Genomic DNA, 57,671 nt, shown 5'->3' with positions numbered 1-57,671 from the left:
TGTTAACGCAATTGATGCCATATTCTGCATAGTATTATTAGTGGTCATTGCGAAATTGGTTCTAAATGGGGTTGCCAGATCCTTAGTATGATTCAAGTCAATCTGACTATCCAAGGTCACTGTATCTGTACTTAATTTAACTTTTGTATTAAAACCTAAATTTCCTTCCAGACTGTTCAAAGTTAATGCTGAACTTTGTACAACCTGACCATTTTCACCAATATCTTTGTTGATTAAACTAAAATAACTACCTACATAATTCTCATCATTACGTTGCGCAGCAGTTAAATCTTTAAATTTGAAATTACCTTTCAATCCAAGGAAGTTACTATCAGGATCAGCAGGAGTCGGATCTACTCCTGGAATAATGCGTAGTTCACCTGAACCATCTAGTTTTAAAGCAATCGTAGTCAAAACATCATCAGGTTTTGAGAAGCTATCGTTAGCAACTACAGCACCACATAGCGCAGATCCTGAAGTACAGTTATATTTTGAACCAGGCAATTGGCCAATGGCTAATTCCGCTTGTGCTGCAATTAATAAATCATCTGCACGAATATATAGTCCACTATCTTCATAGCTAATCACACCTTCAGCTTGAATCAGAGCATCAATGTTACGTAAACCAGCATAATAATTCACAGCTTCGCCATGTACGCCATTTTGACCATCAATTAAAAGAATAGAGGTGGTACTTGGCAAACCCGTTTTAGCATCAATACCATAACCCTCGGTTAATGCAAGAACATTGTAAGCTATCCCCTGTTTACCATTATAAGTTGTACCGGTCAAAGCTACATTGGCATTCAGGTTATAGACTGGAATACCTATACCCCAAGAACCACCATCGCCTGTAAGAGCGGCAATCGAATTGTCTGAAATAAAGCGCGCTTTACTGGCGATTGACTGAAAGTCCATGCCACGTACTGCTATAAAGGCATAATTTTCAGTAGACTTTAGATTTTGCTTACGAATATGATCATTCTGCATTAAGGTATTTTTTAAATTTTCATTTATCAGAAAATCTAAGCTTTTACCTGAAATCGTATTGACATAAATATCACCAAAATCAATATAAGCATTTTGCTGCTTTGTAAGTGCCCTTAAATTAGAAAACTCAATTGCATAACTTCCTTTCCCTGTATGACCTATTTCTAATGTTGTTGGTGTATTTTGGCTATTGGACGCATTGGTGAAATCAGTGGATATACCCAAATGCAAGCCACCAGTATTGGTGATATTTTCATAACCTGTTAAAGCATTGTAAGTCTGACCATTGGTATTGACTCCAAATTTAGTAATATTAGACTGATTACCATTCATAAATATTTTTGCGTTGGTTATATCGCCTGATGCGCCCATACGCATAATATTTTTGACTACTGCTTTAGAAGTTGCATCTTGTTGGGTTACATAACGCAAATCCAGATTTATACCAGGATTAGTAGCGCCAGAACGTCCCACTGCCACATCAGTGTTATCAGCAACACGTCCTAAATGCACAATATTAGTTTCACTATTAATACTCGGTTTTTCTGCAGTATTGTATGTACTTAGGACAATACCTTCATGCTGGTTTACAGACATATATCCAAAACCAGAGAAGTTAAAATTAAAGTCTTTTAATAGGGTTTTATTATTCCCTAAGGCATGACTTATATTCGCATTTTGCAATTGAAAATCTAGATAAGCGAGCTCTTTACTGTTAAATAGCCCTGCTTGTGTTTCTAAAAGCATTTTTATTGGAGAGTTGGTTTGTATACCCAACTTACCCAAGCTACTTACATTTGCCACATTCCGATTGATAGCATGACACGTTGCTTCACTACAGTTTTTTTCAACAATATTTAAGTTTGCCTCTGCATTAAATGGATCAACACTAAATGCCAGCCTGATCCCTGTGCCGACCTCTGTTGCACCTACATCAAGATGTAATTGGCTCACTATAGGATTGTTATTAACACCTGATACATTTACTTGATGCAGCCCCAAACCTCTTTGTACATTCTGATCACCGGTAGGATCAAGCCAGTTGGCTTGTTCAATGTACACTTTTGAAACTTCGTGGGTAAGGCTAAGCCCGTCTTGACCTGTAACTTGTCCTAAGTCCTGATCTTGGATAGCCTCTAAAGCATAGGTTTGTTGTGCTAAAAATACACATACAGTGAGGAGTTTTAATTGCATTTTTTTTGTTTTCATATTGATATCCTTATCCTTCACTTAAGATTTTAGCAACGGCTTTGTGCCCCACCTGAGCAGTTATAGCTAAAGATTTTCAATTTTCCAGACATATGCATATTGCCATGCACATTGAGCCCCATAAAACCTTTTTCTTGTCCAAGATCAAATTGAGGAACTGCTTTTTCTGCAGTTGTAATGTTTCCGTTAATATCGGTAATTTTTTCTACGTATGTGTCATATTTATCGACATTTAAATAACCTTCTTCTTTATTATCTGCCTCGTCTGTAGTCCCTGTTTCGACCGCTAAGGTACTAAACCCAAGATTACGTATTTTAAGCGGACTTTCATCATAAAAAGTGACTTGCATCGCAGCTTGGGGAATATTCCGATAATTAATGATAGTAGCGCCATCTATAGAAAAACGGTCAATTTGCAAGGTACCCTGAATATCTTTAAAAACCAGCCATTTCTTATTGCCATCCTCATCCACATGATTATTAGGTGAAATAGCCAAACGACAGAACAGATTATCTGTACCACATGAATTTGCATCAAAATCGTAATATACAGTTGCAATGCCGTTTTCAATTCCATGAATATTTTTAAGATTTGGGTTAGTAGCATATCGATGATTTAAAGAAAAGGTCCAACTTAGGTCTGCCCCCCCTTGTCCAACTACCTCTTTCATTTCTTGTTGATCTAAATTCACTAAATTGGCATAGCTAGATAACGATACACACATCAAGGTCGCTAAGGTCATTTTCTTTAACATGGCTAACTCCCTTTATAGTCCTGTCGTTTTAATTTTTAGATGTTGGATCAGCACCCCATCAATTGCCACTGAACCAAAGTTTTTAAACTCGGTTCCATTTGCTGCGGTGCTCTTGAACATAATTCCCGTCGCATTGTCGCCTTTATTTGCATCTAAAAGGTTGCCTGGCAGATGATCTACAGTACCAATTGAAATACTACTGTGAGTTGCATTCCGCCCTTGATATTTTGCGACCGTATCCCGATCATTGGCTTTAATTGCTGTGCCACAGGTATACACATTACAGGTAGACCCTTCTAGGCTGCTGGTTCCTAAGTATTCAGTCAAACCATATTGTGTGTTATAGGCAGTATCACCCGGTTTAAAATTACTACTCTTATAATTCTGGTAGATTTTATTGTAAATTTCTGGAATATCTGGAATACGGGTAACCTCCAAAATAATATTATTACCTTCTGAACCCACTATAAAAGGCTGATACATATTACCGAGGACAAGATTGATATTAGGACTATATAAATACAAGCCTTCCTGTTCTTCAAAAATTGGGGCTGGTGTACCTCGCACCATAGCAGGTGTAACGACCGTATTATCTTCGTTTTCAACTGCTGAGCTAATACGAATACCACGTGCATCCAGATTTGAATCAAGTTTACTCAATGTCGCTGGATTATCATTGGTATTCAAACGTAATAATGCGGCTAAGCCTAAAGTCTTATTATAGTTTGCATCATTTGATTCAGCTGTTTGGAATAAACGGACTTGCGAACCATTTAGACTTAAGCCATTGGCCACCACTTGCATACGTAGCCGTTGATCTAACTCTAAACCTGAAGTCGGTGCACCTGTTGCTGGATCAATCTGGTTACTTGAATCCAGACTTCTAGAAAAGATATCCGTCCAGAAACCTAGTTTTATATTGTTGTCATCTGCAGTAGCATATTGAGGGATTAATGCCAATGGTGCTTCTAGTGCTAGATAACCGATGTTTTTATCTGCATTTTTAAACTGTTTAACTCTCTCTGTACCTGCACGGAATAACCAAGGGTTTTCAGCTGAACCCCAGTTAAACCCTTCATTGCTATAACGTGTGCTTAATGAGCCATCACTTTTAGATAATGCCAGACCGTATATAAAAACATCTGCCTTGGTCTTTAAGGATTTGACCGGGGAATTTGCTGCCGCCTGTAATGCGCTGGCTTCAGCAGCCGCAATAATTAATGCCAAGATTTGTTGCGTTGCTGCGTCTGCAGCATCTTCAGCGAGCTGAGTGGCATTATATTTTGCACGTAACTCTGCAGCAAGACGCTCTCGAGTAATTTCATTAGAAATCAGACTATTAACTGTTGCAGTAATTTGATCGGATCTGACGAAGTTAGTTAGACTTTTATAAAATGTCGAATTTGTAAGGTCACTATTAGCAGTCAATGCACCTGGACCATAAAGTAAATTAATCATTTCATAGGTATTACCCAATGCATAGTCTTTAGCTTTTTGTTCTAATTCTAAAATACCTGTAGGATCATTACTTACAGGCAGCATTCTGTGCGAAGTTGTACCATCTTTTTTTAAAGATGCAGGTGTCCATCCATCCAGTCCCCATGTCCCATTTCGATAATCTGCAAGACGTTGTGTATAGTATTGTTGCATAATAGGAGTCTTGAGCAGTGCTTCACGTGTTTCTAATAAAAAAGTTTCTCTTTTTGCCTCAGCATCAGTCTCGATATTAGCGCTATAACTTGTTAATAATGTAGAATATTGTGAGTTATAAGTGGTGTCATAAGTATTTTTATACAACGTATTATAATTACGATCTGCTTTCCCCTGTAATACACTTTTATTGTAAGTATCCGCATAGACACGGTCATAGGCACGCTGCCCTAACTGGGTATAATTCTCCCCTGTAGGAATAATGCGAATAAAACCTGTATCTGCTTGACCAGGATTATCAATGCCGCGGGCATAACTAGAGCCTGCCGACACATCATTCGGTGCCTGAAATACCATTTTGAAATCATTTAGAGTAAGTGCGATCCCTTCCCCTGTCGTATCTGCTAAAGATTCATCTGATAACTGCTGCAAAGCATAGGTAGAAGGCATGCATAACAAACTCACCATGCTTGCTAAACATGATTTTTTAAAGATGGAATGTTTACCGTTCAAAATCATCTTCACTGTCCTTTTATTATCAGATGCTCCGCATCTTTATCTTTCAGCTTCCCAGCTGCTATGTCTATTTTTGAGTGATGCATCGTGCATCTTTTAATTAGATTTCTGCATCCATTATGCTTATTTTCCATTCAGATGCAAAAATCAAAGTGCTGAATAGCCAAGTTTCCGATGAATGAAAACTCAAAAAATAAACGGGACCTTAAGCCCCGTTTATTCAATACTTTAAACTAATTATGCTTTTGGCAAAGTCACACCAGTCTGGCCCTGATATTTACCGCCGCGGTCTTTGTATGAAGTTTCACAAACTTCATCAGATTCAAAGAACAGCATCTGCGCTACCCCTTCACCCGCATAGATACGTGCAGGAAGGTTCGTCGTATTTGAGAACTCAAGGGTGACATGACCTTCCCACTCTGGTTCAAGTGGCGTTACATTCACAATAATACCGCAACGCGCATAGGTAGATTTACCTAGACAAACAGTCAGTACATTACGTGGAATACGGAAATATTCTACAGTACGTGCAAGCGCAAATGAGTTAGGCGGGATAATACACACATCAGATTCAATGTCGATAAAGCTTTTTTCATCGAAGTGTTTCGGGTCTACAATCGCAGAATGCACATTGGTAAATACCTTGAATTCACGTGCACAACGAACATCATAACCATAGCTTGATACACCATAAGAAATGAGTTTTTCACCATTTTCATCAAAACGAACCTGGTTCTCTGCATAAGGTTCGATCATGCCATGCTTTTCGCTCATTTCGCGAATCCAGCGATCAGACTTAATTGCCATTGGTACTAATCCAAAAATCTTAAATTCAGTTATTGCGACGTACTTTAACTGAAATTCACCTCAATGAAAATAAGTGTTCTTCCTTGATGCTACTTTGAAATTTTAATAAGATTTTTTGAGTGAAGTTACAGACTCATAATCGCTGAATAACTCAGCGGTACAGAAAAGCTCATCAGTACTAATGACGCGGTCTTTTGCATATTTTTTTGGTTAAGCCAGCGATTATTATTACGACCCAGTAAAGTACCGAAGAATGTCCATAAAACTGCAATTGGAATTAATAGTCCTATAAACATCAGCATATGTAAGACATAGTAATAACTGTTCTGCCATGCAATTACGGGGAAAATTGCCGATGCAAACAATAAGGCCTTAGGGTTCAGTAAAGTTGCTAAAAATAGCTCTCTGGCACGAATGGTAAATTGACTCAAACTGTCAGCAACTTCTGCTGTACGCCATAACTTGATTGCCAAATAGAGAATATAACAGGCGCTAAATAATTTCAGGATATTCGGTAAAGCTGGCAGATGGGTTGAAATCTTGCCAATCAGGATTCCCCAAAAACTGATCGCAAGCAGATAACCTAATGCTTCAGCAGGAATAAGATAAAATGATTTCCTAAAACCTGCATGGATCCCGGAAGATGCCAATAAGGTATTGGTTGGGCCTGGAGTCAATAAAATTGTGACTACTAAACCAATAAATAACCAAGAAATCATGGGTTGACCTCGCTGTAATGCTTGCAGCATAGATCAGAATATTTTTACCTGCAAAATCTTATTTGTAAGAAGAATTATAATTTTTTGGAATAATTTAAATTATAAATTAAATTCAAACACTTATATGAAAATAATGCTGAAATTAAGTGATATACGATAGAGTCATTTTAGTTGACTCCCACTTATTCATGAGAAAATTCTACTGAAAACACTGACTCAAAAATTAAATTTTTATATTTTTAAAATGATTCATCTAATAATACATTTCTGATTTTTTCATCTTCAAATCTTTCAAAGTCACTCAGCTTATTTCTACTTATTGTCTTAATTTATTTTCTTGCTTTTATTGGGCCTACTTGCTAGGAAATACTTTCATTTTACTGTCAGCTTTAAAATAAAAACCCCAGCCTGGACTGAGGTTTTAATCAATGATCTCTATTAAAAAATACGGGACTGATCTTTTTGAGCCTTTGGCAGTTTGGCTGCAATTTTTTCAGCAATTGCCATATAACTATCAGCAGCTTCATCTCCAGCAATCACTGACGGCGTTCCGGCATCGGCATTTTCACGGATTACAGCATTTAAAGGCAGACGGCCGAGTAGTGGAATATTGTACTGTTCTGACAATTTATCGCCACCACCAGTACCAAAAATCTGTTCTTCATAGCCGCAATTTGAACAGATATGAGTCGACATATTTTCAATCACCCCCATGACTGGAATCTGTACACGGTTAAACAGTTCAATTCCTTTGGTAGCGTCCAGTAATGCCACATTTTGTGGCGTTGTCACAATCACTGCGCCAGTGACTGGGATACGCTGCGCTAGAGTCAACTGGATATCCCCTGTACCTGGCGGCATATCAATCATCAAAACATCAAGATCTGGCCAAAGTGTCTGATTAAACAATTGCATCAATGCGCCCGTTGCCTTTGGACCACGCCATGCGACTGGTGTATTGTGATCACCGGTTAAATGACCAATTGACAGCACCGCCAGGCCATAGGCATCTAATGGTACAAAGTGTTCAGCTTCAATCATTGGAGTTTTACCCGCATTACCGAGCATTGTTGGAATACTTGGACCATAAATATCCGCATCCAGTACACCGACTTTTAGACCCAATTTTTGTAAAGCCAAGGCCAAGTTCACTGTTGTGGTTGATTTACCCACACCACCTTTACCAGAAGACACCAGAATCACATTTTGAATACGTGGATGCTTCGGCACATCACGCTGTTGCGGGGCAGCTTTTTGAATAGGCGCCTCTTCTTGTTGCGGTTGATAATTTTCATTCGCCTGCTTTACAGCATCAGTGCTTGCAGATGCATCCACCACGGGTGGTAAATTCGATTTTGGTGCTACTGTGGTTTGCGGCTGGCTAGAGCAGCTTTCACCTTCAGCATGATGATGCCCGCACCCGCCCTCTTTTTTATGCCCCGTTTTTTGCTGGATCACATGCATATTGAGTTCTTTGATGCCACATTTTTCCAATGCGTCAGCCAGTTCATCATGAATCTGCTGTAGCTGCTCTTTTTCTTCAGGATAGGTATTAATCGTGATCTGTAAGATCTCACCTTGTACATTGACCTGAGTAATCCGATCTTTCAAGGCATTGTTAGAATTTGGCAAGATATAATTTTGCAGTACATTCTGCACAGCTTCTTCGTTCACCTCCTTGGAAGGCGAAAAAACCGATTTAAGCGAAGAAAGCCACGACATAGGTTACTCCAAAAATGTAGATCGATATCTAAATAGCTTAGTTTAACGGGCTTTTCACTTAAGGTTAAGCATTCTGCCCATTAAGATGAGGGAGATATTTTCAATTTCCAACCATTTTACTTGGTTTTATTAATTTGTGGCGAATAGAAATAATGGAAAGTGAAAGAGAATAAGAAATAAGGTAGTTTTTAGTATGCGAATAATTATTTTTATAATAAGAGTCTGATTAGATTCAGCCACCTCAACCCTGTTATGGTTGAAGTGGCAGTGCGATCAAAGCTTATTTATGATTTTTGTTGTGTTCGGACTTATCTTGCTGGTCCTTGGTGTTTTTGCCTTGATCCTGTTTAGACTGGTCTGCATCAGATTCTGAATCCTTATCTTTGGCAGCCTCTTTTTTATCAGACGTATTCTCCTTAGAGGTGTCATCTTTAGCGTCTTGATCTTTAGATGAATTCTCTTTCATTTTAGTCATCGTATCGGTGGCCATCTGTTTCAGCTCAGCCAGTTTGACAGAAGCTTCATTCACCAATTCAGTAATCTTCTGTTTAGTATCATCAAACTTATGTAGGGCTTCATCTTTAAGATGAGTCATACGATCCTGCTGATCTTGACCATTGCCATGTTGCTGGTCTGATTTTCCGTCTTTATGCGCAGCCTGTTTGGAATCATCTGCATCATCATTCTGCTTGGCTTCAGACTTGCCATTTTTTAGCTCATTCAGAATCTTTTCGCCTTTCTGCAATAGCTCTTCACCAATAGCAATCGCCTTGGCTTTTAAGTCATCCATCTTGGTCGTTTCATTTTTTTTATCTGACTGCTCACTATCTGAGTCATTAGCGCTCTGCTTTTCAGATTTATCATCCGCCCCGTTCTTCTGAGCCTCTAATACTTCCTGATGTTCCTGTTTGTGCTGCTTGTCGATCTCGTTTTGCTTCTGCTCTTTTTCAATTTGATCATGCATTTCACGTGCATGTTGCTGTTTATCTTGGTTCTGCTTAGAAGTACTTGTCTGGTTATTCTGAGTCATGAGTACCCTCCTTAGGTAAGTCATATAAGTTATCAGACAATTATTTAGCATAAAGCAGAGAATGAATCGGGCGAATTAAGCAAACTGCAACAAAGCCTGTACATGTTGTTGCTGATCATTGCATCAGATAGCACAAACCTTACGATCTTAAATTTTCATCAACACCAACTGGACGAGATGGTGCTCTGTATTTTGAAGATTCTATTTATCTTATTCCTTGCACCATCGGTTAGTATTTTACTGTCATCATGACATTGCATTTCCTTTAGCTTACCTATTCAAATGCTGTTATAGCCTGATTTTTCAAGCTAAAGGATGCTTATGATCGATCTACATTAAACGTTTATAGAATGAATAAAACTAAAGGTATCAAGCGACCTTAGTTTAACCACGCACGGTACTCATAAAACTTACTACCGAGAACAACCAGATGAACAGGATAAAACTGCGCGCTTGAGTGAAATGTGCCACATCTGTGCCATGCAAAATGTTGTGGCGTGTTGCAGTGACGTTCGAACTAGAATCCATCTTATAGGCTGCCAGTTCTGCAAAGTATGGATTCAGTTCTGCAGCGATTTTAGATTTATGCCATAGACTCTTAATTTCATTGCCCTTTAAACCGGGAACGATTTTGTAGACATCGACAAACTTGGTGCTGTTTTGCTTTAAGAAACCTTGTTGAATGAGTACATCTGTCAACAAGCCTTCAAGCTGTGCATAGAGCAAAGGTACACAACCTGCATAACAGCCCAATTTATACATTTTAAAGGCTTCAACTATCACGGGACGGCGTAAGGCTTTATGGGCTTGATCTATTTGCATCGCATCAAAAGCCGTCAGTACATCTTTTTGAAAGGCTTCACTGTTAATGACATCCAATAAATTAAAGCTTTTAACATTTTCATAGGCATGAATCTGTTGCCAAAAGTGCATCAGGTTAAGTGCATCATTGGCCACTTTTGAACCGACAGGTTGATCGAGCTGATCTGCCCAGACATTAAAATATTCATCTTGTTGTGCCAGTTCACGTAAGATATTGATTAAAAATGTATGTTCGCCTTGTGAGATCTGATCTAAATAGCTTTGCGCATCTTCAAGGATACGTTTGCCTAAAGTCTGTTGTTTGATATTCGATTTAATGCGTCTGACTGGTTGATCATCTTCAAAATCATTGTAATCGTCATACATGGTCAAGCACTCAAGCAAATGGCGGATAGGCTATTATCCCTGATAATCCTGCTATAAAGTAGCATTTCATCGATGTGCAACTTTGTTATTGAAAAAGAATTCACCAAAAGCCTTATGCAAGTCATGTCTATCTCATGTAAAATTACCGCCCATTGCATAAAATACGAATGAGAGAGTCAGATCCGTGCGTAATATCTTAGTCACTAACGCCCTTCCATACGCCAATGGTCCGATCCATATGGGTCACCTACTCGGTTATATCCAAGCTGATATTTGGGTACGTGCGATGCGTGCAATGGGTCATAACGTGACTTATGTATGTGCGGATGATGCGCATGGTACGGCGATTATGCTGCGTGCTGAAGCCAATGGCATTACCCCTGAACAGCAAATTGCCAATGTACAAAAAGAACACGAACGTGACTTTGCTGGTTTTAAAGTGGACTTTGACCACTACGATTCAACCAACAGTGCCGAAAACCAGGCTCGTGCATCTGAGATTTATATCAAGAACCGTGAAGCGGGCAATATTGCAGTTCGCCCTGTAACGCAATTGTTTGACCCTGAAAAAGGCATGTTCCTGTCAGACCGTTTCATTAAAGGCACCTGCCCGAAATGTAAAGCGGAAGATCAATACGGCGATTCATGCGAAGTTTGCGGCACGACCTATAACGCTACTGAACTATTAAATCCAAAATCGACGTTAAGCGGTGCGACACCTGTCGAGAAATCTTCAGATCACTATTTCTTTAAACTGCCTAACTTTGGTGAATACCTACAAAAATGGACACGTGACCAAGGTCGTTTACCTGTATCCATTGCCAATAAGTTAGATGAATGGTTTGAAGCAGGTTTGTCGGACTGGGATATTTCCCGTGATGCACCTTACTTCGGTTTTGAAATTCCAGATGCACCAAACAAATATTTCTATGTTTGGGTAGATGCGCCTATCGGCTATATGTCAAGCTTTGAAAACTACATCAAAACTAAACGCCCTGACTTAAGCTTTGAGGATTACTGGAAAAAAGATTCTCAAAATGAAGTCTATCACTTCATTGGTAAAGACATCGTTTACTTCCATGCCTTGTTCTGGCCTGCAATGCTTGAAGGTGCCAACTACCGTACCCCAACAAGCCTATTCGTCAATGGTTTCTTGACTGTCAACGGTCAGAAAATGTCTAAATCTCGTGGCACATTCATTAAAGCTGAAACCTATTTAGAGCATTTAAACCCTGAATACCTACGTTATTACTTCGCGTCTAAACTTTCGGACAAAGTTGAAGATTCTGACTTGAACCTTGATGATTTCGTGCAAAAAGTGAATTCTGACTTGGTGGGTAAAGTCGTAAACATCGCAAGTCGTTGTGCGAAATTCATCAATACCAAATTTGATAACAAGTTAAGTGCAACATGCGCAGAGCCTGAATTGGTGCAAAGCTTTATTGATGCAGGTGATTCAATCGCTGCAGCATATGAAGCACGTGAATTCTCAACAGCAATTCGTGAAATCATGGCGCTTGCAGATAAAGCGAATCAATATATCGATGAGAAAAAGCCTTGGGCTTTAGCGAAGATTGAAGGCGAAGAACAACAAGTTCATGACGTGTGTTCTGTGGGTATTAACCTGTTCCGTCAATTGGCGGTTTACCTTGCTCCTGTATTACCAACTTTGGCTACACAAGTTCAAGCGTTCTTACAATTAGACAGCTTTAACTTTGAATCACGTAAGCAAGTGTTAGTGGGTCATGAAATTGCATTGTTCCAACCGTTAATGCAACGTGTTGACCCTAAAGCGGTTGCTGCTATGGTGGATGCATCTAAAGACTCTTTAGCAGCCCCTGCAGAAGCACCAAAAGTTGAAATGAAAAAAGAGAAAGCCAAAGAGAAGAAAGCTGAACCTAAAGTGGGTGAAGCTGAAATCATTAATATTGATGATTTTATGAAAGTTGACCTACGTGTAGCGGAAGTTCTTGAAGCTGCGACGGTTGAAGGTTCTGATAAACTGCTTCAATTGACGTTAAATGTCGGTGAGGCTGAGCCACGTAACGTATTTAGTGGTATTCGTGAGTTCTATAAGCCTGAAGACTTAAAAGGCAAATTGGTGGTGATGGTAGCAAACCTTGCGCCACGTAAGATGCGTTTTGGTATTTCTAACGGTATGGTGTTAGCTGCGGGTAATGGCGAAGGTGTTTGGGTGATTTCACCTGAATCTGGTGCTAAACCGGGTGATAAAGTGTCTTAAGATGTAGGTCTTAAATAAAAAGCCTCTACTAATGTAGGGGCTTTTTTATACCATTTATATAATTTATTTTCTTGTTTTAAAAAAATATATCGATAAAATCAAAGCGCTTTTTATTTTTTATAACTATTCGGGGTAAGCATGAAAAAATTACTAGTTTCAGTTCTAGCGATGTCAACAATTGCATTTACAGGCTGTTCAGTTCGTATGGCGGATATGACCGTAGCTTCTACAAAGAACTATAACTTGAACTCAAACCAATTTGTGAAAGGTCAACGTGTCACAGGTGAAGATAAGGTTCCGGTAGTTTTATTCCCATTAGGTATTCCTAACTTCAAAACAGCGGTAGATCGTGCAATTGAGAAAGATCGTTGTGCTGTGGCTTTATCTGATGTTGTTATTACTCAATTGAATCAAGCATTTATTGTGGGGCAAATTGGTTACCGTGTTGAAGGCACCCAAGTAATTGACCGTTCACAGCCAGAATGTAAAAAATAATTTTTGGTTGTAAAAAGAGAGCCTCTACGATGTAGGGGCTTTTTTGTTTTTGGGATTTCCCTCACCCTCTCCCATAGGGAGAGGGAGAATCCATTATTAAATTAATATTGGTGTTACCTTACGAAGTTGCATTTCTCATCCGTCAAAAGTAAGGTAAATAGTATATGCCCTCATCCCAACCTTCTCCCTGAGCCATATGTGACGCAAGAGAAAGAGCTTTCAAAAATTTTAAAATTTATATCTAAGTATGATAAAAAATATCCATCCCTTTAAAACTTATAAGAACCCCATGAAAACATTTAACCCCCTATTCCTCGCACTCGCCCTAAGCACTTTAGCGCTCAACTCTCAAGCGGCTGAACCAACTACCATCCCAACGCAAAAACAAGTCGCTGGCTACTACCATCACCAAATCGGCAACACTCAAATCACCGCCCTGCTCGATGGCACAAATTACTTAAACCCTGCACTATTTAAAGGCGTAAGTGACAGCGAAAAAACTGACATTCTCAAAAAATACGCTGCCATCAACGACAAAGGCATACAAACCTCAGTCAATGCTTTTTTAATCAATACAGGCAACCAACTACTAATGGTCGACAGCGGTGCTGCAAGCTGCTTTGGCACACACTTAGGTTCAATCTATAACAACCTAAAAGCTTCAGGGTATCAGCCTGGACAGGTCAATAGCATTTTCCTGACCCATTTACACCCTGACCATGTCTGCGGCATCTCAAATAACGGTGTAGCAAATTACCCAAATGCCACACTGCATATTTCCAAAACCGAATATGACTACTGGCTCAGTCCAAACACCATCAAGAAACTACCCAAAGAAAACCAAGAGAAATTTTTAGACACAGTTGAGAAAATTAAAGCCGCACTTGCACCGTATGAAAAAGCCAAAAAAATTAAGGTCTTTTCAGACAAAGCTTTCGCTTTGGGTGATATTCAATTTAAGCCATCTTTCGGTCATACCCCAGGGCATTACAGCTTTAAACTGAAAACCGATGCTCAAGAAGTGGTATTTATTGGTGACATCGTGCATTCACATACCTTGCAGTTTGATGCACCAAAAACAGCGGTAGATTTTGATATAGACCCTAAGGCAGCAGTCGAAACCCGTCTTAAACATTTTGCTGAATATGCCAAAGCGGGTCAGTTGATTGCTGCACCACATTTACCTTTCCCCGGGATTGGGCATATCTATTCAAAAGATGGTCAAAGCTATCAGTGGATACCGGTACACTTTAAAGATTAATTGAATACTGTGATTGCAATATTCAGCTATGAAACCCTAAGCTTTTAGGGTTTCATTTATTTTATAAACACCTAACCAATAAGTATTAAAGATCTTAGACTCAAAAATCACGTTTAGATTGAGAATTAAAATCCGCTACTTCACTTAACTTTTTAAATTTTTTCTTAAAAATTGCTTCACATTCATTGTGCACCTTTAGCACTCATTTCTAGCATTCAATTGAGTCCGATAAATCTAAATATTTAAAAATTAGGTATAAATTTTAAATTTATCATCTCTTGTAGTGTCTTAGTTTGGTGCAAACAAGTCACATTATGCCTTATATCGAGTCTTATTAATTTCAATAAATTCTTCATCAAAATTTCCCTTGCTAGTGCCTCTTTTAGAATCAGTTTGCCTCTATATACTGAGTTTCTTTTGTGATTCTACGCACTAAATTGGAACGCACCATGCAAAATATAGACTTATTATTTCTCCTTCTCGGTGCAGTTCTGGTGCTTGCCATGCATGCAGGATTTGCTTTTCTGGAACTTGGAACAGTTCGACATAAGAATCAGGTCAATGCCTTAAGTAAAATTCTAACTGACTTTGCCATCTCTGCAATCGCATACTTTTTAGTGGGTTACTATATTGCCTATGGACAGCATTTTTTCCATGATGCCAATACCTTAGCAGCTGATCATGGCTATAACCTGATGCGCTGTTTCTTCCTGCTTACCTTTGCTGCAGCCATTCCAGCGATTATCTCTGGTGGTATTGCTGAACGGGCCAAAATGCGCTCGCAGGCTTTAGCAACGTTATTTCTGGTTGCCCTGATCTATCCATTTTTTGAAGGCATGATCTGGAATGGTAACTTTGGTTTCCAGGACTGGTTGGCTGAGGCGTTTGGTGCCAGCTTTCATGATTTCGCTGGTTCAGTGGTGGTGCATGCCATGGGTGGCTGGATCGCACTGGCTGCGGTAATTCTGCTTGGTGCACGTCATGGCCGCTATAAAAATGATGGCCGGATTACAGCACATCCGCCTTCATCGATTCCATTTTTGGCTTTAGGTTCATGGATTTTAATTGTCGGCTGGTTTGGTTTTAATGTCATGAGTGCCCAGCGCCTCGATGCTATTTCTGGACTGGTCGCCATCAATTCTTTAATGGCAATGGTCGGTGGAACAATTGCAGCCAAAATGGCAGGTAAAGATGACCCGGGCTTTCTGCATAATGGACCATTAGCCGGTTTAGTAGCGATCTGTGCAGGTTCAGATGTGGTACATCCATTGGGTGCGCTTTTTATCGGGATCAGCGCAGGCGTGATTTTTGTGAAATTGTTTACGTATACCCAAAATAAACTCAAAGTGGATGATGTGCTTGGCGTCTGGCCTTTGCATGGTGTATGCGGAGCTTTTGGGGGTCTTACTGTGGGTATCTTCGGTCAGCAATGGCTGGGAGGCATGGGTGGCGTTTCTTTAATTTCACAGCTAGTTGGTACAGTTCTCGCCATTATTGTTGCTTTGGCAGGTGGCTTCCTGATCTATGGCCTGCTCAAAGTATGGATTGGTATTCGTCTCACCCGGGAAGAAGAATTTACAGGTGCAGACCTGTCCATTCATCGCATTTCTGCGAATTCTGAAGAAAATATTTTTTAATGCTCTCGTAAAAAAGCCCCTATTTCACAAGGGCTTTTTTATCTATAGCGGAGCTTATAGAAATAATTACTTCATACCAAAGATCAGCTTTAATCCAAGCACGGTCATGACTGCACCTGCAGCACGATCAAAGCCTGCTTTGAATTTTAAATACACACGACGTGGCTTTTCTGCAGACAAGGCAACTGCCACCAAAGAACACCATCCTGCATCAATAAAGAAACATAGGACCGGAAGCACGACATAGAAATAGGTCGGAATTTCTTTAGGCAAAAGTGCGGTAAAAATACTGGCTAATACAATGGCAATTTTGGGGTTAGATAATTGAGTGATCAAGCCTGTGGTATAAGCACGACGCAGTGACATCTGGGTATTGCTGTCTTCATCGGCATTAATCGGCTCTTTGGCATGTTTAATAATTTTAAATGCCAGCCAGAGCAAATAAATCCCACCACAGATTTTTAAAGCCAGATAGGCAGATGGCACAGCCAGTAAAAATGCCTGTAAGCCTAGAACTGCGAGCAGACCAAAAACGGCGGCACCTGTACCGGTTCCTAATGCCGTAAACAGGCCATGCTTACGCGAAATAGCAATTGAATTTTTTGCCACATAAATCGATGTCGGCCCAGGGCTCATTGCGCCTAACATTAATGCAAAGGCAATTGAGCCCAAAATCCAGAATGATTCCACAACACAACCCGGTTAAATCTTGATTGCGCTATTCTAAGCAAAATGCAGTACGAATGCTGCATTTTTATGGTGCAAAATCTTAACTTTATCTAATAAATATTCAGTTTAGGTTTACTGAACCTCTTGGGCGATAAATTGCGGTTTAGACAAATGATAGTCGTGATCATGTACCGGCATTCCGCCTATGATCATGGTTCTGACGTCAGTTTTCGGTTTATTCATTTTGTCATTATCACAGCCAGCCAGACTGGACAGAAGTAACGCAAGCACAACATAGGATAGATGTTTCATTTGCTACCCTCCTGACAGATTCCCTTAGTTTTAGATTAGCATTTTATGTCTGTTTTTTATTCAATTATTTTGTGACAAGCTGCATCATCCAAGAATGTAGTTAGAATAGGAATAAAGTCACTTTCGGGTACGCTCAACTTGGTTATACTGTTGCCGTTCTCACTTTTAAGATTGCCATGTTTGATTCGATTGCCCAGCAATTCATAGACCAAACCCTGAATGTACACGGTATGCAACTAACCATACGTCGGTTGGATCTGGTGCATCCACAGATTTCGGGCAACAAGTTTTTTAAGCTGAAATATAATTTTCTGCAAGCGCAACAACAAGAGTTTAAAAAGTTGCTGACTTTTGGCGGTGCTTATTCAAATCATATTGCAGCGACGGCATTTGCGGCACATCAGTTTGGTTTTGAAAGTATCGGCATTATTCGTGGTGAAGAACTTAAAGAAAAACCCTTAAATCCTACCTTAAAGACCGCGCAAGACTTTGGCATGCAGTTGCATTTTGTCAGCCGTGAAGATTATCGACGTAAACAGCAACCCGATTTTTTGGCAGAATTACAGCAGCAGTTTCCAGATCATTACGTGATTCCTGAAGGGGGTACCAATACGCTTGCTATTCAAGGCTGTCAGGAAATTTTAAAACCTGAAGATCGACAGTTTGATGTGATCTGTTGTGCAGTGGGTACAGGCGGTACAATTACAGGACTGATTGAAGCCAGTCAGAATCATCAACACATTTTAGGTTTTTCTGCACTGAAAGGGACATTCTTAACAGAAGATGTCGCCAAACTGACCCGCAAGAAAAACTGGCAGATTATGGATGACTATTGCTGTGGTGGTTATGCCAAAACTACAGCTGAACTGATTCAGTTTGTTCAGAACTTTGAAGCTGAATACGGTATTACTTTAGAACAGATTTATACCGGGAAAATGCTGATGGGCCTGACTGAGCTGATTGCAAAGGGTTATTTCCCTACTGGATCAAAGCTATTGGTTATTCATACTGGAGGCCTGCAAGGCAGAACCCCTGAGCTGCATGCAAATTAAACTGGATTAATCGGCTCATTATTATTTAAAGCCATCAAACCTTTGGCCAGACGGTAAATGTGCCAGATAAACACTACAAACAGAATCCCGAATCCAATCAGAATCGTGGTTAATAAGCCACCGATCAGATAACCGATTAAACTGACCCAGAAGGTTCGAATCTGCCAGTCGCTATGACTTTCCAGCCAGGTGCCGCGCATTTCATTGCGTTTCAGATAGTTCATAATAATGGCAACAATCGGTGTCAGGCCGACAAAGAAGCCCAGAATATACAGAATATAAGTGATCAGATTATATTGTTTTAATTGTTCGATATTCGCCATCAGTCTTTCTCCCGGGGCTTTCTATCCTCATGTATAAAACTATAGAAGCAGCTTTTCAGTATTTCAAATCAGTTGTGATGAATATCTGATGAATATCTGTAATTCGATTTGCTTAAGGATGAATAGAGAAAGCTGAAATAAAATTGTCTATAATGCTTTCCTTTTCTTCTCCCTTGAGTGTGTCATGTCTTCCAAGCAATACGATGTTCTAGTCATAGGTGCAGGTGCGTCAGGTTTAATGACAGCATATATGGCTGCGCAACGTGGTCGTCGTGTTGTCGTGGTTGAAAAGGCCAATAAGGTCGGTAAAAAGATCCTGATGTCTGGTGGTGGGAAATGTAACTTCACCAACCTGTACGTCGAGCCGGAAAATTTCATCACGCATAACCCTCATTTTGTTATTTCAGCTCTGACCCGTTATACCAACTGGGACTTCATTGGCATGGTGTGTGAGTACGGTATTGAATATGAAGAGCGTAAGCATGGGCAGCTATTTACGCTGAATGGCGCCAAAGAAATTCTGGCAATGCTGCTGTCTGAATGTGATAAGACCGGTCTGGTCGATATTAAAACGAGTTGTGAAGTCAAAGCAGTCAACGCGGTCGACGATCAAGGTTTGCAGGTTGCAACATCTTTGGGATATTTTGAAGTTGAATCTGTAGTGGTGGCTTCCGGTGGCCTGTCAATTCCGACCCTGGGTGGTTCTGGTATTGGCTATGAGATTGCCAAGCAATTTGGGCACTATATCTATCCGACCCGTGCCGGTCTAGTGCCATTTACCTTCTCGGATAATTTTAAAGAAGTTACGACGCGCTTAAGTGGTAATGCGGTAGAAGCAACTTTATCCAATGAGCTGAACAGCTTTACTGAAGCCCTGTTGTTTACCCATCGTGGCCTAAGTGGTCCAAGCTCGTTGCAATTGTCTAACTATTGGGATGTTGGTCAAAGCTTTAAGCTCGATTTCCTGCCAAGTGTGGATCTGTTTGATTTCTTCAAATCCAGAAAACAAAGCCAGCCAAAAGTCTTGTTACGGACCCTACTCACCGAGCACTTACCCAAAAGTGTGGTACTGGAATTACAGAATCTGATCTGGACTGAGGTTGCAGAAACCTCGATTGGCAATATCAGTGATGATAAACTGGAACAGATCGCCAAACGTCTGCACAGCTTTGAAGTGAAACCATCAGGCACCGAAGGCTATCGTACTGCCGAAGTAACGCTAGGGGGTGTAGATACGACTGAAGTTTCTTCCAAGACCATGGAAAGCAAGAAACAAAAAGGTTTGTTCTTTGTCGGTGAAATTCTGGATGTTACCGGACATCTGGGTGGATTTAATTTCCAATGGGCATGGTCATCGGCGCATGCCGCATCAGAATATGTTTAATTTATAAATACTCTAAAGTCAGTCTCAAGTTCACTCCAGATAGTCTGTTTTAAACAGCTTAAGATTGGCCGTATTTTCAAGGCGGTCAATCGTCAGCTGCATTTTTCGGCTGGCTTCTTGCAGATAATATGGGGCTACATTTGCAGTAGAGCTAATAAATTTAGACTGTTTTAATTTCCACATATTGTTGATCTCCTTTGTCTTTATATTATTAATGCAATAAAAATACCAAAATTAATTTAGTATTCATTTGAATATTCTATATTTTCAACATGACAATTCTATTTCAATGAATTAACAGGATTTTTCAGTTAAATTCGTCTGTATCCGGCATGTTCTTTTCCAGCGCTTGTTCAGAGCGCTTATCTGCTTTGCTCTTAACAAAGACAAATCTATAGGCAGCAGTAAAAAAGCCAATCGTAATTCCTGCAATCACTAAAGGTGCTAGAACTTTATTCGGTTTTTTTGCATTCATTCATTTTTCCTCATGACTGAACAAAATCGACCACTTAAGCGTGGCCGATTTTATTTGATTGGAACAGGTTAATTCAGGTCATCTTTCTTTGGACGACTATCGACATTCGGTTCGTCTTCACCTGTAGAGCCAAATGGATTATTGACTGGTGGATGAGTTGGATCGACGTCGAGTGAGTCCGGTACAGCCTGATCTATATCTGGAGTAACCTGATCAATACCCGATGCTTCATCATCCTGCGGTGCAGTAGTAAGTGATGCAGGAGTACTATTCGATAAGTCCGTACGCATTGGCGCATTGTCATCATTCTGACCTGGAGTAGGCACGATACTCGCTCCTGTTGTAGTAGCTGGTTCAGTCGCAGAAGTCGCACTACCTGAACCAAAAGCTGAAGTCATGATATTGGTATCTTTTTTCAAGGGATTTGGTTCTTTGCCTTCACGTTTGGCTTTATCAATCAAATCCGTCAGAACACGTTCTGCCGGCTGACGACCACCAAGACCGAATGCTAGAGCAAAAGCAACTGCTACTGCGCCCAGAGTCAGACCGAATGCAAGGTTTACAATCGAATCGGCAATGCCCATTGCGCGTAAGCCCATTGCAACTACCAGACCCATAATCAGGACACGAACCAGATTAGCTAACCAGCGGGAACTGTTATATTCACCGCGCTGCACTACATTCGCAACCACATTTGCCAGCCAGAAGCCAACCACCAGAATCACTGCGCCGAGCAGGATGTTCGCACCGAAGTAAATGAACATCGCAATCAGGCTACTTACCTGTTCAAAGCCAAGACGGTTCGCCGCTTCAGACACAGCAAACAGCATAGTGAACAGAATGATCAGGACACCCACGACATGCGAAATTTTAGTGGTACCCAAGAAGCGTTGTAAGTCTAGCTTGGCCGGAACTTCATCTACACCCGTACCTGCCAGAACTTCAGTAACCAGCTTCGCGACCAGTTTCGATACGACATAAGCCAGAATCAGAATCAGGGCTGCGGCAATGATATTTGGAATGGCATTCATTACCTCATACAACATCGCGGTTGCAGGTTGTGAAATCGCCTCAATACCGAGAGCTTCAAAAGCAATGATCAGTGCTGTAATAATAATCACAGCAAAGATGAAGGAACCAATCACCTGAGGAACATTAGAGTTCTTGAAGATGCCAACTTTTTCTGCCTGTTGCTGTACATTCAGACTACGCAATAAACCTTCTACAATGCCACGGATGATTTTCGCCAGAATATAGCCGACAAAAACAATCACACCGGCAATAAAGATATTAGGCAGATAACCAACCACATCATTGACCATGTTCTGAACTGGATACAGCAGACCGCTTAAACCCAGAATCGAGAGTACGATAGGCAGGAATAACAACAGAATCAGCCAGTAAATAATTTCACTGATATTCTCACTTAATGGCTTTACACCAACTTCTGAACTGAGTTTTTCATCCAGTTGAGTACGGTCAAGCAACTTCTGTAGTCCTACCTTGACCAGATTGGCAACAATCCAGCCAATGAATCCGACAGCAATCGCAGCAAGTAATTGAGGGATAAACAGCAGGAAACGCTGAATCATGTTACTGAACGGTCCACTGACATTGGTTAGATTCAGCACATTCAGTGCACCAATAACTGCCATGATCAGGATTAACCAGAAGACAATTCTTGTGATGATATTTTCAATATTGGAACGATGGCCAGTCGCATGGTTTAGCCGCTCATTCGTGCCAAGCTTTTGCAGGATTTTTTTTACGCCTGCAGAGACCAGTAATGCAATAACCCAGCCTATCAGCAGGATCGCCACTGCACTTAATATGGGATGAAACTGTTCCCAATAGTACATGGCATCATAACCGCCTGGGCCTCTCATATATTCATTCATGTTGTCATGCCCTCTATGGTTTTACTTTATTTATAAGTATTTACAGACTTCTTTTTTGGAAAGTTGTAAAGCCGTCTGTCATGCATTATTCACATTAGAATTGGAGCTTTTTTTATTCAATTGAGAAATGCACAACTACAACAAATCCGCACATTAGATTGCAAAAAAGCCCTGATTCTTAACCAGGGCTTTTTAAGAGGGTGCTTACTGACCAGCACCTCGACTAGATCCTTCTGAGTCGGTTGCTATACCAACATCCATACCTCCCGCTGTATCTTCTGCGGTGGCTTCAGTCGTACCAGTAACACCACTTAAGTTCGCAGGCTGATTCAGATCCTGACTACGCCCTTCCTCTGACTGAACTGGGGTCGTATTGTTCATGGTTGCTGGTTGAGCTTGCGGATTTGGATGACCCGGAGGTGCTTCTTCTGGTGAAGGCTTAATATCGGCAAACATATAAAGTAGCAATGCCAGTAGGAAGACACCCACTAAAATTAAAATATAGACAGGGATTCTTTTCTTCTGCCGTGTATCTTCATCATAGCCTGAAGGTGGTGTTTTGTTGAAATCATTAGCCATAACCATCCTCACTGTTTTTTATTCATGTGTGGATTTCATCATAACAAGTTGATTTTTTAACTTGTGTGACAAAAATAAGTGAGATGGTGACGGCGTGTAAGTCTGTAACAGCGTAGAAGTTTCTACGCTATTGGTTATTTAAATAATCCTTTGCCTGGCTCATGCTGAACTTCAACCAATGTTTCATGTTCATCTTTCAGCTGTACCCCTGAACGCTGCAATGTACAGGATTTTTGCATGAGTGCGATTAATCGTTGGATCGCCAGCGGATAGGACAGACCTGCCGGCCGAACATTGGAGATACAGTTTCTGAGTGCATCATGGCAGCCTTTAAAAGCATTATAAGTATAATAAATTCCCATACTATCCGGAGAACTTAAGCCTGGACGTTCACCAATGAGCATCACCAGCATTTTGGCTTTTAACATTTCTGCAATCTCATCTCCCAGTGCGACACGGCTACCACGGGCAATAATTAGAGGTGCGACCCTCCAGCCTTGTACTTTGCAAGCCTCTACCAAAGCAGGAATAAAGTGTGGTGTATTTTCTTCAATAGCACGTGCAGATAGTCCATCTCCCGCGACAATCACCACATCCCAAGTGTCCTGATGTTCATTCCGGTATTGCTGTAACATCATTTTAGATTCATCAGACAGGATACGGCCCAAATCGGGGCGTTTTAAATAGAAATCCTTTTCCACTGCCTGGCTTTCAATGTCTAAAATCGTTAGACCAGTCCTGCTTAGACTTGCTTTAAGTTGGTCAGCAGCAAGTGATTTAAGCACAGCATCTTTGGCTTGGGCATGTGCCAGCTGAAACTCCAGACTTGGTCGGGTTGGTAAACTGCCACCTGCCCGGCCTAAGGCTATACGCGCATCGGTATAGGCTTTGAGCTGTTGCCAGGGATTGTCTTGCAGCTGTGACTGAAATTGCACATCAGGAACCAGTTTCATCATCACTCCTTAAGACAGCATCAAACGGGAAAACTGTTTGGGTAATTCAGTCGGCCACTGCAACTGATGGGCTTGCTGAGAAAGAATACCCTGCTGTTGCAGCCAGTGGTCAAATTCCGGCGCCGGTTTTAAACCTAATAACTGACGAATATATAAAGCATCATGGAAAGAGGTAGTTTGATAGTTCAGCATTACATCATCTGAACCCGGAATCCCCATGATAAAATTCAGTCCGGCATTGGCGAGTAGAGTCAGCAGTACATCCATGTCATCCTGATCTGCATCGGCATGGTTGGTATAGCAAATATCACAACCCATCGGCACGCCGAGCAGCTTGCCACAGAAATGATCCTCCAATCCTGCCCGGATAATCTGCTTGCCGTTATACAGATATTCCGGCCCAATAAAACCGACCACGGTATTGACCAATAAAGGGTTAAACTTACGTGCCACGGCGTAGGCACGTGCTTCCAAAGTCTGCTGATCGACACCATAATGACCATTACTGGACAAAGCACTGCCCTGTCCGGTTTCAAAATACATCACATTCTGACCCACTGTGCCACGTTTCAGGCTTAAAGTCGCTTCATAACCTTCCTGTAAAAGTTCCAGATTAATACCGAAACCGGTATTGGCTTTTTCAGTTCCAGCAATGGACTGAAACATTAGGTCGATCGGGATATTTTTATTCACCAGCTGAATGCCAGAGGTGATATGGGTCAGCACACAGGATTGAGTCGGAATCTGATATTCATGAATAATGTGATCCAATAATTTTAATAACTCAGAGAGGTTTTGCAGGTTGTCAGTCGCAGGATTAATCCCGATCACCGCATCACCACTGCCATACATCAGCCCATCCAGAATGGAGGCAGAAATTCCCATCAGATCATCAGTGGGATGATTCGGCTGCAAGCGGGTGGAAAGATGTCCTTCCAGTCCGATGGTGTTTCTAAACCGCGTGACTACACGACATTTTTTTGCCACCAGAATCAGATCCTGATTCCGCATGATTTTACTGACCGCTGCCACCATTTCCGGGATCAGACCCATTTTTAAAGCTGTCAACTTTTCAGTCGTGGCATCTGTACTCAACAGCCAGTTTCGGAAATCCCCCACAGTAAAATGCGAGATCGGATAGAAGGCAGCGGCATCATGTTCATCCAGAATCAGTTGGGTCACTTCATCCTGTTCATAAGGAATTAAAGCCTCATTTAAAAACTGCTTTAACGGTACTTCTGCCAGACACATTTGTGCAGCAACCCGCTCAGTTGCATCATGGGCAGCAATCCCTGCCAGCTGATCGCCAGACCGTTCAGGGCTAGCCTTGGCCATCAGCGTTTTTAAGTCTTCAAAAATATAGTGCTGATTGACCACATTGATCTGATACAACATAAGCATGTGCTCCCTTTGCTTGATGGTTTTAGTTCAGTTCTTTTTCTGCCGCTTCAATACGGGCAAATTCTTCTTCCGGTGTGCCTGCCACCAGATGATGACGGCTATACAACAGGAAGTAGAGAATCAGTACTACATAAATCGCAGCTGCCATTAACCAGACTTTTGGATCGACAAGGAAGCCAGCGACCACTGCAATCGCAGCCAAAACCAAAGCAATCGATGCGGTCACAATACCGCCCGGTGCTTGATAAGGACGTGCCAGATTTGGTCGAGATACTTTGAGTTTGATGTAGGACATCATCATCAATACATAGGAAATCGTCGCGCCAAAAACTGCCATAAGGATCAGCAGATCACCTTCACCTGAAAGTGACAGCAGAAAGCCAATAATCCCTGGAATGATGATCGCCAGATACGGCGCATGATTGCCGTTGGTTAAGGACAGTTTTTTCGGTAAGTAACCGGCACGTGACAGTGCAAAAATCTGACGGGAATAGGCATAAATAATCGAGAAAAAACTCGCGATCAGACCCGCCAGCCCGACAAAATTCACAAAACTTGCCATCCAGGTATTGGCGCCATACACTGCAACCAAGGCATCCACCAGTGGTGCACCGGAATCTTTCAGCGTATCTGCACCAGCTGCGCCAGGACCGAGCAGCAAAATACTCAGGGCAAAAAATGCCAGAATCAGCATGGAACCAATCAGGCCACGCGGCAAGGATTTGGCCGGATCTTTGGCTTCCTCAGCTGCCAGTGGCACGCCTTCAACTGCCAGAAAAAACCAGATCGCATAAGGCACTGCTGCCCAAATGCCCAGATAACCCAATGGCAGGAAACTACTTGCACCGACCGCTTCTGTACTGACTGCAATATCAAACAGGTTTGCACTATTAAAATGCGGCAGCATGCCAAAGATGAATACCATCAAGGCAACCGCAGCAATTGCAGTAATAATAAACATAATCTTCAGCGCTTCACCCGCGCCTTTAAGATGCAATCCCATAAAGATCAGATAGCTGACCAGATAAATGATCCAGCCGCCAATACCAAATAAGGCTTCGCAATAGGCACCGATAAAGCAGGCAATCGCCGCCGGTGCAATCGCATATTCAATCAGGATCGCGCTACCTGTCAGATAACCACCGAATGGACCAAAAGCAGTACGGGCAAAACTGTAACCACCGCCTGCAGTCGGCAGCATGGTCGACATTTCCGACATGGCCAGACACATGCACAGATACATCAATGCCACCACAACAGTAGCAATAAACATCCCGCCCCAACCCGCCTGAGCCAGACCAAAATTCCAGCCGGCAAAGTCACCGGAAATCACATAAGCCACCCCTAAACCCACGAGGAGCAGCCAGCCTACAGCACCTTTTTTTAGCTGTCGCAGGGCAAAATAATCTTCTTGTACTGTTGTTTGGGTGACGCCGGTATCGATGACACTTTTTGACTCTGACATAGCAACCTCTTTGTTTTTATCTTTGTTCCCTGAGGATATGCATAAGCCGTACCAGTTCATCCATTGTCCAGGGAAAGCAAACTGAATCGCTGCCCTATCGGTACGAAATGCGCTATAATCATCCACCTCCTATTTATACACTCGATTTTTATGGCGTATCGTCAACAAAGTGTATCGCTTGATCTTGACACTGACGTCACACATCAATGTGCGTTACACCACACCCGCGATCAGCATCTGATTGGAATTATTGAATTCAGCAAGCCAAGCTTTTTGCTGCGCTGGCAGGATCTGGAATATTTCCGTCGTCGTACCGAAGAAATGTCGGTGATGCCATTCCCGGACTGCGTGAATGCAATGATCATTGATGTGCGTAATGTCGCAGCCTGGCTTGACAATGACGTGCCGATCATTCCATGGCGCTTACTGGAAGAAGAATGTCCGGTACGTCTGGTCGTGCCTGCTGAACGCCTCGAACATTATGCCGGTTTCTTTGAACCGACCTGGCTGACCTCTAATGTAGAGACAGCGATCCAGGAAATCCGGGACTTTATGGATATGTTTGTCCATTAAGAGATACAAAATAAAAAACCTCCGACATGGAGGTTTTTTTGTGTCTAAAGAAAATAAAAGTCTCCCTTTACTAAAGGGGGATTTAGGGGGATTCTGGTTTCAGGAAATATTTTTTAATTTAATCCCTTCCCTTGCGCAGCGATACTGTTCACCCCGAAGAACGAGGGAGAATAATGCTTACCAATAATTCTCGACTGCAATATTTCCTTCACCACGACGGTTCATGGTCAAGCCACGTGCTTTTAATGCTTCTTTGGTATCTTCAACCATATCCGGATTACCGCAGAGCATGACATGGCTGGTTTCAGGATTAAGCTGCATAGCTACGGCTTTTTCCAGTTCACCATTTGCAATCAGAACCGGTAAACGGTCATGCAATGCTGCTTCAGGATCACGGGTAATAATTGGAATAAATTTAAAACCGCTATGTCCTTCACCAAAGCTTTCTGCAATTTCCTGAATACGCTCTACATAAGCCAGTTCAGCTTGCGTACGCACGCTATAGACCAGATTAATTTGCTTATAGTTATTCCAGGTTTCAAAGTCTTGCAGCATGGATAAAAATGGCGCCAAACCTGTACCTGTTCCTAGTAACCATAAATCTTGTGGTAATGGCAGCTGGTAACGTGCCAAGGTCAGATAACCATAAGGAATCTTTTCCAGGTAAAGTTCATCACCCACTTTAAGATGTTGTAAATTTGAAGTAAATTTACCTTCAGGCACCACGATTGAGAAAAACTCCAAGGTTTCATCGAAAGGTGAAGACACCACTGAATATGCCCGGACAACGAGTTCATCTCCTATCTTCAAGCCAATACGCGCAAACTGCCCTGCAGTAAACTTGAAATGTGCAGGTCTGGTCATGGTGAAACTAAACAGCGTATCGGTCCAACGGTGTACAGATAAAACCTTTTCTAAGCTAAATTTTTCAATAGACATGATTCAAACGTGGCATCAAAGACTATGCTCATGGTAGCATGACAGCATAATTTATTAATATTTTTTAAATGTTAAGGCTCTATTCATGCGCATGACTCTACGCCAGTTGGCTGTTTTTGTAGCAGTTGCTCAAGAAGGCACCGTCACCAAAGCCAGTGATGCAGTCAAACTCACCCAAAGTGCGGCGAGTATGGCTTTAGCAGATTTAGAAGATGGTCTTGGTGCACCTTTATTTGACCGTCTAGGCAAGCGTTTACAGCTGAATGACTTAGGTCGTTTTCTTCTCCCGCAAGCACTTGAAATTCTTGGTCGTTGTGAAGCTTTTGAACAAGCCGCTAAAGGTGAACTGCAAAGCATTGACCTGCGTCTCGGTGCGACCCTGACCATTTCCGACTATCTGATGCCAGACCTGATGGCGGATTTTTTAAAAATCCAGCCACAGGCACACTTGCAACTTCAGGTGGGTAATACTCGCCAGATGATTGAAGCCGTGAACCAGTTCCAGCTGGATTTAGCTTTAATTGAAGGTTCCTGCCACTTGCCACAGCTGCAATGCATCCATTGGCGTGATGATGAACTCGCAGTGTGCTGTGCTCCGGATCATCCACTTGCTCAGTTAAACCGTCCACTGACTGCTGAAGACTTTAAATCTGTAGAATGGATTCTTCGTGAAGAAGGTTCAGGTACGCGCGAAGTCTTTGACAATGCCATTCTGCAAGATGTTCCAGATGCTAATATCCGTCTGACACTCGGTCATAACGAGGCAATTCTGAAGATTGTCGCAGGTGGCATAGGTATGTCCTGTATTTCTAAACTGGCAATTGAACCTTTACGTGAAAAAGGTCAGTTGGTGATTCTTGATACACCCTTCTGGTCTCTGACCCGTCCATTATTTATGCTGGTACACCGTCAGAAGTATCAAGGTCCAGGTTTAAAAGCTTTTATGAAATTCTGTGAAGCCTAAATTTCTGTTCAAATTAAAAAAGCGCCTTAAGGCGCTTTTTTAAGAATGGGACAAATATCTTATTAAAAACTGAAGACTGACCTAAATTTCTCCAAATATCATGAATCCAAGCGCTGATACAAAAGCCAGCCAGAGTGTAGGACTAAAGAAAATACTGTTACGTACTGGAACAGCCACCACGGCAGGTGCTAGAGATGGCAGTACGACTACATCAGGAACAAATTCCTGTTGGGGTTTGATATCTAGACGCACCATATTGTCCAGTTGAATCTTATTCTGTTCTTCAATGATTCTGAATTTAAGCCGTTCCCCAACTTGAGGCATTATTTCAGGTGAAGGTAACTGCTGTAACTGGAAACTCAACTCCTGTGCCGTGTTTGCCAGTTCAATGCTTCCGGTACCGCTTAGGGAGTCATAGGTTTTAACTCTTCCATCTGTAAACATGATATATGTCCCTGAATCATCATAGATGCGTATTTTAAGTGGAAGACCATAAGATATATTGTGAGCTTTAGTAGGTATTTTATTGTTTTAGCAACATCACATAGCATTTGAGTTAACAAACACGTTATAAAATTACATTAAATAAAAAATCAAATAAAAAGAGGCTCTAAAGCCCCTTTTCAGTTTAAATGGAAAGTAAAAATTTAACGTTTTAAGCTAGACAATAATTCAGTGGTAATTGAAGTATTTACCGCGACAGCCTTGGCTTTTTTCGCTTTCTTGGACTTATCAGCTACGCGTTCAATTTTAATAGCTTTGTACTTATCACCATTTTGAACCACGTTAAACTTTACTCGGTCATTACGCTTCGGCTCACCTGAGTCTGCAGGAAAATCCGAGATATGGAAAAATACATCGCCTTCTGGAGATGAAATAAAACCAAAGCCCTTCTCTGCATTGTATTGTTTGACTTTGCCTTGATATTGTTCAGAACTCATTTACATACCCTAATCTGACCATCATATTGTTCAGTATATAAAAAAGAGGCTATAAAAGCCCCCTTTCCTGTTCATCTTCAAAAATTAGTCTTTTTGAACCGAACCAAAAATTTTGTCGCCCGCATCGCCCAGACCTGGAACGATGTAACCATTTTCGTTCAAGCCATCGTCCACCGCAGCCGTAAAGATCACCACGTCTGGATGTGCTGCTTCAACACGTTTAATACCTTCTGGTGCAGCAACCAGTACCATCACACGAATGTCTTTACAGCCGCTTGCTTTCAGCACATCAATTGCAGCCACCAGAGAAGAACCCGTCGCCAGCATTGGATCAATGATCATCGCAATACGGTTTTGTACATCTGGTACCAGTTTTTTATAGTAAGTCCGTGCTTCTAAAGTTTCTTCATCACGCTCAAGACCCAGTACAGATACTTTAGCGCTTGGAATCAGGTTCAAAAAACCATCCAGCATACCAATGCCGGCGCGTAGAATTGGCACAACGGTAATTTTCTTACCAGCGATACGGTCTACAGTAACTGAGCCGTTCCAACCGTCAATTTCATGCTCAACAACAGGAAGATCCTTAGTCGCTTCATAAGTCAAGAGCATGGTCACTTCTTGAGCCAGCTCACGGAAGTTCTTGGTACTGATGTCTGCACGACGAAGTAAACCGAGTTTATGTCGGATTAAAGGATGACGGATTTCATGGATAGCCACGGGAGAACACCTAAAAGGTTAAAGATAAATTGCTGCTTATTATAAAGCGATTTTCGTTTTTATATAAATAAAAAAGCCCCCTATTGAGGGGGCTTTTTTTGTAATAACGTTCTAATCTTTCGATTAATTAGTTATAACCGCTTTGCACCAGAGTGAAAATGAACTGTTGAAGCTCAGGTGAGATTGCAAAGAAAGCAAGCTTAGAGAATGCAATCATTGGATCTGGATAAACACCCAGGATCAGTACCAGTGCAGCCACTGCCAGCACCATGATACCACCCACTTTTTGCCCCCAGTGATTTACAGCGTCAAGACGAGGCGTTTCTGGTGGAGTCATGTACATTACCACCATTACACGCAGGTAGTAATACAGACCAATACCTGAACCCAGGATAACCATTGCAGCAAGGAACCAAGACTCGCCAGCTACCGCAGTTTTCACCACCAGGAACTTACCAATAAAGCCCGCTGTTAATGGAATACCAGCCAGAGACAGCATCATCACCGTTAATACAGCAGTCAATACTGGACGGCGCCAGAACAGACCACGATACTCAGCCAGGCTACCTGCTTCATCGGTGTTGTTGTACGGACTAGACATCAGGGTTACCACACCGAATGCACCGATTGTCGTCAACACATAAGTGATGATATACACATTCACGCTTTCAAATGTCGCGAAGCCCTGGATTTGCAGGAAGTCAGAGTTACGTGCAGAAACGATGGCAACCAGTACATAACCGAAGTGAGCAATTGAAGAGTATGCAAGGATACGTTTCAGATTCACCTGTTTCACTGCCAGCAAGTTACCAGCAAGAATCGAAAGCACTGCAAGGATCGTAATGATGGTGACGAAGCTGTCTGCCAGGATTAAACCTGAAGACAATACATAACGCACAAACAGACCCAACATTGCTACTTTTGCAACAGTCGCAAGGAAAGTTGCAACTGGTGATGGAGCACCTGCATATACGTCTGGTGTCCACTTGTGGAATGGTGCAAGCGATAATTTGAATGCCACAGCAAAGACAATTAACGCAAGACCGATTACCACAGCTGGCTGGCTAAATGCAGAAAACATTTTGCCTGGTTCAGCAGTGAAGTTCAGTGTACCTGTGTACGCATAGATGTAAGCCATACCCATCAGCAGCATTGCAGATGCAGTTGCTGACAATACAAGGTATTTCACACCCGCTTCAAGCGACTGAGAACGTTGATGTGTATACGCCAACAGGCCGTAAACCGGAATCGACATTAATTCAAGGCTGATGAAGAATGAAGCATAGTGCGTGCTTGCCACCATCAACATTGCACCCGCAACCGAACACAACATCAAGATGTAGAGCTCTTCGCGGTTGTCTTTATAGGTTTCAATGTATGCATGTGACAGTGTGCTACACGCGAGTGCAGCAATCAGAATCACAAACTGGTACAGCATCGTAAACGGATCTACGATGAACAGGTTCATCACGTTGGCAGGTGCAAATTTACCCGCCAACAGGACAAAGATCATATATAACGCAGCCAGGTTTAAACCAATAACTGTCGTCGTCGCAACCAGGTTGTGGTTACGCTTAACTGCTGTCACCAGCATTGCAACGATCGCAGTCAACGCCACGATCATCACAGGTGCTAGGGGCATAAGCTCAGAAAAAGACATTGTGAAGTTCATGGCTTATTGGATCTCCACATTTTCAGCTGAAACGGCAGCTTGCTGCACAGCATCAGCTGCTTCAGACACAGGAATGTAGCTATTTGCTAACCACGCCATGCTTGAGTTTGAAATATCAAGGAAGCTTTGTGGGTATAGACCAAGCCATAACAGACCAAACGCACAGATCAACAGGATTACCACTTCACGCGCATTTAAATCTTTCAGCGGATTCGTGTAATGCTGTTTTTGCTCTTCGTTTGGCGTACCAAACAGTGACTTGTGAATCATGATCAGACCGTACAGACCAGCAAACACCAAGCTGATTGCAGCAAGGATTGTATAAGTCGGATATTGACCGAATGCACCCATCAGGATCAGGAATTCACCGATGAAGTTACCTAGACCAGGAATACCCACCAACGCTGCTACGAAGAACATCAGGAAGAATGCCAGGTATGGGAACTGACCGCGCATCCCTCCCATCAGACGCATGTCACGTGTGTGAACACGTTCGTACACCTGACCACACATAATGAACAATGCCGCAGATGACAGGCCGTGAGCCAGCATCATGATCATCAGACCTTGGAAAGTCAGTACGTTACCTGCATAAAGTGCAAGCAGAACGAAGCCCATGTGTGAAATAGATGTGTACGCTAACAGACGTTTCATGTCGGTTTGCTGGAATGCACACCATGCACCGTAGAAAATACCAATCAGACCCAGAATGATCGCGATGTCTGCAAACTGAGCCGAAGCTGCCGGGAAGAACGGCATAACGAAACGCAGTAAACCGTACGCAGCAGTTTTAATCAGGATACCTGCAAGGTCAACAGAACCCGCTGTTGGTGCCTGAGCATGTGCATCCGGTAACCAGCCGTGCAGTGGGAAAACTGGAAGTTTGACTGCAAAACCGATGAACATACAGATCATGAAGGCATAAGCCAATGCTGGAACTTGCGTATCCAATGTATTCGCAACGCCCAACAAGAAGTTGTAGTCGAAACGGATTTCACCAGTCATTGAGTAACCAGCAACCACCAGACCCAGGATACCAATCAACATGATCAGACCAGCAACCTGTGTGTAGATGAAGAACTTGGTTGCAGCATATACACGTGACTTGCCTTCTGCCCCTTTATGACCCCAAAGCGCAATCAGGAAGTAGATCGGTACCAGCATCATCTCCCAGAAGAAGAAGAACAGGAACAGGTCAATTGCCAGGAACACACCAATTACGCCACCCAAAGACCATAAAAGGTTTAAGTGGAAGAAACCAACGTTTTTCTGAATCTCACCCCATGAACAGCCGACTGCCAATACACCAAGCAATGCAGTCAAGCCAACCATCAGTAAAGATAAACCATCCACCGCTAGGTGAATGTTAATGCCCAGGGTTTGAATCCAAGGCAATTTGAACTCAGCAGCCCACGAAGGTGTAGCACCGCCTAATTCATAAACATAAGTACCGTTCTGCCAGAGAACCACGGTTAACACCAGGGTTACCAGCATCCCGATTAACGCGATATAACGCGGTAGAGACTGGTCGAGCTTGTCGACCAACCAGCATACAAAACCTGCAATGAACGGAATGAGGATCAGAGCCGGCAAAATCATGTTGTTTGGAGCTTCCATTTTATTTCCCCACTACCTGAATCACGAGCAAGATCATCAGTAGGACAACGACACCGAGCCCCATACTAGATGCATATTCACGCAGTGAACCAGTTTGACGTGAGCTGGTAAAGCTGTGACCACCTTTTACAAGTGCAGGCAGTACTAACCACAAGCCATCAATTGGATCACGACCGAACAATTTCGCGAAGAATAAATAAGGCTTCACAAAGATCAGGTCATACAGTGCATCAAAACCAAGTGCATTGCGGCAAATGTTCGCAAGACCAGCACCCAGTGAAGTTTTAGCAAACGATTTCACTGCATTATAAGCAAAGGCAAATAACACTACGCCTAGCGCAAGACCTGCCAGTGCAATACCTACCGCAGTATATTCTGCAGTATGCATGCCATGCTCAAGTGCTTCAGGAATATTAAACGCAGGAACTTTAGCTGAATTCAGGATGCTTTCTACAGGCGCTTTCAATGCTGCACCAACGAAAGTAGAAAGAACCGCAAGAATCGCCAATGGACCCCAGTAAGTCACACCCTTGATTTCGTGATAAGGGGTATTTTCTTTACCGAAGAATACAACCCAGATCAGACGGAAGGTATAGATTGAAGTCAGGAATGCCCCTGCAACACCTACCCAGTACAGTGAGTTATATACTGCAACTGATTGACCTTGTACCCATACCGCACCCAGGATGGCATCTTTCGAGAAGAAGCCCACAGTGATGAATGGAATTGCAGCCAATGCACCGCCACCAATCGCGAAACAAGCAAACAGGAATTTGTTCTTGTAGAACAGACCGCCCATCTTGAAGATATTTTGTTCGTGGTGGTAAGCCAGAATCACTGCACCAGAAGACAAGAATAATAATGCCTTGAAGAATGCGTGAGTCAGCATATGGAACAAACCTGCCTGGTAAGCTTCAGCACCAACAGCCATAAACATATAGCCCAACTGACTCATGGTTGAGTAAGCAAGGATACGTTTGATGTCTGTTTGAACAAGCGCAGCAAAACCAGCTACAAGTAATGTCACCGCACCAGTAATCGAAATGAACATCATCACTTCAGGCGCAAGTTCAAATACTGTGAACAGACGGCAGCACAGGTAAACACCCGCTGTAACCATCGTTGCAGCGTGGATCAGGGCAGATACTGGTGTAGGACCAGCCATCGCATCTGCTAACCATGTTTGTAACGGGATCTGTGCAGATTTACCTGCAGCACCCAGGAACAACATTAATGCAGTCCAGATGGTCAGTGATGAGCTTTGAGTCATCACAGTCGCAGCATTTTCGACGATGTACTGAGTGTTCAGCGTACCGAATTGCTGGAAGATCAGGAACATTGCGATCAGCAGGAATACGTCACCGACACGAGTCACAGTAAACGCTTTGATTGCAGCTAAACCGTTTTTCGGGTTCTCGTAGTAGTAACCGATCAACAGGTAAGAACACAGACCTACGCCTTCCCAGCCCAGGAACAATAACGCCAAGTTATCGCCCAGAACCAACAGCAACATGCTCGCAACGAACAGGTTGAAGTAAGAGAAGAAACGTGCGAAGTCTTCTTCACCGCGCATGTACCATGATGCAAAGATATGAATTAAGAAACCCACACCAGTGACCATGCCCAGCATCAATAAAGATAGACCATCGAGCTGCAAGCTGATGCCCGGTGCAAAACCGCCAACACTGAACCAGGTCCAGAGATGTTGCACAACTGCAGTTGAACCATTGTTCACAAAGTCCATACCCGCAATCAGTGCGAACAGTGCAGATAAACCGACTGCACCGACACCAATCATCGCTGCAATAGATTCCGGAAGCTTGTTACGTCCCGCCGCTAACAGGATAAAACCAATGAGCGGAAATAAAATTGTTAGATATAAATAACTCATCCGCGCATCTCACTAGCAGCATCCACATCCAGATGATGGAAGCGATGATAGAACTGAAGGACGATCGCAAGACCAATACACGCCTCTGCCGCAGCCAGCGTCAGAATAAAGATGAACATGATCTGACCATCTGGCTGTGCCCAGGCACTGCCCGCCAGGACAAACGCTAAAGCAGCAGCGTTCATCATGATTTCAAGGCTCATTAGAATGAATAGCAGGTTGCGTCGCACCATTACACCGTAAAAACCCAGTGCAAAAAGAATGGATGCAACGATCAAACCATGCTCTAAAGGGATGTTGCCCATTATTTATTGTCCTCTTCTGCACCTGGTTCACGTTTGCCAAGATGATAAGCAGCAACAAGTGCGCCTAACAGTAACATCGCAGCAACTTCTACCAATAGTAAGTACTGTGTAAAGAGCGTTTGACCAACTGCTTTAGGGCCAACAATTTCAGCACCCATCACCAGAGATGGCTGAGCGTAATCTGAGTTCAGCACCCAAACCAAGATCAGACCGATCAGGAAGCTCATGAGTGCCGGGTAAGCCCAGGCACTTGAAGTTAACCACTTACGCTCCTGCTCAATGGTTTGTTCACCCAAGTTCAGCATCATGACCACGAATACGAACAAGACCATGATCGCACCAGCGTAAACGATGATCTCAAGAGCACCGGCAAACGGTGCTCCCACGATCATGAACATGCCTGCAACTGCAAGAAGTGAAACAATCAGACTTAACAAAGCATGTACCGGGTTCGCGTTAGTCACTACACGAACCGTAGAGACGATGGCCACAAGTGCCATCAGATAAAACGGCCACATCATGGTAATAGACTCCGTACATCAACAGGCGCACTTTCACGCTGTGCTTGACCTTTATCTTTACCAGTTACAGCCATACCTGTTACACGGTAGAAGTTATAGTCAGGATATTTACCAGGACCAGAAATCAGTAAGTGTTCTTTTTCATAGACTAAGTCTTGACGAACATATTCACCGAGTTCGAAATCAGGTGTCATTTGAATTGCAGTGGTTGGACATGCTTCTTCACACATACCGCAGAAAATGCAGCGTGAGAAGTTGATGCGGAAGAATTCCGGATACCAGCGGCCATCTTCTTTTTCTGCTTTTTGCAGAGAGATACAGCCTACCGGACAGGCAACCGCACACAGGTTACATGCAACACAACGCTCTTCGCCATCTGGGTCACGCGTCAATACAATACGGCCACGGAAACGTGGTGGCACGATTTCCTCGGCTGGTACTTCTGGGTACAAGATGGTGTCACGTTTGCGCGTTGCATGGCTGAACACCATGAACAACGAACGAACGATTGACCCGAATCCAGCTAGAAATTTAAACATTTTGTTCTCCCTGCTGTCTTAGGCCTGATTCATCAGAATCACAGCACCAGTCACCAAAAGGTTAACCAACGCCAATGGCAAGCAAATTTTCCAACCAAAGTTCATCACCTGGTCATAACGTGGACGCATTAATGAACCACGTGCCAGTACGAACATCATTACAAAGAATGCTGTTTTGATAATGAACCAGAATGCTGGTGGAATGAATGAAATTTCCAGGTTGAAAGGCGCTAACCAGCCACCGAAGAATAAAGTTACGATCAATGCAGAGATCAGTACGACGTTGACATATTCCGCAACGAAGAACATACCCCATTTCATACCACCATATTCCACATGGTAACCTTCAGCCAATTCCTGCTCTGCTTCTGGTTGGTCAAATGGATGACGGTGAGTAACCGCCACACCTGCAACCACGAAGATTAGGAAGCCAAGGAACTGAGGAATCACAAACCATACATCGCGTTGTGCTTCTACAATTTCACGCATGTTGAATGAACCAGCAATTGCCACTACACCCATCAACGAGATGCCCAGGAACACTTCATAAGAAATAGTCTGAGCTGCAGAACGTAAACCACCTAAAAGCGCGTATTTGTTATTTGATGACCATCCACCGAACAGTACTGCATAAACTGCAATACCTGCCATTGCCATGAAGAACAACAGGCCGATGCTCATGTCTGCAACACCCAGGTAAGGTGAAACAGGAATAACCATGAACGACAGCACAGCAGTTGCCATCGCCACTGCAGGCGCCATACGGAAAGTCAGCTTGTCAGCAAATTTTGGTGTCCAGTCTTCCTTGAACATGATTTTCAGCATGTCGGCAACGATCTGGAACATACCACCTGGACCTACACGGTTAGGACCGTAACGGTCCTGCCACAAGCCCAGTAAACGACGTTCAATGAATGACATCAACGCTGCGATCAGTACCACAACCAGCAAGATCACGATCGCTTGAATGACTGAATAGGCAATTGGCCAGTTTTCAGCCCACAGCGGCGTCTGACGGATCAATTCTTGTTCCATGAATTACACTCCTACCGCGACTGAAACAGGCTCTGCAAGAGATACCGTCGGTGCTAGACCAATTGGGTAACCAATATAACCTGTAGGTAAATATTCAATCACTTGTACAGGAAGAACGATTGAAGTCTCGCCTGCTTTCACAGTGATCTTCTGACCGTCTTGCAGGTTCAAGCGTGTAGCATCCTGTTCGCCCACTGCAAATACTGCATCCGGAATACGTGATTCCATTGCCGGTGTTTTGATCGTGAATTCGCCAGAGGCAAAGATGTGATGCATCGGTACCAGACGGAAGCTTTCAGCGTTCACAAGCACAGGTGCTGGTGCAACGAAAGTACGCGCTGGACGTTTTGGTAACAGGTCGAACAGACGGATACCAGAATCGCCACCTTTCAGATGACCACCCACTTTATCCTGGAATTTGTTCCAGGCTTGTGGAGAGTTCCAGCCCGCTGACCATGCAAATGGTACCAGTGAAGATGGAGTCTGGTCACCCACATAACCTTCCATAGAGAATGTTAATGCAGTGTCTTGGTCAGTCGGCTGTTTCGGCTCGTGTACAGAAAGCGGTGCACGCATTGCAGTACGGCCAGAGTAACGACGTGGTTCACGTGCAACTTTCAGACCATGAACACGGAAGCCCGCGTCTGGAGCAACGTCTTGAATCGCTTCAAGTGCAGGAACATTTTTCGCTACTGCATCAATCACGTCATCAAGTACAGTCCAGGAGATTGGCTGACCTTTCACACCAGTTTCAATGGCATGCAACCAGCGCCAAGATTCTTTGATGGCCAGTTCAGGATTGTAATAGCTTGGGTCATACACTTGATAGAAACGTTGTGCACGGCCTTCTTGAGAAACAACCGTACCATCACCTTCAGCAAACGATGCAGCAGAAAGTACGATATTGGCTTTCTTCACTGTCTCAGTTTCAGAATGATCAAGCACGATCACTTCTTTACCTGCCAGTGCAGCATCTACCTGAGCGGTTGGTAAACGACGGTAAAGGTCGTTTTCAACAATCACCACAGTGTCGTAATCTTGAGCAAATGCTTGTTCAAGACTGTAACCACCGAAGATTGCCAGACCCATTGAGTTTACTTCAGGAACAGTCAAAGTCAGACCAGCATTACCAAGGTTCTGTGCAACCTGTGCAGCAGCTTCCATGATCGCAGCGTCTTGCAAGCTAGTACCAGAAACAATCAGTGGTTTCTTCGCAGCTTTCAGCGTATCTGCAATCGTTTGTGCAAATGCTTTGGCATCGTCATCTAAACCCAGGATGCTTTCGCCTTTCACACCTGCTGCAATCGCAAAACCTAAACGCGCGATGTCGTTTGGAGAGGCAACCACTTCACCTGTTGCTACGTCAGCTAGACGTGTTTGTGTTGCTGCCAAAATGTAAATCGGAGATTTTGCATCTTGCGCAATACGTTGAACAGGCTCAGCCAGCCAATCTGGTGTACGGCGCTCTGCCGCCATTTCTTTACCTTTGTTCTTCGCAGCTTGGCGAACAGATAAAGCCATGCGTGGCGCAGTTTGAGTCAGATCTTCACCCAGAATCAGAACAGCATCGTAGCTTTCGATTTCACGCATGTTCGGGTTGTAAACACCCTCGGTTTGCATGATTGAAGCAGCCAGTTCAACCAGGTTCTGCTCTTTTTGAGACAGACCAGTTGAGTAGTTGTCCTGACCAACTAACTCGCGTAATGCATAGTTGGTTTCAAGTGACGCACGTGGAGAGCCGATACCCAGAACTTTTTTGCCTTGGATATTTGTAATCACAGTATCCAGTGCAGTATCAACTGAAATAGTTTCTACATTGTTACCTGTACGGAACTGTGGCTGACGTGGACGATCTTCACGGTTTACGTAACCTGTACCGAAACGACCTTTGTCGCACAGGAAGTACTGGTTAACATCACCATTGAAACGGTTTTCTACACGACGCAATTCACCATAACGCTCACCCGGAGAGATGTTACAACCTGAAGAACAGCCATGACATACGCTAGGCGCATACTGCATGTCCCATTTACGGTTATAGCGTGCTGAGTGAGTCTTATCGGTGAATACACCAGTCGGACATACTTCAGTCAGGTTACCCGAGAATTCAGATTCCAAAGTGCCTGATTCTGGACGGCCGAAATACACACGTGATGCATTGGCATATACGCCAAAGTCAGTACCGCCAGCATAATCTTTGTAGTAACGCACACAACGGTAACATGCGATACAACGGTTCATCTCGTGCGCAATAAACGAACCAAGTTCCTGGTTGTAATGCGTACGCTTAGTGAAACGGTAGCGACGACGGTCATGCTGTGTCATTACTGTCATATCTTGCAGGTGACAGTGACCACCCTCTTCACAGACTGGACAGTCGTGCGGGTGGTTGGTCATCAAGAATTCAACAATCGAAGCACGAAAATCTTTTGCTTCTTTGTCTTCAATCGAGATATAGGTATTGTCAGACGCAGGCGTCATACATGACATGACCAAACGGCCACGCGTATCTTCTGGATTCGCGTATTGGGTCACAGCACATTGACGGCAAGAGCCGACAGAACCTAAGGATGGATGCCAACAAAAGTATGGGATGTCGATGCCCAGACTCAAACATGCTTGTAGCAAGTTCTCTGAGCCGTTGACTTCATACGATTTTCCATCGACATGAATTGTAGCCATAGTCGAATTCCTTAAGCTTGTTCTACGTTGCTAGTTTGAGCTGCGGCATTCACCACTTTCGCTTCAAACTCGCCACGGAAATGTTTGAGTGCGCCCATTAACGGTTCCATCGCACCTGGTGCGTGAGCACAGAAAGTTTTACCAATCCAAAGCTTACGGGTAAGCTCTTGTAAATGATCAATATCTTCTTTCTTACCTGTACCATCTTCTAGTGCTTTAAGCGCTTTCACCGCCCAAGGCAAACCATCACGGCAAGGTGTACAGAAACCACAAGATTCACGCGCAAAGAATTCTTCTAGGTTACGTGTTGCTGAAACCATACATTGAGTTTCATCAACCACCATGAGCAAACACGTACCCAGACGTGAACCTGCTTTCATGATGCTTTCCGCATCCATAGGAAGGTCAATATGTTCAGCTGCCAGGAAGTCAGTGGATGCGCCACCTGGTAACCAAGCTTTCAGTTTCAGGCCATCACGCATACCACCGGCATGATCTTCAATCACTTCACGTGCAGTGGTACCGAATGGAAGTTCCCATAGACCAGGGAATTTAACTTTACCTGATGCACCGTAGATTTTTGTGCCTGGATCTTTCGATTTACCCGCAGATAAGCCGATGTACCATTCAGGACCACGCAGCATGATGGCTGGCAAGTTGTTGTAGGTCTCTACGTTGTTGACAATCGTAGGACGACCCCAAGCACCTGCAACCTGCGGGAATGGTGGTTTAGTACGCGGATTGGCACGGCGACCTTCAAGCGAGTTAATCAATGCGGTTTCTTCACCACAGATATAACGGCCTGCACCGGTATGCACGTGTAATTCGAAGCTCCAGCCTGAATCCAGGATGTTGTCACCCAGGTAACCTTTGGCACGAACTTGTTCAAGTGCTTCATTTAAGTACTGAGCAGCTTCGATGTATTCACCACGGATGAAGATATAACCATGGGTTGCTTCAAGCGTATAACCTGCAATCAACATACCTTCGATCAACTGGTGTGGAAGATCTTCCATCAACAGACGGTCTTTGAAAGTACCTGGTTCCATCTCATCGGCATTACAAATCAGGTAACGAGGACCTGAATTGTCATTTGGCGCCATCAAAGACCACTTGATACCTGCCGGGAAGCCTGCACCACCTCGACCCTTAACAGTCGCTGCTTTAATGATTTCAAGCACATCTTTAGGCGGCATGGTCAGTGCTTTCTTAAAGCCTGCATAACCTTCTAAAGCTTCGTAGTCATCAACACTACGAACATTGGCTTGTTTGCTCAAACGCCAGGTCAATGGATGCGTTTCTGGATTACCGTCGCCATAAATTGGTTTTGGTTCAGTATTCATACATACTTCTCCAATAACTGTTTAATTGAGGTCACTTCAACCAGACCATGAGTATCTTCATCAATCATCAGGGTTGGACCTTTGTCACAGTTACCTAAGCAGCAGATTGGTAGCAAAGTAAAACGACCATCAGCGGTTGTTTGACCAAACGAAATCCCCAATTCACGCTGGAAAGCTTCTGCTAAAGTTTCCGCACCCATCAAAAAGCACGCAATAGAGTCACATAACAGGATCACATGACGACCTACCGGCTGACGGTAAATACGGTTATAGAAAGTCGCAACACCTTCAAGGTCGGCAAGGCTCATGCTCAGCATTTGCGCGATGGCATTCATCTGTGCATCGTCTACCCAGCCATTGCGACGCTGTACACACTTCAGCGCATCTAGGCACGCTGCACGTGGGTACGGATAGTGACCAATGTGATGTTCAATCTCGTGGATTTCGTCAGCTGTCAAAATCCCTTCAACATTCACACGTGGCTTTTTATCAGTCAAAATCATCATAAAGCGTTTACCCCTTAGCGATCCACGTCAGCCATTACGACGTCAATTGTCGCTAAATAAATGATTAAGTCAGACATCAGACTGCCGTTAATCACGGAAGGCATTTGCTGCAAGTGGGTGAAGGTCGGTGTACGGATACGGGTACGGTAACTCATGGTTGACTTGTCTGAAGTCAAGTAATAGTTCGATGCACCTTTTACCACTTCCGCCATTACAGATGCTTCACCAGCAGGCATTACAGGACCCCATGACACGCTCAGGAAGTGCGTAATCAAGGTTTCAATATCTTGTAAAGTCTTGTCTTTTGGTGGTGGAACAGCCAGTGGGTGATCCGCTTTGTATGCACCAGACGGCATATTGTCCAGACATTGCTTGATGATTTTCAGCGATTGTTCAATTTCACGATAGTGAACGATCACACGTGCATATGCATCGCCTTCGTACTCCACCGGCACTTCGAAATCATAGTTTTCATAACCACTGTATGGACGGTATTTACGTACGTCAAAGTCGATACCTGTTGCACGTAAACCGGTACCTGTTACGCCCCATGCCAATGCAGATTTAGCATCGTATTGCGCCACGTTACGGGTACGGCCTTCAAATACAGAGTTTTTCAGTGCTGCAGTGTGGTATTCCTTCAAACGTTTTGGCATCCAATCCAGGATTTCACGGATCAAGTGCTGCCAGTTGTTTGGAAGGTCATGCGCAGTCCCGCCGATACGGAACCATGCTGGATGCATACGGTAACCGGTGATCGCTTCAATCGCGTCATAGATCTTTTGACGGTCGGCGAACATATAGAATACTGGCGTCATACCACCAGCATCCTGAATCGCAGTACCAATATACAGCAAGTGGTTGTTGATACGGAACAGTTCCGACATCATGACACGGATACATTGCGCACGCTCAGGCACGGTAATGCCGGCCATTTGCTCTACACCCATCACGTATGGCATGTTTTGCGCACAACCACCAAGGTAGTCGACACGGTCTGTATACGGAATGAATGAATGCCAGGTTTGACGTTCAGCCATCTTTTCCACACCACGGTGGTGATAGCCGATATCTGGTACGCAGTCTTTAATTTCTTCACCGTCCATCTGCAAAATCACACGGAATGCACCATGCGCAGACGGGTGGTTAGGACCTAGGTTCAGGAACATGAAGTCTTCGTCAGCTGTGCCGCGTTTCATGCCCCAGTCCTCAGGAACGAAACGAAGATGTTCCTGTTCGTAGTCCTGCTTCGCCTGATTCTGACGGTACGGGGTATATTCAGTCGCACGTGCAGAATATTCTTTACGAAGTGGATGACCTTCCCAGTAAGTTGGCAACAGGATACGACGGAGCATTGGATGCCCTTCGAAGTTGATGCCAAACATATCGTAGGCTTCACGTTCGTACCAGTTGGCATTTGGCCAGATGTTGGTTGCAGTCGGGATATTGAGATCGCTCTCACTCAATGCAACTTTAATACGGATGTCCGTATTACGCTCTAGCGACAACAGGTGATAGAACACAGTGAAGTCAGACGCAGGTAAACCGTCGCGGTGCGTACGCAGACGCTCATCTACCGCTGACAGGTCGAACAACATCACGTATGGACGTGACACTGTACGCAAGAACATTAAAACGTCTTGTACACGTGCGCGCTCAACCCAAACCGTCGGGAAATCCTCGAAAGTTGTTTGCACATAGAAGTTCTCACCAAACTTGGTTTTGAGCTCTTCTACAATTGCAAATGCAGGGCGGGAATCAACAGATGTTGATTCTGGCATAGCAATGTCAGTTTCAGCCATTGGCTTGGCTTCCTATTTAATACAAATTCAGTCAACCTAAACGACAACTACACCCAAGTCGGGTGCATAAAGAAATTTGTCGCTTAAATTATTTAATTTCATCCATTGAGCGCAGATTTTTCACAGCAATACGCTGATCTTTCTTACGGTCACGTTCTGGCATCATCTTTGGCTTATACACTGGCTGAAGATCATCACCAATCACCGCAGAAAGCGGACGACGCTCAAGTTGAATCTGGTCTTGCAATAGCATGAGTGCTTGAATCAATGCTTCAGGACGTGGCGGGCAACCTGGAATGTACACATCCACCGGAATAATTTTATCCACGCCTTGTACAACTGAATAAATGTCGTACATACCACCTGAGTTGGCACATGCACCCATTGAAATAACCCATTTCGGTTCAAGCATCTGTTCATACAGACGTTGAATCACCGGAGCCATTTTCACGAAGCAGGTACCTGCAACAATCATCAAATCCGCCTGACGCGGTGAAGCACGAATAACTTCGGCACCGAAACGTGACAAGTCATGCACGCCGGTTAAGGTCGTTGCATACTCTACGTAGCAGCAAGATGTACCAAAGTTGAACGGCCAAACTGAGTTCTTACGACCCCAGTTTACTGCAGTGTGCAGCACATCTTCTAAGCGAGTCATGAATACGTTTTTATTCACTTCTTCTTGTAGTAACGGATCGTCGACAACAATACGTTCCTGAAGTGGATATTGATCAGCATCCGGATTCGCACGGGTTAGAGTGTATTTCATCCCGGGTTACTCCTTATCAGATAATGGAGCCGGTGAACCTTTCACACGACCAGATGATTGAGCTGGAATTTGACCAGTCGGGTCTATAACCAATTCTTCAATTGAGTTGAAGCGAGTGATTTCTGCGATATCCATGTTTGGCGAACCAATCTTAGTTTTAACTCCTGTCGCCTTACGTTTGTCTGAAGGTGCCCAGTTAAGTGCGCCGGTGGATAATTCGTAAATCAAACCGACAAGTAAAACTAAAATAAAGATAGCTGCAGTTGCAAAACCAATCCAACCCACTTCACGAACAGAAACTGCCCATGCATATAGATAAAGTGCTTCTAAATCGAATACGACGAAGAAGATTGCAACTAAATAGAATTTTGCAGACAAGCGGATACGAGCTCCACCTGCGCTGACTACGCCTGACTCAAACTGCTCCTGCTTGGCACGGCCCCATGATTTACCCCCGAGGAGTAATGGGACAGTGAGCATAAAGACGCATAAAAATGTAACGCCGATCACGAAGGCAATAATTGCCCATTCGTATGGAGTAATGGCACTCATGCGGGGATAACTCCTGGCAGGCCTATGTATTAACAAAGAATGTATGTATTGGCCTTCAAATACACCAAACACAAAATTAATCCCGCCAATTGTACCTGATTTTGGATTTCACTTGCTAGCTTATAAGCCTTAGTCTTTTGGATGATTTTTTAGACGAATACCCGATTTTTCTAGGTTCTATCGCCCATGTTGCGAAATAATCGCTTTAATAAATCAAAAACAATAAATTCATTATTTTTTCCAAAATCAGTTTAATTGTTTTAATGGCTGATTCTACTGAAACATAATTACTGCCTGTGAATTGTGTACTTTTTGCAACCACTTGCCTCTGCAACTTCATCCCTTTATCACTTTGTGTTATTCCTATAAACAGCATAAAAATGAACAAGAAGGATTGAATATATGAGTTTAAAGTTTACCCATAAACCTGATTATTTTCTCTATGCCCAGCTGTTTGTTCGACATCTTGAAAACTATATTGTGAAGCATCCTGAGGAAAACACTCCTAATTTCAACTTGCAGGATATTTATGATCTGTTTGGCAAGGATTTTGCTTCTGCCTCGACAAATTTAGAAGGCATTTTAAATATTGCTGATGAATATCGCGTGGAAACTCTGCATGGCGACCAAAAACTGATTCAAGGCTATAGCATCGATGGAAAGTACAATAACCTTCTGATGAATCTGAATTCGGAAGCGGCCAAAAGTTTACGCGAAGGCAAACCGATCATTGAGCCCGATGCTGAAATCCATGAATAAAGCAAATTATAAAACCTGAGTGCTTTTATTAATTAGCCTCAATAAAAAAACGATGCAGATGCATCGTTTTTTTATAATCTATAGACACCTTTTTATAAGGAATCCAGGTCTTCTTTATGCTCTTCAACAGCCTTAAAGCGGGATTTCTTCTTGTAACGCTGTGCTGGCCAGCTCATGGTAAAGCGTGCACCACCCAGCTTAGGACTTTGATCTACTTCGACCTTGCCACCAAACCAGAAGGCGATCCGGCTAACAATCGACAAACCCAGGCCATAACCACCAGATGCACGGGTACGGCTGTCATCCAGACGCGAGAAGGCTTCAAAGACGCGAGCACGATCTTCTTCCGGAATCCCCGCACCATCATCTTCTACACAGATATAAGCCTGTTGATTGGCATCAATACCACCGCTAATCATGATTCTTTCATCACAATAGCGCACAGCATTCCCCACCAGATTTTGTACCACACGATGCAGATAACGACGCTCGGCCTCAACCTCAATATCCATCGGCACCTGATGCAGCTCGACCTTCTTGCCAGTTTTTAGCGCTTCAGTTTCAGCCACAACCTGATCCAGCACTTCATGCAGATTAATCTTCTCGAAATCAAGGGAAGGTGTACCCTGCTCTAGTTTGGCATAGGTCATGATCTCATCAATCAGCTTGTTCAAGGCCTCGATGTCTTTATCGATCTGTTCCATCTGTTGCAGACGATATTCATAATCATCTTCATCCGCCAGCATTTCCATAGCAAAACGGATCCGTGCAACAGGGGTCCGCAGTTCATGTGAAACTGCACGCATTAACTCACGCTGAGCTTCGATCAGACGCTGAATATGATCCGACATGGCATTATAGCTGGATGCCAATAATGCCATTTCATCCTTACCATCTATCGCCAGTCGTACCGACATGTTGCCGGACTTCATCTTGTTCAAGGCATAGCTAACTTCACGCAGCTTACGTTGCATCGGCACCAGCAAACCATATACCCCCAGACTCAGCACAAACATACTCAGCAAGGTAATTCCGGCTGCCAACTGGAATGGCATCCAGTTAAACAAAGGCACAGGCCCCATCACCAATACTTCAGACACCGAGCTTGGAATCGGAGAAACAATTGAAATAGTGGTACCGCGAATCGTGGCACTATCACGATAGAGAATAATGCTGTGATCTAGACGTAGACGGCCAATCTGTTCTGAATCGAGCGGCAGACTTTGCACATCCTGAATACTGATTGGATAAGAAAAATACTTCTGGATCTTTTCCAGATATTCTTTTTCCTGACCTGGGTAATAAACCAGATAATCCAGAATAAATACCGGCAGCGCCTTCATCTGGCGCTCGGTAATATTGTCTGCCTTTATATATAGAAAATGCTTTGGATCATCACGCAATCCAATGACCACATAAGCCACTGAGGTTTGTGCATCCCAACGCACTACCGCCTTACGGTCTTCAATACGACGTTTCTCTGCACGGGTCAGATCAACTTTTTCAGCTTCTACATAATAGATCGGAAGCTCCAGCAAATCTGAAGCATCCGAAATCCAGTCCAGTTTCTGCTGCATATTCGGCTGGCGTGCCACCCCTTCACTCATGATATAGGCCATACCATCAGTCAAGGACTCACGATATACCTGCGCCCGCTGGTAGTTAATAATCTGCACCAACAGATAGCCGAACAGGGTCACCAGGAGTACCAGAATGACAAGTCCTGCATAAATACGCAAAAATATATTGTGTTTGAACACTTATAAGCTTTCCCGCTTATTCAGCTTAGGAATGGCATGTATTTACATGCCATTGGTTTCCTTAACGAACAGATAACCTTTACTACGAACTGTTTTAATACGTTTAGGGTTTTCTGGATCGTCCCCAATTTTCGGACGGATGCGCGAAATACGAACATCAATTGAACGGTCCTGGCCATCATATTCAATGCCACGAAGACGCTCAAAAATATCTTCACGCGAAAGAATACGGCCTGCATTTGATGCAAGCAACCACAATAGATCATATTCTGCACTGGTAAAGTCTACCAATTCACCATTCAAGGTCACAGAACGGCCACCATTGTCGATCACAAGATCGTCAAATTCAATACGTTGAGCCACTTCATCTTCAGGTACTTTATCAGTACGACGCAACAAGGCACGAATACGCGCCAATAGCACACGCGGCTGAACCGGTTTAGCGACATAGTCGTCCGCACCCATTTCCAGACCCAACACCTGATCCATATCTTCAGTACGTGCAGTCAGCATCAAAATCGGTTGATGATAATGTGGACGAACTTCACGACAGATGGTCAAGCCATCCGCACCTGGCAACATAACATCTAAAACCACCATGTCTGGCTGCTCGGCGATAATGCGGCGAATCGCACGATTACCGTCGGGCTCTACCCCTACCTCAAGTCCGTTACGAATAAGATATTCTTGAGTTAAACGAGCAAGACGCTCATCATCTTCAACGATTAGAATTTTGGGTAACTTTTCTTCTTGGCTCATATATTGTGCACCTTTATTCGATGGACGTATCCTTTTGAAATCTGATAGATACGGTGGATATAGCAAGCAATATACACACGTTTACATTGTAAACAAGATAGCGTTCACCAAACTGATACATCAAAGTAGCATTTTGTAATATTTTTTTGCAGATATTTCTGTTAGCGACATTTTTTATACAAAACATTGAACAAATCTAGGCTAGGCAACCGTCTATCTGAATAAAAAATGCCCCTCAATTTGCTCAAAAAGAGTTATCCACAATGTTATCTATAAGTACTTCTTACCAGCTTTGTTATGCTATGCCTTGCCGAATAAGGCTTGCACCAAGATGATAAAAAAAAGGATTTTTTTAATAAAGTTTCTCAGGTTGTTTCACTAAAATATTTATTAAAATGTCAATATTGATCTACCCTAAATTTTCCCGTATCTTGTGTTCAATTAATTTTTAAACCACTAGGTATTGTGTTTATTCCTCAAACACTGTGGCATAAAAATTGCCCAGTTCAAACGGTCCATAAACATAAAAATAGATGACAATGGAGCTATGCTAAAATGAGCGTAATTACTTCAACTCCTGGTCAACTTCAGGTGATTAAACGCACCGGTGATGTTGCCACTTTTGATGCAGAAAAAATTTCTGTCGCAATTGGTAAGGCTTTTTTGGCTGTTGAAGGCCAACAAAGTGCTGACTCAAGCCGTATCCACGATCGTATTGAGCAGCTGACGGAAATGGTCATGAACACTTTCAAACGTCGCTTGCCTTCTGGTGGGACGATTCACATTGAAGAAATCCAGGATCAGGTTGAACTTGCGCTTATGCGTACTGGCGAACAGAAAGTTGCGCGTGCCTATGTCATCTATCGCGAACAACGTTCTGACGCTCGTAAGCAACTGGGTGCTAACCATCACCCTACCCTGCAAATTACTGATGCAGCGGGTAAGCTCAAACCGCTTGACCTGAGCCAACTGACTGAAACTGTTGCTAAAGCTGCTGAAGGCCTTGAAGGAATCGACGTTCAGGCAATTGTCGATGAGACCGTAAAAAACCTGTATAACGGCGTAAAAGAGTCAGACATCTCTACAACCATGATGATGGCGACCCGTACCCGTATCGAACAAGAACCAAACTATACTTATGTAACTGCACGTCTGTTACGTAATGACCTAGTGGCAACTGGTTTGGAATTCCTGGGTCTACCTGCAGATACCGTTGAAGGCGATGCACTGGAAACTTACCTGAAAAAAGGGATTGAGCTAGAACTTCTTTCACCTGAACTTCTTAACTTTGACCTGACTAAATTGGCTGCAGCGATTCAACCAGAACGCTCTAACCAGTTTACTTATCTAGGTCTGCAAACATTATTTGACCGTTATTTCATCCACTCGGATGGCGTACGTTTTGAATTGCCGCAATTATTCTTTATGCGTGTTTCAATGGGTCTAGCCCTGAACGAAGAAAACCGTGAAGAGCGTGCAATCGAGTTCTATAACCTGTTATCTAGTTTCGACTACATGGCATCTACGCCAACCCTGTTTAACTCAGGTACGCTTCGTCCACAGTTGTCTAGCTGCTACTTGACCACCATTGATGATGACCTGTTTGACATCTATGGCGCGATGCGTGATAACGCAATGCTGTCTAAATGGGCGGGCGGTTTAGGGAATGACTGGACACCAGTTCGTGCCTTGAACTCATACATCAAAGGCACAAATGGTAAATCACAAGGTGTGGTTCCGTTCCTGAAAGTGGCGAACGATACTGCTGTTGCAGTGAACCAGGGTGGCAAGCGTAAAGGTGCAGTTTGTGCGTACTTAGAAACCTGGCACCTAGACATCGAAGAATTCCTGGAACTGCGTAAGAACACGGGTGATGACCGTCGTCGTACCCACGACATGAACACAGCGAACTGGGTTCCTGACCTGTTCATGCAACGTGTCTTTGAAGATGCAGAGTGGACACTGTTCACCCCTTCTGAAACGCCTGATCTGCATGATTTGACTGGTGCTGAATTCGCTGAGCGTTATGCTTACTACGAAAGCATTGCCAAAGAAACAAACATGTTGCACAAGAAAATCCGTGCAAAAGATTTGTGGCGCAAAATGCTGTCGATGCTGTTTGAAACAGGTCACCCGTGGATCACCTTCAAAGACGTATGTAACTTACGTTCACCGCAACAACACGTTGGTGTAGTGCACTCTTCTAACCTGTGTACCGAAATCACGTTGAACACCAGCAAAGAAGAAATCGCGGTGTGTAACTTAGGTTCGATCAACCTGGTTCAACACGTGCAAGGCGGTGTACTGGATCGCGAAAAACTGGCACGTACAGTAAAAACTGCTGTGCGTATGCTCGACAACGTGATTGACATCAACTACTACGCTGTTCCACAAGCACGTAATTCAAACCTGAAACATCGTCCAGTCGGTATGGGTATCATGGGCTTCCAGGATGCTTTATACGAAATGAACCTGGCGTATGGTTCTGATGCTGCGGTTGAGTTTGCTGATGAATCGATGGAAGTGATTTCTTACTACGCGATTTCAACTTCAAGTGACCTTGCTGTTGAACGTGGTACATATGAAACATTCAAGGGTTCATTGTGGGATCAAGGTATTTTACCAATCGACTCGCTTGATCTGGTTGCGAAAACTCGTCCAGAACGTATGTTCGAAGTCGACCGCACTCAACGTCTGGACTGGGACACTTTACGTGCCAAAGTTCAAAAAGACGGTATGCGTAACTCGAATGTGATGGCAATTGCGCCAACTGCTACGATTTCAAATATTTGTGGCGTGTCTCAATCCATTGAGCCTACATTCCAGAACTTGTATGTGAAATCGAACCTGTCTGGCGAATTCACCGTGATTAACCCATACTTGGTACGTGCGTTAAAAGAACGTGGTCTTTGGGATGCAGTCATGGTCAATGACCTGAAACATTTCGAAGGTTCTGTACAGAAGATTTCCCGTATTCCTGAAGAGCTTAAAGCCATCTTCGCGACTGCGTTTGAAGTTGAAACGCGCTGGATCGTTGACGCTGCTTCACGTCGTCAAAAATGGATCGACCAGGCTCAGTCTCTAAACCTTTATATCGCTGGTGCAAACGGTAAGAAACTAGACATCACTTATAAGATGGCTTGGTTACGTGGTCTTAAAACCACTTATTACCTACGTGCATTGGGTGCAACTTCTGCCGAGAAATCAACGATTAATACTGGTGCACTAAATGCTGTTAAAGCGACTGCAACTGCAGCCCCTGTTGCAGCTGCTGCTCCGGTGGTTGAAGCGCAAAAACCTGAAGTTTCTGCAGAGGAAGAAGGTTTTGCCAATGCAGCACCAGTGCCAATGGCATGTTCAATTGACAATCCTGATTGTGAGGCTTGTCAGTAATTTAGGCTTATACAGCTACATTGAGATAATGATGATTGCTAACATGTCAGCATGTTGTAGATCAGATATCTGAATAGTTGTATCAGTTTAGATCTTCTGATTTTCAGCATGCTTTCTTTAGAGAAAGCATATGAATAAAATTAACGCATTTATTTTCAGTGTGTTAACAATAGTATGTGGTAGTACGGGAGCTTATTTATATAACTCCCAAACCAGTAATGTTCAAAGTAATACACTTGCACAGAGTACAGGAGAAGGTTCAAGTAACTTGAACCACTCCTCTGTTCAAAATGTTACCTATAACATTCACCACAATCACTATTACACTACTGATCAAAAAGATAAATAGAAACACAAGGAAACCTCAATGCCTCATATGACCCATAACTATATGTTAGGACTTGCTGCACTGGTGGTTTCCTTTGCTCTGACTTTTTATGCACCGATTGCCTATTTCTGGTTAAAGGCTCATAAATCGCGCAAGCAAAATAAGTAGTGGGGATTTTTGCTCTTCCGTACAAAAGCAGAGCAGTCATCGACAAAACTTAATTTTGCTTACATAAATTGAGCGTATAGTAGGACATTTCAGCGAGGCTGAATGTCTAATAAAAGATATAAGCATCGAAGAGAGAACTGATATGTCTATCTTAAGTTGGGACGATTTCGAAGATGATTCGCAAAAACCAGCTGCACAAACACAGCAGCCTGCGCCCGTCGAGCCGCAAAAAGCGTCTAATTCACAGGTGGTACCTGATGCAAGCAACACATCGTCGGATGTGGCAGCTGCACAACCCCTTAGAGCCACTCAAAACCGAGGATCAAATCCAACCGATTCGCTGGCAAGAGCATCTGCTTCCCTAGAACAGCTTGATGTTGCTCCAGGTCTGGAAGAGCTTGAAATGGGCGCGCAACGTGTACAAGTTGACGACAAGGCAATGATTAACTGTCGTGCGGACTTGAACCAGCTTGTTCCATTCAAATACGAATGGGCTTGGCAGAAATATCTGGACGGTTGTGCAAACCACTGGATGCCGCAAGAAGTCAATATGAACCACGACATCGCGCTGTGGAAGTCTGAAAATGGCTTGACTGAAGATGAACGTACCATCGTGATGCGTTCACTTGGTTTCTTCTCGACTGCGGATTCACTGGTCGCAAACAACCTGGTACTGGCGATTTATCGTCACATTACCAACCCTGAATGCCGTCAGTACATCTTGCGTCAGGCATTTGAAGAAGCAATTCACACCCACGCTTATCAATACTGTATCGAATCTTTAGGTATGGATGAAGGTGAAGTCTTCAACATGTACCGCGAAGTACCTTCAGTTGCACGTAAAGCAGCATGGGGTCTGAAATATACGCAGTCTTTAAGTGATCCTACTTTCAAAACCGGTACACCTGAAAACGACCAGATTTTGCTTCGCAACCTGATCGCATTCTACTGTGTACTTGAAGGGATCTTCTTCTACTGCGGTTTCAGCCAGATCCTGTCGATGGGCCGTCGTAACAAGATGAATGGTGTTGCCGAGCAATTCCAGTACATCCTGCGTGATGAGTCAATGCACCTGAACTTCGGTATCGATATGATCAACCAGATCAAGATCGAAAATCCAGGTTTATGGACGACTGAGTTCCAGGAAGAAATCATTCAGATGATTCTTGAAGGTACAATGCTGGAAATTGAATACGCACGTGACACGATGCCACGCGGTGTATTGGGTATGAATGCTGGCATGATGGAAGAATACCTGAAGTTCATTGCGAACCGTCGTCTGGCGCAGTTAGGCTTACCTGAACAATTCGCTGGTGTAAATAACCCATTCCAGTGGATGTCAGAGATGATGGACTTGCGTAAAGAGAAGAATTTCTTCGAGACGCGCGTAACTGACTATCAGACTGGCGGTGCGTTAAGCTGGTAAGGCTTTTTTACATCACGCGACACATAAGTTATCATTGAGAAAACCGCCATTCATGGCGGTTTTTTATCAAGTCTCATATTAATTTTAAACAATTAAAACTTTATGGGTTTTGCAAAATCAATAACTACTTGGACATCTATTCTTGTTTTATCGGGACATTTTTTCCTGCTTTAGATTTAAATTAGATTACATAAAACCGTGGAACATTGGTTAATAAATAAGCATGGAACATGAGTAATCAATAAAAAGCCGTTCCAGTGGACTAAATCTAAGAATAGATTATAGTAAAATACTGATTTTTAATTAAAAAATTAAATAATTTCGTATAAGGTGTATTATGTTAATTTTAGGAAATCTTAAATTTAGATAATATTTATCAATGTCATTAAATTGCAAATTATTGGATAAACTGCCCCCCTATTCTTGTCCATGGTCTACCAGTCATTTTCATTTCTAGAATGTATTTAAATAATCTTGCGGAAGTTATATGAAAGCTACTCTATGAGCATCTTTTCTCTTTTTTAATAAAGATTAAACTCTTGCCTTTATCAGTCAGTGTAACGTGATAGCGAATAAACTGGTGTTCATATAAACTCTAATTATACTGAGAGCTTTTGATTTTTTTAAATTTTTGCCATTCATACTGAATTAACATACAAGTAAAATCAAAATTGATAAATATCCAGAAAATCAATATTTATACTAGAGCAAGCTTGTATGAATTTTATGAAAAATATACGAGTAACAACAGGGGTAATAATGTTTAAGTCTATTTTATTAGGATCTTTTTGCTTAATAGCTTTAAGTGCCTGCGGTGGAGAAAATAATTCCTCAGCACCACAAAATGAAAAAATAACGACAAAAGAGCAAGTCTTTCAGAAATTAGAGGATGAAGGGAAATTACCAAAACTTGAAAGAACAGATTCAATTTTAGGGATTGATAAGGACCAAAATGGCATCCGTGATGATATTGACGCTCATATTGAACAAAAATATAAAGATGAACTTGAAAAAAAAGCGGTTCAACAATTTGCAAGGAATAGTCAGCAAAAAATGGCTGTTAATTTAGAGAATGAAGTTGAATTACAAGCATCATCTTATGAAGCTGATAGAGCAACGACTTGTGTTTATAAAACATTCAAAAATAACCCGAATATAGACGCATCCGATGTAATTGATGAAATAGGAAATATGACTACAAATACCAAAAAACGCCTACAGGCTTATTACAAATATAGTGATGCTTTAGATGGCTTTGTGTTCACGATACCACAAAGAGATTACTGCGATGAATAAGAAAATTCATTTGAGTGCCATTTCTCTTTTAATGGTTGCATCTAGCATCACTAATGCTACAGACGATGTAAATGATTTGTGCAACAAGTCTGATATAACTATAGCCTATTTCAATGGTGTTCTTACGGATGAGAAAACAGCTCGTAAGAATCTTAATGAAATAGAAGAACGCTATAGTGACCAATCACCATCAGGTGAAAACATCAAATACCAAGTAATGTACAACAAAAGTCAATTCCTCTCTGATTTTGTGGAAACTTTTTATCAACGATTCTCAGAAGAAACCATAGGTGATCGTTGGGAATTATATACTGAAATAATAAAGCAACAGTTCCAAAACAATAACGGAAAAACTTGGCTTGGTCATATTAACGACGCTCTAACCGTAATAGCGACAGTACCTAGATTTGCTTTTGATTTAATTCAAAGAGAGGTTGTTGATAGTATTGTTGCAGCATTAAAGTTGACTGCACCAATTGCAGAACGAGAAACATATTTAAAGCATGAGCGTGACTTGCAACAAAGCCTTCTAGAAGGTAATAAAGTTATAATGATTGCGCACTCTCAAGGGAACTTGTTTGTTAATAAGGCGTATCAATATTCCATTTCAAAGACTGATTCCTCCGCAGTTGGTGTAATCCATGTAGCGCCTGCTTCTATTAAATTAAATGGAAATCATATTTTAGCTGATCAAGATTTAGTTATTAATGGTTTGCGTCTATCTGGTAGTGTTCCATCCAATACTCATAGCATTCCTGTTTATAAACCATTTGGGAATAATTTTGGACGTGATGCCTTTGGGCATGGGTTTTTAGAAACCTACACTAATCACAACTTTCCTATGTATTCAGCCTTAGACTCAGAAGTAAACAATCTTTTTAATACGCTTAAAGCACCTTCAAAAATCACTGAAACTGGTTTTTTTAATGTCATGCTCACCTGGGATGGATTAGGAGATGTAGACCTACATGTGGTTGAGCCATCTGGCAATAAAGTAATGTTCTCCAACCCTATTGGTGGATCAGGTTATTTGGATATTGATAATACTTATGCTAATGGACCTGAACATTACTTTGCATCATGTGATGCAACAAAACTTCAAACCGGTGCGTATAGAGTAGGTTTAGCAAATTACTCTCGTGCGGATGGTCGAGTTGCGACATTACAAGTAAAAAGCCAAACAGGTGTATCGCACAACAAATCATTCGTAATGGGGCAAAGTACTGGTAGTGCTACAGGCATTAATGCTTTTACTCTTAACGTAAGTAAAGACGAAGAAACAGGACGCTATAAGGTATTAGTAGCAGAGTAAATATTTGACTCATAGAGATCGTTTTAATCTAGCGATCCCTATGAGTCCTTTAATTGCTATGTTGAATGCGTTTCATAAGCGAAGATGGCCTTTAATGGTATGAATCAAATCGCTAAAGAAGCATGGATGGTAGTGCTAAAAAAATTAAACAATAATAAAGGCTTATAATTTTTTTACTTTTAACCTCAGTTAATAATGGGGTATTACCGATCGTTTTTCTAGGATACTGTCTAGGATCAACCCTGAGATGATATTTAACATAAAATCTCTTATTTACAATTTTAAAAAGTAGATTTTTCCACTAAATAACCCCCCATTTAACATAATGGCGATTATACGAAATAAAAATGTTAGAAACCATTTAAAG

Annotated in this window: 51 protein-coding genes (1 of these 51 running past the window's edge); 14 read left to right on the top strand and 37 right to left on the bottom strand. The window is 42.8% G+C overall.

What is annotated here, in order from left to right:
- From B3D47_RS07640 to B3D47_RS07605, 8 genes are all read right to left on the bottom strand, one after another.
- Positions 1–2,199: the 5' portion of a DUF6160 family protein gene (locus tag B3D47_RS07640; RefSeq protein WP_004814757.1), read on the bottom strand. 42 nt of this gene lie to the left of the window's left edge; only the first 2,199 of its 2,241 coding nucleotides appear in the window; the start codon lies at positions 2,197–2,199; its stop codon lies off the left edge, out of view.
- A 29-nt stretch (positions 2,200–2,228) separates the two neighbouring features.
- Complete coding sequence (locus B3D47_RS07635) at positions 2,229–2,954, bottom strand: hypothetical protein (protein ID WP_004814756.1); 726 nt, start codon at positions 2,952–2,954, stop codon at positions 2,229–2,231.
- Positions 2,955–2,966: 12 nt separating this feature from the next.
- On the bottom strand, positions 2,967–5,123 hold the full coding sequence (locus B3D47_RS07630) for a hypothetical protein (protein ID WP_286861131.1): 2,157 nt from the start codon (positions 5,121–5,123) through the stop codon (positions 2,967–2,969).
- A 234-nt stretch (positions 5,124–5,357) separates the two neighbouring features.
- Positions 5,358–5,927: a dCTP deaminase gene (gene dcd, locus B3D47_RS07625; RefSeq protein WP_004814752.1), complete on the bottom strand. Its 570-nt coding sequence runs from the start codon at positions 5,925–5,927 to the stop codon at positions 5,358–5,360.
- Positions 5,928–6,052: 125 nt separating this feature from the next.
- The gene (locus B3D47_RS07620; RefSeq protein WP_286861129.1) at positions 6,053–6,646 is read right to left on the bottom strand and encodes a LysE family translocator; all 594 of its coding nucleotides are present in this window, start codon (positions 6,644–6,646) and stop codon (positions 6,053–6,055) included.
- A 438-nt stretch (positions 6,647–7,084) separates the two neighbouring features.
- A complete protein-coding gene (apbC, locus tag B3D47_RS07615; protein WP_286861126.1) occupies positions 7,085–8,368 on the bottom strand; it encodes an iron-sulfur cluster carrier protein ApbC in 1,284 nt (427 codons plus the stop codon).
- Positions 8,369–8,648: 280 nt separating this feature from the next.
- Complete coding sequence (locus B3D47_RS07610; RefSeq protein ID WP_286861124.1) at positions 8,649–9,398, bottom strand: hypothetical protein; 750 nt, start codon at positions 9,396–9,398, stop codon at positions 8,649–8,651.
- 384 nt (positions 9,399–9,782) lie between these two features.
- A complete protein-coding gene (locus B3D47_RS07605) occupies positions 9,783–10,586 on the bottom strand; it encodes a hypothetical protein (protein ID WP_004814743.1) in 804 nt (267 codons plus the stop codon).
- Positions 10,587–10,770: 184 nt separating this feature from the next.
- Between B3D47_RS07605 and metG the strand changes: the two genes are divergently transcribed.
- The 4 genes from metG (at position 10,771) to B3D47_RS07585 (ending at position 16,221) form a co-directional block, all read left to right on the top strand.
- A complete protein-coding gene (gene metG / locus B3D47_RS07600; RefSeq protein WP_004814741.1) occupies positions 10,771–12,828 on the top strand; it encodes a methionine--tRNA ligase in 2,058 nt (685 codons plus the stop codon).
- A gap of 138 nt (positions 12,829–12,966) precedes the next feature.
- On the top strand, positions 12,967–13,323 hold the full coding sequence (locus tag B3D47_RS07595; protein WP_004814739.1) for a hypothetical protein: 357 nt from the start codon (positions 12,967–12,969) through the stop codon (positions 13,321–13,323).
- Positions 13,324–13,612: 289 nt separating this feature from the next.
- Positions 13,613–14,584: an MBL fold metallo-hydrolase gene (locus B3D47_RS07590; RefSeq protein WP_286861118.1), complete on the top strand. Its 972-nt coding sequence runs from the start codon at positions 13,613–13,615 to the stop codon at positions 14,582–14,584.
- 449 nt (positions 14,585–15,033) lie between these two features.
- Positions 15,034–16,221 carry an ammonium transporter gene (locus B3D47_RS07585; RefSeq protein ID WP_286861116.1) on the top strand — a complete coding sequence of 396 codons (1,188 nt, stop codon included), beginning with the start codon at positions 15,034–15,036 and terminating at the stop codon, positions 16,219–16,221.
- Positions 16,222–16,287: 66 nt separating this feature from the next.
- On the opposite strand, the gene B3D47_RS07580 is transcribed toward B3D47_RS07585, so the two are convergent.
- Positions 16,288–16,911 (bottom strand): LysE family translocator, encoded by a 624-nt coding sequence (locus B3D47_RS07580; RefSeq protein ID WP_076754062.1) that lies wholly within the window; start codon positions 16,909–16,911, stop codon positions 16,288–16,290.
- 111 nt (positions 16,912–17,022) lie between these two features.
- Positions 17,023–17,202: an NF038215 family lipoprotein gene (locus B3D47_RS07575; RefSeq protein WP_163165205.1), complete on the bottom strand. Its 180-nt coding sequence runs from the start codon at positions 17,200–17,202 to the stop codon at positions 17,023–17,025.
- A gap of 176 nt (positions 17,203–17,378) precedes the next feature.
- Here B3D47_RS07575 and B3D47_RS07570 point away from each other — a divergent pair, with 176 nt between their 5' ends.
- On the top strand, positions 17,379–18,254 hold the full coding sequence (locus B3D47_RS07570; RefSeq protein WP_286861111.1) for a 1-aminocyclopropane-1-carboxylate deaminase/D-cysteine desulfhydrase: 876 nt from the start codon (positions 17,379–17,381) through the stop codon (positions 18,252–18,254).
- Here the strand turns inward: B3D47_RS07570 and B3D47_RS07565 are convergent.
- Entirely contained in the window at positions 18,251–18,577 is a 327-nt protein-coding gene (locus tag B3D47_RS07565; protein ID WP_004891726.1) for a DUF4870 family protein, read from the bottom strand. The two genes, B3D47_RS07570 and B3D47_RS07565, sit on opposite strands and share 4 nt — an antisense overlap.
- Positions 18,578–18,761: 184 nt before the next feature.
- Between B3D47_RS07565 and B3D47_RS07560 the strand changes: the two genes are divergently transcribed.
- Positions 18,762–19,961: an NAD(P)/FAD-dependent oxidoreductase gene (locus tag B3D47_RS07560; protein WP_286861107.1), complete on the top strand. Its 1,200-nt coding sequence runs from the start codon at positions 18,762–18,764 to the stop codon at positions 19,959–19,961.
- A 30-nt stretch (positions 19,962–19,991) separates the two neighbouring features.
- On the opposite strand, the gene B3D47_RS07555 is transcribed toward B3D47_RS07560, so the two are convergent.
- The 7 genes from B3D47_RS07555 to eat form a co-directional block, all read right to left on the bottom strand.
- Entirely contained in the window at positions 19,992–20,144 is a 153-nt protein-coding gene (locus B3D47_RS07555; RefSeq protein WP_286861104.1) for a hypothetical protein, read from the bottom strand.
- Positions 20,145–20,268: 124 nt separating this feature from the next.
- Entirely contained in the window at positions 20,269–20,436 is a 168-nt protein-coding gene (locus B3D47_RS07550; protein ID WP_005223059.1) for a hypothetical protein, read from the bottom strand.
- Between the two features lie 68 nt (positions 20,437–20,504).
- Entirely contained in the window at positions 20,505–22,334 is a 1,830-nt protein-coding gene (locus tag B3D47_RS07545) for a mechanosensitive ion channel (RefSeq protein WP_286861101.1), read from the bottom strand.
- 204 nt (positions 22,335–22,538) lie between these two features.
- Positions 22,539–22,913 carry a hypothetical protein gene (locus B3D47_RS07540; RefSeq protein WP_286861098.1) on the bottom strand — a complete coding sequence of 125 codons (375 nt, stop codon included), beginning with the start codon at positions 22,911–22,913 and terminating at the stop codon, positions 22,539–22,541.
- A 134-nt stretch (positions 22,914–23,047) separates the two neighbouring features.
- A complete protein-coding gene (gene eutC, locus B3D47_RS07535; RefSeq protein WP_286861095.1) occupies positions 23,048–23,866 on the bottom strand; it encodes an ethanolamine ammonia-lyase subunit EutC in 819 nt (272 codons plus the stop codon).
- Between the two features lie 9 nt (positions 23,867–23,875).
- Positions 23,876–25,261: an ethanolamine ammonia-lyase subunit EutB gene (locus B3D47_RS07530; RefSeq protein WP_286861092.1), complete on the bottom strand. Its 1,386-nt coding sequence runs from the start codon at positions 25,259–25,261 to the stop codon at positions 23,876–23,878.
- A 28-nt stretch (positions 25,262–25,289) separates the two neighbouring features.
- The gene (eat, locus tag B3D47_RS07525; RefSeq protein ID WP_286861089.1) at positions 25,290–26,732 is read right to left on the bottom strand and encodes an ethanolamine permease; all 1,443 of its coding nucleotides are present in this window, start codon (positions 26,730–26,732) and stop codon (positions 25,290–25,292) included.
- Between the two features lie 150 nt (positions 26,733–26,882).
- On the opposite strand from eat, the gene B3D47_RS07520 reads away from it, so the two are divergent.
- Positions 26,883–27,305, top strand: coding sequence for a hypothetical protein (locus tag B3D47_RS07520; RefSeq protein ID WP_286861085.1), 423 nt, complete (start codon positions 26,883–26,885; stop codon positions 27,303–27,305).
- Positions 27,306–27,482: 177 nt separating this feature from the next.
- Here the strand turns inward: B3D47_RS07520 and B3D47_RS07515 are convergent, their stop codons facing one another.
- Positions 27,483–28,244: a ferredoxin--NADP reductase gene (locus tag B3D47_RS07515; protein ID WP_163169280.1), complete on the bottom strand. Its 762-nt coding sequence runs from the start codon at positions 28,242–28,244 to the stop codon at positions 27,483–27,485.
- Between the two features lie 85 nt (positions 28,245–28,329).
- On the opposite strand from B3D47_RS07515, the gene gigC reads away from it, so the two are divergent.
- Positions 28,330–29,208 (top strand): LysR family transcriptional regulator GigC, encoded by an 879-nt coding sequence (gigC, locus tag B3D47_RS07510; RefSeq protein WP_004814707.1) that lies wholly within the window; start codon positions 28,330–28,332, stop codon positions 29,206–29,208.
- Between the two features lie 81 nt (positions 29,209–29,289).
- On the opposite strand, the gene B3D47_RS07505 is transcribed toward gigC, so the two are convergent.
- The 16 genes from B3D47_RS07505 to B3D47_RS07430 all read right to left on the bottom strand — a co-directional run bounded on the left by B3D47_RS07505 (position 29,290) and on the right by B3D47_RS07430 (position 46,103).
- On the bottom strand, positions 29,290–29,652 hold the full coding sequence (locus B3D47_RS07505) for a hypothetical protein (RefSeq protein ID WP_248603006.1): 363 nt from the start codon (positions 29,650–29,652) through the stop codon (positions 29,290–29,292).
- Between the two features lie 203 nt (positions 29,653–29,855).
- The gene (locus tag B3D47_RS07500) at positions 29,856–30,149 is read right to left on the bottom strand and encodes a cold shock domain-containing protein (protein ID WP_071321027.1); all 294 of its coding nucleotides are present in this window, start codon (positions 30,147–30,149) and stop codon (positions 29,856–29,858) included.
- 84 nt (positions 30,150–30,233) lie between these two features.
- Positions 30,234–30,869, bottom strand: a complete 636-nt coding sequence (gene upp, locus B3D47_RS07495) for a uracil phosphoribosyltransferase (RefSeq protein WP_004814701.1) — start codon at positions 30,867–30,869, stop codon at positions 30,234–30,236.
- Between the two features lie 127 nt (positions 30,870–30,996).
- Complete coding sequence (nuoN, locus tag B3D47_RS07490; protein ID WP_048882353.1) at positions 30,997–32,541, bottom strand: NADH-quinone oxidoreductase subunit NuoN; 1,545 nt, start codon at positions 32,539–32,541, stop codon at positions 30,997–30,999.
- 3 nt (positions 32,542–32,544) lie between these two features.
- A complete protein-coding gene (gene nuoM / locus B3D47_RS07485) occupies positions 32,545–34,158 on the bottom strand; it encodes an NADH-quinone oxidoreductase subunit M (RefSeq protein ID WP_286861073.1) in 1,614 nt (537 codons plus the stop codon).
- Between the two features lies 1 nt (position 34,159).
- A complete protein-coding gene (gene nuoL / locus B3D47_RS07480) occupies positions 34,160–36,049 on the bottom strand; it encodes an NADH-quinone oxidoreductase subunit L (protein ID WP_286861070.1) in 1,890 nt (629 codons plus the stop codon).
- Complete coding sequence (gene nuoK / locus B3D47_RS07475) at positions 36,046–36,354, bottom strand: NADH-quinone oxidoreductase subunit NuoK (RefSeq protein ID WP_004814693.1); 309 nt, start codon at positions 36,352–36,354, stop codon at positions 36,046–36,048. Before nuoK ends, nuoL begins: the two co-directional genes overlap by 4 nt.
- Positions 36,354–36,872, bottom strand: a complete 519-nt coding sequence (nuoJ, locus tag B3D47_RS07470) for an NADH-quinone oxidoreductase subunit J (protein ID WP_171058617.1) — start codon at positions 36,870–36,872, stop codon at positions 36,354–36,356. Before nuoJ ends, nuoK begins: the two co-directional genes overlap by 1 nt.
- Positions 36,872–37,414 carry an NADH-quinone oxidoreductase subunit NuoI gene (gene nuoI / locus B3D47_RS07465; protein ID WP_005223072.1) on the bottom strand — a complete coding sequence of 181 codons (543 nt, stop codon included), beginning with the start codon at positions 37,412–37,414 and terminating at the stop codon, positions 36,872–36,874. The genes nuoJ and nuoI overlap by 1 nt, the downstream gene beginning before the upstream one ends.
- Positions 37,415–37,432: 18 nt before the next feature.
- Positions 37,433–38,449: an NADH-quinone oxidoreductase subunit NuoH gene (nuoH, locus tag B3D47_RS07460; protein ID WP_004814686.1), complete on the bottom strand. Its 1,017-nt coding sequence runs from the start codon at positions 38,447–38,449 to the stop codon at positions 37,433–37,435.
- 3 nt (positions 38,450–38,452) lie between these two features.
- Complete coding sequence (gene nuoG / locus B3D47_RS07455; RefSeq protein ID WP_286861065.1) at positions 38,453–41,131, bottom strand: NADH-quinone oxidoreductase subunit NuoG; 2,679 nt, start codon at positions 41,129–41,131, stop codon at positions 38,453–38,455.
- 11 nt (positions 41,132–41,142) lie between these two features.
- Positions 41,143–42,474: an NADH-quinone oxidoreductase subunit NuoF gene (gene nuoF / locus B3D47_RS07450; protein WP_071321032.1), complete on the bottom strand. Its 1,332-nt coding sequence runs from the start codon at positions 42,472–42,474 to the stop codon at positions 41,143–41,145.
- Positions 42,471–42,980: an NADH-quinone oxidoreductase subunit NuoE gene (nuoE, locus tag B3D47_RS07445; protein ID WP_004814680.1), complete on the bottom strand. Its 510-nt coding sequence runs from the start codon at positions 42,978–42,980 to the stop codon at positions 42,471–42,473. The genes nuoF and nuoE overlap by 4 nt, the downstream gene beginning before the upstream one ends.
- A gap of 14 nt (positions 42,981–42,994) precedes the next feature.
- Positions 42,995–44,782 carry an NADH-quinone oxidoreductase subunit C/D gene (nuoC, locus tag B3D47_RS07440; RefSeq protein WP_004891702.1) on the bottom strand — a complete coding sequence of 596 codons (1,788 nt, stop codon included), beginning with the start codon at positions 44,780–44,782 and terminating at the stop codon, positions 42,995–42,997.
- Positions 44,783–44,870: 88 nt separating this feature from the next.
- Positions 44,871–45,551: a NuoB/complex I 20 kDa subunit family protein gene (locus B3D47_RS07435; RefSeq protein WP_004814676.1), complete on the bottom strand. Its 681-nt coding sequence runs from the start codon at positions 45,549–45,551 to the stop codon at positions 44,871–44,873.
- A gap of 6 nt (positions 45,552–45,557) precedes the next feature.
- Positions 45,558–46,103: an NADH-quinone oxidoreductase subunit A gene (locus B3D47_RS07430; protein ID WP_004814675.1), complete on the bottom strand. Its 546-nt coding sequence runs from the start codon at positions 46,101–46,103 to the stop codon at positions 45,558–45,560.
- Between the two features lie 402 nt (positions 46,104–46,505).
- Here B3D47_RS07430 and B3D47_RS07425 point away from each other — a divergent pair, with 402 nt between their 5' ends.
- Entirely contained in the window at positions 46,506–46,862 is a 357-nt protein-coding gene (locus B3D47_RS07425) for a hypothetical protein (protein WP_005223086.1), read from the top strand.
- A 92-nt stretch (positions 46,863–46,954) separates the two neighbouring features.
- On the opposite strand, the gene bfmS is transcribed toward B3D47_RS07425, so the two are convergent.
- A complete protein-coding gene (gene bfmS / locus B3D47_RS07420; protein WP_163165186.1) occupies positions 46,955–48,622 on the bottom strand; it encodes a sensor histidine kinase BfmS in 1,668 nt (555 codons plus the stop codon).
- Positions 48,623–48,664: 42 nt separating this feature from the next.
- A complete protein-coding gene (gene bfmR / locus B3D47_RS07415) occupies positions 48,665–49,381 on the bottom strand; it encodes a response regulator transcription factor BfmR (protein ID WP_004891693.1) in 717 nt (238 codons plus the stop codon).
- Between the two features lie 555 nt (positions 49,382–49,936).
- Here bfmR and B3D47_RS07410 point away from each other — a divergent pair.
- The 5 genes from B3D47_RS07410 to B3D47_RS07390 all read left to right on the top strand — a co-directional run bounded on the left by B3D47_RS07410 (position 49,937) and on the right by B3D47_RS07390 (position 57,304).
- Positions 49,937–52,774, top strand: coding sequence for a ribonucleoside-diphosphate reductase subunit alpha (locus B3D47_RS07410; RefSeq protein ID WP_286861058.1), 2,838 nt, complete (start codon positions 49,937–49,939; stop codon positions 52,772–52,774).
- Between the two features lie 367 nt (positions 52,775–53,141).
- Positions 53,142–53,270: a hypothetical protein gene (locus tag B3D47_RS07405; RefSeq protein ID WP_278364076.1), complete on the top strand. Its 129-nt coding sequence runs from the start codon at positions 53,142–53,144 to the stop codon at positions 53,268–53,270.
- Between the two features lie 142 nt (positions 53,271–53,412).
- On the top strand, positions 53,413–54,696 hold the full coding sequence (locus tag B3D47_RS07400) for a ribonucleotide-diphosphate reductase subunit beta (protein WP_004891690.1): 1,284 nt from the start codon (positions 53,413–53,415) through the stop codon (positions 54,694–54,696).
- Positions 54,697–55,413: 717 nt separating this feature from the next.
- On the top strand, positions 55,414–55,992 hold the full coding sequence (locus B3D47_RS07395) for a hypothetical protein (RefSeq protein WP_286861053.1): 579 nt from the start codon (positions 55,414–55,416) through the stop codon (positions 55,990–55,992).
- Positions 55,985–57,304 (top strand): hypothetical protein, encoded by a 1,320-nt coding sequence (locus tag B3D47_RS07390; RefSeq protein ID WP_005223114.1) that lies wholly within the window; start codon positions 55,985–55,987, stop codon positions 57,302–57,304. Before B3D47_RS07395 ends, B3D47_RS07390 begins: the two co-directional genes overlap by 8 nt.
- The last annotated feature ends 367 nt before the right edge of the window (positions 57,305–57,671 follow it).

Source organism: Acinetobacter sp. UBA3461, assembly GCF_002381195.1.
GTDB lineage: Bacteria > Pseudomonadota > Gammaproteobacteria > Pseudomonadales > Moraxellaceae > Acinetobacter > Acinetobacter schindleri.
This window is presented reverse-complemented; position numbering and strand designations above follow the sequence as displayed.

Bases quoted from the DNA above. Each gene is read 5' to 3' on its own strand.
- B3D47_RS07635 (WP_004814756.1), bottom strand. From the start codon at position 2,954: ATGTTAAAGAAAATGACCTTAGCGACCTTGATGTGTGTATCGTTATCT.
- B3D47_RS07630 (WP_286861131.1), bottom strand. From the start codon at position 5,123: ATGATTTTGAACGGTAAACATTCCATCTTTAAAAAATCATGTTTAGCA.
- dcd (WP_004814752.1), bottom strand. From the start codon at position 5,927: ATGGCAATTAAGTCTGATCGCTGGATTCGCGAAATGAGCGAAAAGCAT.
- B3D47_RS07620 (WP_286861129.1), bottom strand. From the start codon at position 6,646: ATGATTTCTTGGTTATTTATTGGTTTAGTAGTCACAATTTTATTGACT.
- apbC (WP_286861126.1), bottom strand. From the start codon at position 8,368: ATGTCGTGGCTTTCTTCGCTTAAATCGGTTTTTTCGCCTTCCAAGGAG.
- B3D47_RS07610 (WP_286861124.1), bottom strand. From the start codon at position 9,398: ATGACTCAGAATAACCAGACAAGTACTTCTAAGCAGAACCAAGATAAA.
- B3D47_RS07605 (WP_004814743.1), bottom strand. From the start codon at position 10,586: ATGTATGACGATTACAATGATTTTGAAGATGATCAACCAGTCAGACGC.
- B3D47_RS07595 (WP_004814739.1), top strand. From the start codon at position 12,967: ATGAAAAAATTACTAGTTTCAGTTCTAGCGATGTCAACAATTGCATTT.
- B3D47_RS07590 (WP_286861118.1), top strand. From the start codon at position 13,613: ATGAAAACATTTAACCCCCTATTCCTCGCACTCGCCCTAAGCACTTTA.
- B3D47_RS07585 (WP_286861116.1), top strand. From the start codon at position 15,034: ATGCAAAATATAGACTTATTATTTCTCCTTCTCGGTGCAGTTCTGGTG.
- B3D47_RS07575 (WP_163165205.1), bottom strand. From the start codon at position 17,202: ATGAAACATCTATCCTATGTTGTGCTTGCGTTACTTCTGTCCAGTCTG.
- B3D47_RS07570 (WP_286861111.1), top strand. From the start codon at position 17,379: ATGTTTGATTCGATTGCCCAGCAATTCATAGACCAAACCCTGAATGTA.
- B3D47_RS07565 (WP_004891726.1), bottom strand. From the start codon at position 18,577: ATGGCGAATATCGAACAATTAAAACAATATAATCTGATCACTTATATT.
- B3D47_RS07560 (WP_286861107.1), top strand. From the start codon at position 18,762: ATGTCTTCCAAGCAATACGATGTTCTAGTCATAGGTGCAGGTGCGTCA.
- B3D47_RS07555 (WP_286861104.1), bottom strand. From the start codon at position 20,144: ATGTGGAAATTAAAACAGTCTAAATTTATTAGCTCTACTGCAAATGTA.
- B3D47_RS07550 (WP_005223059.1), bottom strand. From the start codon at position 20,436: ATGAATGCAAAAAAACCGAATAAAGTTCTAGCACCTTTAGTGATTGCA.
- B3D47_RS07545 (WP_286861101.1), bottom strand. From the start codon at position 22,334: ATGAATGAATATATGAGAGGCCCAGGCGGTTATGATGCCATGTACTAT.
- B3D47_RS07540 (WP_286861098.1), bottom strand. From the start codon at position 22,913: ATGGCTAATGATTTCAACAAAACACCACCTTCAGGCTATGATGAAGAT.
- eutC (WP_286861095.1), bottom strand. From the start codon at position 23,866: ATGAAACTGGTTCCTGATGTGCAATTTCAGTCACAGCTGCAAGACAAT.
- B3D47_RS07530 (WP_286861092.1), bottom strand. From the start codon at position 25,261: ATGTTGTATCAGATCAATGTGGTCAATCAGCACTATATTTTTGAAGAC.
- eat (WP_286861089.1), bottom strand. From the start codon at position 26,732: ATGTCAGAGTCAAAAAGTGTCATCGATACCGGCGTCACCCAAACAACA.
- B3D47_RS07520 (WP_286861085.1), top strand. From the start codon at position 26,883: ATGGCGTATCGTCAACAAAGTGTATCGCTTGATCTTGACACTGACGTC.
- B3D47_RS07515 (WP_163169280.1), bottom strand. From the start codon at position 28,244: ATGTCTATTGAAAAATTTAGCTTAGAAAAGGTTTTATCTGTACACCGT.
- gigC (WP_004814707.1), top strand. From the start codon at position 28,330: ATGCGCATGACTCTACGCCAGTTGGCTGTTTTTGTAGCAGTTGCTCAA.
- B3D47_RS07505 (WP_248603006.1), bottom strand. From the start codon at position 29,652: ATGTTTACAGATGGAAGAGTTAAAACCTATGACTCCCTAAGCGGTACC.
- B3D47_RS07500 (WP_071321027.1), bottom strand. From the start codon at position 30,149: ATGAGTTCTGAACAATATCAAGGCAAAGTCAAACAATACAATGCAGAG.
- nuoN (WP_048882353.1), bottom strand. From the start codon at position 32,541: ATGAACTTCACAATGTCTTTTTCTGAGCTTATGCCCCTAGCACCTGTG.
- nuoM (WP_286861073.1), bottom strand. From the start codon at position 34,158: ATGGAAGCTCCAAACAACATGATTTTGCCGGCTCTGATCCTCATTCCG.
- nuoL (WP_286861070.1), bottom strand. From the start codon at position 36,049: ATGAGTTATTTATATCTAACAATTTTATTTCCGCTCATTGGTTTTATC.
- nuoK (WP_004814693.1), bottom strand. From the start codon at position 36,354: ATGGGCAACATCCCTTTAGAGCATGGTTTGATCGTTGCATCCATTCTT.
- nuoJ (WP_171058617.1), bottom strand. From the start codon at position 36,872: ATGTGGCCGTTTTATCTGATGGCACTTGTGGCCATCGTCTCTACGGTT.
- nuoI (WP_005223072.1), bottom strand. From the start codon at position 37,414: ATGTTTAAATTTCTAGCTGGATTCGGGTCAATCGTTCGTTCGTTGTTC.
- nuoH (WP_004814686.1), bottom strand. From the start codon at position 38,449: ATGGAACAAGAATTGATCCGTCAGACGCCGCTGTGGGCTGAAAACTGG.
- nuoG (WP_286861065.1), bottom strand. From the start codon at position 41,131: ATGGCTACAATTCATGTCGATGGAAAATCGTATGAAGTCAACGGCTCA.
- nuoF (WP_071321032.1), bottom strand. From the start codon at position 42,474: ATGAATACTGAACCAAAACCAATTTATGGCGACGGTAATCCAGAAACG.
- nuoE (WP_004814680.1), bottom strand. From the start codon at position 42,980: ATGATGATTTTGACTGATAAAAAGCCACGTGTGAATGTTGAAGGGATT.
- nuoC (WP_004891702.1), bottom strand. From the start codon at position 44,782: ATGGCTGAAACTGACATTGCTATGCCAGAATCAACATCTGTTGATTCC.
- B3D47_RS07435 (WP_004814676.1), bottom strand. From the start codon at position 45,551: ATGAAATACACTCTAACCCGTGCGAATCCGGATGCTGATCAATATCCA.
- B3D47_RS07430 (WP_004814675.1), bottom strand. From the start codon at position 46,103: ATGAGTGCCATTACTCCATACGAATGGGCAATTATTGCCTTCGTGATC.
- B3D47_RS07425 (WP_005223086.1), top strand. From the start codon at position 46,506: ATGAGTTTAAAGTTTACCCATAAACCTGATTATTTTCTCTATGCCCAG.
- bfmR (WP_004891693.1), bottom strand. From the start codon at position 49,381: ATGAGCCAAGAAGAAAAGTTACCCAAAATTCTAATCGTTGAAGATGAT.
- B3D47_RS07410 (WP_286861058.1), top strand. From the start codon at position 49,937: ATGAGCGTAATTACTTCAACTCCTGGTCAACTTCAGGTGATTAAACGC.
- B3D47_RS07405 (WP_278364076.1), top strand. From the start codon at position 53,142: ATGCCTCATATGACCCATAACTATATGTTAGGACTTGCTGCACTGGTG.
- B3D47_RS07400 (WP_004891690.1), top strand. From the start codon at position 53,413: ATGTCTATCTTAAGTTGGGACGATTTCGAAGATGATTCGCAAAAACCA.
- B3D47_RS07395 (WP_286861053.1), top strand. From the start codon at position 55,414: ATGAATTTTATGAAAAATATACGAGTAACAACAGGGGTAATAATGTTT.
- B3D47_RS07390 (WP_005223114.1), top strand. From the start codon at position 55,985: ATGAATAAGAAAATTCATTTGAGTGCCATTTCTCTTTTAATGGTTGCA.